The organism is Streptomyces longispororuber, assembly GCF_014656095.1.
Lineage (GTDB): Bacteria > Actinomycetota > Actinomycetes > Streptomycetales > Streptomycetaceae > Streptomyces > Streptomyces longispororuber.
Genome location: NZ_BNBT01000002.1, coordinates 54,937 through 112,607, shown reverse-complemented (window position 1 = coordinate 112,607; position 57,671 = coordinate 54,937). Strand labels below are relative to the sequence as shown.

Sequence of the window (57,671 nt, the reverse complement as noted above, 5' to 3'; positions counted from 1 at the left end):
GCGGCGGCGCCCTCACGCCCTGAGCGTGATCGTCCCAGCGCCTGCGGCTGTACCGATGTTCCCCGAGCCGTTGTCCAAGTCGTCCTCACCCTCCGCCTGACCAGTTCGGACTGAGGCGGTCACCGACCTCGTATCATCTCGCGATGATGATCTGGACGGAGCACCCTGCCAAGGCGGACGTCGAAGCTGTCGTTCGCCGCTACTTCAACCTGCTCCGAGCCGAGAAGATCCCTGAGGCCCAACAGCTCATTGATCACCATCCGGTCCGTCATGTGCTCAAGTCGCTGTGGAACGGGTCCGTCAAGGAAGCCGCCGATGGAGACGAGGCGAACAGAAGCCCTGCTGCCGACGAGTGGGAACAGGATCTGTCCTGGCTCGGCGAACTGAAGCTCGCGGCCTTCCACTGGGGCCACACCGGCAGCCATGTCCACATCGAGATCACCTACCGCGCGCAGACAATCGAGGTGGCGCTGGGCTTCTGGGTCAGGTCCACCGATGCTGGCTGGGTCATCACGGGACCGGCCACGTACTGGTAGGACACGCGAAAGAGCATGTGTCGGCGTACCCCTCCCAATGGCAGACCATCACACGCTGCAGCGGTGCTCTGGCCGCGAGGGCGGGTACGGCGGGCCTTGCGGAAGCAGGGGCCCTGGGCAAAGGAGTGCTGGAGGAGGAGGGCTCGCCCGGCAGAGCGTCGCCCCCTCTGCCCGGTCACGACGTCGCGGGCCTGCTGCGCCCCGCCCGGATCCTGCTGGAGTCCATCGAGGTGCTCGACCGGCTCGGTATGACGGCTGCGGCCATGGCCTGCTCCTACGTCGCCCAGGAAGAGGGTCTCCTGCCACCTGCCTGACCCCGCCCCGGGCGGCGAGCGGAGCAGCGGGGCCCCCGCAGGCGGCGCTGGCGACCGTCCGTCGTGCCAGTGGCCGGTCACTCGTCGGTCAGTGGTGGTCCAGTCGGCACTGCCATCGTCGTCGCACGCGGATCGATCCGCGTGCGACTCCGAAGGAGTGTTCCGCATGGTGAAACAGATACACATGATGCTCAGGGCGGGCCTGGTGTTCCTGGCCGCCATGATCGTCGGGATCGCGACGATGGCTTCCGCTCAGGCGGCGCCCACGCCGGGCAAGAGCGACGTCTGGCAGGTGCAGCGGACCGGTGTCAAGGGAGCCTCTGCGGCCTCCGCGTCAGCCCTGGAACCGGCCGGTGCACTGGCCCGCTACAACTGTTACCCGCCGTTCCGCTACAACAACGCCGCGGCGTGGAACTGCACGGTGCACAGCGGTGCCATCGTGTTCTGGATCGAGTGCTCGATCGGCGGCACGTACACCAGCGGCGAGTACGGGCCGGGCACCTACTACGTGCAGGCCACCTGCCCCCAGGGCCGTCGGCTCAGTGAAGGCCACCGCTCGGTGAGGTGAGCCGTTCCCCGGCCGGCGCGCCGCGTCAGCGCAGGGTCGAGCCGGGTTCTCCAGCGAACCCGGCTCGACCCCTGAGCGCGCCGGGGTGAGGAGGTTGCTGTCGCAGCCGGGTGCGTACCGCGTGTGCGTCGTCGTGGCCGAGGTGGTCGAGGATGGCGAGTGCGCGGTGCCAGGCGTCGCGGGCCTTGGGGAGGTCGCCCAGGGCCTGGTGGCTGTCGCCGAGGCGGGTCAGTGTCTCTGTCTCGTAGTAGCGGTCCCCGCTGTCCCGGTGCAGTCGCAGCGCTCGGTCGTAGTGGTCCACCGCCCGTCGGTGCTGTCCGAGGCGGGCGTACGCGAAACCGAGGCTGTCCAGGGCATTGGCCGTGCAGTACCGATCGCCGAGCTGCCGGGCCAGGACGAGTGACCGCCGGCAGTAGGCCAGGGCCTGTTGCTGGTCGCCCAGGTCCGCGTACGCGCAGCCGATCATGTTGAGGGCCCTGGCCTGCCCGTCGCGGTGGTCCGCGGCCCGCAGCATCTCGAAGGCCAGCAGGGCGTGGTGCAGGCACTCCTGGTAGCGGTGCAGGCGGCACAACAGCAGCGTCAGGAGGCGGTGCGTGTGGGCCTGGCCGACGAGGTCGCCGACGTCGTGGAACAGGGCGAGGGCCGTCTCGAAGTGGCGGCGCGAGTCCGCGGTCCGCCCCAGTCGGGCGCAGCACCGGCCGAGGATCCGGTGGGTGTGGGCCAGGCCTACCGGGTCGTCGAGGCGGCGTGCCGCCTCCAACGCGCTCGTCTGCATCGTGAGCTGCTGCTGCCAGCACCCTCGCAGGTCGAGGAAGTCCGTCAGGCACCAGGCAAGCCGCCAGGCATGGGCGTCGAAGCCGGTGTCGACGGCGAGCTGAACGGCGGCGAGAAGGACCCGCTGCTCGGTGGCGAGCCAGGCCGTCGCGTGGTCCTGGTCGGGCACGTGCTCCGGGACGCTCCCGGGCTCGATCTGCTCCTGGGACGACGTCACCGTGTCCCGGTGCGGATCCGTCATCCGCGCCGCCTGGTACGCCGTGTGCAGGTAGTGGTCGAGGACCCGCCGCGTCGCGGCGCCGCGCTCCGCCGGGGGCTCGTGGACCTCCGCGAGCTCGACGGCGTAGGCACGCAGCAGGTCGTGGCAGGCGAACCGGCCGGGCAGGTGCTCGGTCACCAGGTTCACCCGGGCCAGGTCGGCGAGCAGGCGGCGTGTCCGGGGCTCCGGAACGGCCGCCAGGCTGGCTGCCGCGGGCAGCGTGATGTCCGGCCCGGGGTGCAGGCCGAGCAAGCGGAAGAGCCTGGCCGCCGCGGTGTCGAGGGTGCGCAGCGAACAGGAGAACACCGCCCGCATGTCGGTGGCCTGGTCATCGCCCGTGGAGAGGTCGAGGGCGGTGTGGTTCGTGGTCAGTTCGTCGGCGAGCGCGCCGAGTGAGAAGTCACGGTGGGTGGCCGCCCGGGCGGCCACAATGGCCAGGGCCAGGGGCAGCCCTCCGCACCGGGTGATGAGCTCGCCGGCCGCCCGTGGTTCCGCCGACACCCGATACGGCCCGATCCGGCTGGCCAGCAGCTTCCGCGCCTCGGCGGCGGGCAGCACATCGAGGACGGTCGGCGTGGCCCCTTCGGCGGCGACCAGCCCCGGCATCCGGCTGCGACTGGTCACCAGCACCAGGCAGCCGGGTGCCCCGGGCAGCAGCGGACGGATCTGCTCGGCGTGCGCGGCGTTGTCCAGCACCACCAGCACGCGACGGCCGGACAGCAGGCTGCGGTACAGCGCGCTCTGCGCCTCGACACTGACCGGCACGCGCTGCGGCGGCACCGCGAAGGCGTCCAGAAAACCCCGAACCGCCTCTGCCGGCGTCACCGCGGTCCCACCCGGGGCGAACCCCCTGAGGTTGACGAACAACTGCCCGTCCGGGAACCGATCGGCCCAACGGTGGGCCCAGTGCACTGCGAGGGCGGTCTTCCCGACCCCCGCGGCACCGGTGATCATCGCGATCGTCACCGCGCCGGCGCGTGGCGCCAGGCGGTCGAGCAGGTCGTCGAGTTCCCCCATCTCGTCGCCACGTCCCACGAAGACGGGCAGGTCGGCAGGGAGCTGGGCGGGGACCTCGGCCACGGCGGGAGGCCACGCCTCGGACCCGGCCGTCTCCCGCTCGGTCCCTTCGACCGGGGCGGAGCAGGAAAGGGCCGCCGTCCCTTTGCCGTCGTCCGGCTGGCTCAGGAGCGCGGTGTGGGCCGCGGCCAGTTCAGGCCCGGGATCGACGCCGAGTTCGGCAGCGAGCTGACGACGGGCGGTCTCGTACACGACGAACGCCTTCCGCCGGTGCCCGGCGAGTTGGTGCGCCCGGATCAGCCGTGCCTGCGTGGCCTCGTCCAGAGGGTGGCAGCACGCCTCTTCTTCCAAGAGCGGCAGTGCGTCGGCCGCACCACCCGTGGCCAGCAACGCGTCCACGTACCGGGCCATCACCGTCCGGCGCTCGCCGAGCAGGCGGACCACCTTCGGGTGGTCAGCGAGCACCGGCACGTCGGCCAGGGGCGGCCCCTGCCAGAACCGCAGCGCGTCCCCGAGCAACTCGACCACCCGGCGATGCTCACCGCCACGCGCCGCCTCGCCGGCCACCGCAACCAGACCGCGGAACCGCGCCAGGTCCACGCTGCCGTCCGCGAGCTGAAGCGCGTACCCGTCACCGACTGCGGGCAGGAGCACGCTCGGGGCGCGCCGCACGCGGTCCGGCTCCAGGACTCGGCGCAGGTGCTTGACGTAGCTCTGGATGACGTTCGCCGCGGTAGCCGGTGGACGGTCCCGCCACAGCGCGTCCACCAAGTCGGCCCGCGACCACGGCTGCCCGACCGTCAACGCCAGCAGCCCCAGGAACCCGCGCTGCCTCGCGCGGCCCAGATCGATCTCGGTACCGTCCCGCCACGCCCGGACTCGCCCCAAGATGTGCAGGTGCATCCGCCCCCACCCCCGCCCGAGCGGCTCACACCGCCGAGGTCCCGATGCGCACGGACATCAACAAAGCAGGAGGCCCGATTCCACGTCCAGCCGCCATCCGGCCACATCCCGCCAGACTGCCTTCGCAGCCTGCGTCGGACGCCGGTGGCAACAGCCGATGGGCACGGCACTGCCGACAGCAGGAGTCGGGGGCGTCAGTGCCGCAGCATGCCCGGCAGATCTCCCTGCCGTCGGCACCGCGGGCGACCATGACGCGCAGGCGCCCGCAGGCCGAGCACGGCGCGGGCACCTGGGTGCGGCGCTGGTAGCAGTCGGAGCAGAGGTCGCCGATCGGCCAGGTGCTGTGTCCGGGTCTCCCCTCGCCCCGCAGTCATCGCACCTTCGGATCGGCCGTGGCCAGCACGACATGCAGGGGAACGCGCCGTCGCGGACGGTGGCATGACGGCCGCCCTTGGGCCCGCCCACGCCGCCGCTGGACGGTCTCGGACCGCTACTCACCGCGGTGCGCGGGTTCGGGCCCCGCCGCAACCACGAGCTGCCTGGGAGGTTTTCTCCGGTCGTGGTCTGCACCGACAGCACCCGGTCGCGTACCTGCGTGACACTGCGGGCGAGCGGCCGTGCCCATGGGTGTCTGTCACTCCTCGAAAGGGGCGGCAAGGAGGAGGTCCTCCACGGTGGGCACCGGGAAGTCCGGGAGGTGACGGCGGCCGACCTCGGCGAAGGAGTGCATGAGGACCGACATCGGCTTGGTGCGGCACAGCGACAATATGGTGTCGAGAGCGTCCTGCTTGAATCCTGCTCTGGGGAACGCGGCGAGGATTTCGGTGAGAGTGTCGGACGGGATGTTCTCGAGGCCGACACCCGTGAAGTCAAGACCGGATCCAACAGAGACTATTCCGACCTCCGCCCTTTTCCGGGTCGCGATGCCTGCGTTGGTGTGCAGGGCGATCGCGTCCCAGACGACGGAGATACGGTCGGACGGCATACGCTGTTTGCGCAGAAACTTTCGGGCGGCGTCGGCACCGTCGACCTCGAAACGCTCGTCCGGGGTCTGATATGCCTTCACCAGCCCGAGGTCGTGCAGGACGGATGCCACGAAGGCGAGTTCGCGGTCGTAGCGGACGCCGCGTCGGTCGAACAGCAGTGAGCCGTACAGGTACGTCCGCATGACATGGTTGAAGAGCGCCGGGGACGAGACGTTCCTCGCGAACCCCACGGCAGCTCGGGCCAGTCGACTGTCCGGAATGCTTACTCCCGCCACGGACGCCGGCAGCATGGTGCTACGCGAGCTGAAGGGATGATCCGGCGACTGCGCCCGGGGAACTGCGGCAGCGGCGGGCCGGTTCGATCCTGCGGCGGCCATGACGGTACCGGCGCCGATGGCAGCGATACCGGCACCGCGCTCCAGTGCTGTGCGCCGAGTGATGCTCGCTGCCTCGTTGTCTTTTCCGGGCACGATGGTTCGCCTTTCCGTCGGGGAGGGGGGATGTGAGCAGCGTAGGAGCGGAGTTGGCCTTCCTGGCAGTAGCGAAAGTGCCGAGGACCTACGGGATCTCGCCAGCGGCTGGGGCGTCCAGTGCGGTCGCGGTCCACCTGCCTCGCCGCATGCGGCCTCTCGGCACTGGCCGAGCCCGTTGCGGGACTGGTGCGGACCACCGCCGTACGCATGCTCCACCGCGTCGACCAACTCGAACCTCCCCGGCAGGGGCGAAGACGCTGCGGCAGCGTCCGGATCCGGACCGGAGCTCCGACCCTCTCCTCGGCTGTCGGTCCCTTACCGGGCTCCGCAGGTTGACCGGCCCGAGCCCAGTGAGGTCCTCGTCCTCTTCGACACGGTGATCGCGTGCGTGGACGCCCGCTCGGCCGACCGGGCCGACGACGTTGCCTGGAACGCACTGCTCGGTCCCTCCGGGCTGCTCGCTTCCGTCACTCACAGTGACGTCCCGGACGGCTGCTCGGCGATGCTCCGGTGCCTGTCTTGAGCCCTGTCCGAGTCCTGTCCGAAGGGACGCGGCCGGCGCACCGGTATCCGCCCGGGCGGGGGCAAGTGGCGGGGGCACCGGGTGTCACGGGCCCGGAGCGGGCACACGTGGTCCATGAACGACACGCAAGACCCGTCGACGGCACGCCCGTCACCCCTGCGCAAGACCCTCACCACCACGCTCCTGTACTTCTTCATCCTCGGCGACGTCCTGGGAGCGGGGGTGTACGTGCTGGTGGGCCAGGTCGCCGCCGAGTCCGGGCCCGCGGTGTGGCTGCCGCTGGCCGTGGCCCTGGGTCTGGCCATGCTGACCGCGGCCTCCTACGCGGAGCTGGCCACGCGGTTCCCGAGGGCGGGCGGCGCCTCCCACTACACCACGCTGGCCTACGGCCCGTTCGTGGGCTTCCTCGCCGGTTTCTGCATGCTGGCCGCCGGGGTGGTGTCGGTGGCGGCGCTGGCCCGCGGGTTCGCCGGGGACTACCTCGCCGAGTTCGTCACGCTGCCCGTCGCCCTGGTGGCGTTCGTGTTCCTGGGCGCGCTCGCGCTGCTGAACCTGCGCGGCATCAAGGAGTCCACCCGGGCCAACGTCGTCGCCACCGTCGTCGAGGTCGGCGGACTCGTCCTCGTCATCGCGCTCGGCGCCTGGGTCCTGGCCCGCGGCGACGGGGACCTCGGCCGCCTGACCGAGGTCGGCACGGAGGGGAGCGGGCCCGTCGCGGCGGTGCTGAGCGGCGCCGTCCTCGCGTACTACTCCTTCGTCGGCTTCGAGACGTCCGTCAACGTCGCCGAGGAGACCCGCGACCCGCGGCGCTCCTACCCCCGCGCCCTGTTCGGCGCGCTGCTCACGGCCGGGCTCGTGTACGTGCTGGTCGGCTGCGTCGCCGCGGCGGCCGTGCCCACGCACACCCTGGTGGACAGCAGCGGGCCCCTGCTCGAGGTCGTCAAGGAGGCCGGCGGGGTGCCGCCGCGGGTCTTCAGCGTCATCGCCCTGGTGGCCGTCGCCAACGGGGCGCTGCTCACCGGCATCATGTCCTCCCGCCTGGCCTTCGGCATGGCCCGGGACGGCCTGCTGCCCGGCGTCCTGACCCGCGTCCTGCCCGGGCGGCGCACCCCGTGGGCGGCCATCGCCGTCACGGCGGCGCTCTCCCTGCTTCTCGCCCTGACCGGCAGCGTGGCCACGCTGGCCTCCACGCTGGTGCTCCTGCTGCTGGTCGTCTTCTTCCTCGTGAACACCGCCGCGCTGGTGCTGCGGCGCGTCCCGGCCGACCGGGACCACTTCCGGGCGCCCACGGTGCTGCCCGTGCTCGGCGCCCTGTCCTGCGTGGTCCTGGCCACGCAGATCGAGAGGGACGTGTGGCTGCGCGGGCTGGCCGTGCTCGCCGTCGGCGCGCTCCTCGCCGCCGTCGCGGCCCGGCACCGCCGGGCCGGGACCACGGGCTGAACCGGCTCAGCGGCTCAGCGGCTCGGCCGTCGCCCGGCCGTGCCGCGCCAGCTTCTCCGGGTTGCGGACGGCGTAGAGCCCCGTGACGAGGCCGTCGTCGACGCGGACCGCGAGGACCGTGTCGACGCGGCCGTCCAGGCGCAGCACGAGGGCCGGATGGCCGTTGACCTGTACCTGCCGCAGTGACATCCCGGCGTGGATCCTGCCCAGCACCCGGGCCACCGCCTCGGCCCCCACGACGGGGGCCAGGGCCGCCCGCACCACGCCGCCGCCGTCGGTCAGCAGCACGACGTCCGGCGCGATGACGTCGAGGAGCCGCTGTACGTCGCCGGTCTCCAGGGCCCGCCGGAACGCCGCGAGCGCGGCGCGGGTCTCGGCCGGGGTCACGAGGCCGCGCGGGCGGCGCGCCGCGACATGGGCCCGGGCCCGGTGCGCGATCTGCCGGACCGCGGCGGGCGTCTTCTCCACGGCCTCCGCGATGTCGTCGTACGCCAGCTCGAACACCTCGCGCAGCACGAAGACCGCGCGCTCGGTCGGCGCGAGCGTCTCCAGGACGAGCAGCATGGCCATCGACACGCTGTCGGCCAGCTCCACGTCGTCGGCCACGTCCGGTGCCGTCAGCAGCGGCTCCGGCAGCCACGGACCGACGTAGGACTCCTTGCGCCGACGCAGCGTACGGAGCCGGGTCAGGGCCTGCCGCGTGGTCATCCGCACCAGGTACGCCCGCTGGTCGCGGACCGCGCCGAGGTCCACACCGGCCCAGCGCAGCCAGGTCTCCTGGAGGACGTCCTCGGCGTCGGCGGCGGAGCCGAGCAGCTCGTAGGCGACGGTGAAGAGCAGGTTGCGGTGGACGACGAACGTCCGGGCGGCGGTCTCCATGCGCTTGGCGTCGTCGATGACGGTCCCCATGCGGTCGTTGTCGGTGGCGGTCACATGAGGGCCGTCGTCCGCGGCGGTCTCCCCACGGCCGTCGTCGGCAGGGGCCGGGCACGTGGTGGTGGTGCCGGTGGTCTGCTCGTCGCGGTCCTCGGTCATGGCCGGCTCCTGCCTGTTCGGGCTCGTTCCTGTCACGCACACGACGCCGCTGCCCGCCGCCGTGTGACACCCGAGCGCGGTGGCCTGCGTCACATCGCCGCGCCGCTGTGCGGGCCGGGGGCCCTCGCGAGCACTCGGCGCCGGAAAACCGGAGAACCGGAAAAGCGGAGGGACTCGTACCAGTAGTGCGGATGATCTTGGCTGAGTACGGTGACCTCCCGGCGCGGACGACCGTCCGCGCCGTCCTTCGAACGACACCTCCGCGCTCACGACCACACCCGCCCCCGCCCCGGCCGCCGCCGCCCGCGACGGGACGGCCCGCGAGGCGGCGGCGCTCGCGGCGGCGGCCCGTACCCGGGCACGCGCGCCGCCGGCGCCGCGGAGGAACGGAAAGTGAGTGGACCGATGCAACCGACGTTCATCCTGGTGCATGGAGCCTTCGCGAACTCCTTCTCCTTCGCGCCGCTCCAGGCCGAACTCGGCCTCCTCGGGCACCGTTCGGTCGCCGTGGACCTGCCCGGGCACGGATTCGGGGCCACGTACACGCGCGCCTACCAGGCGCCGCAGGACCTCGAAGGGCTCGCCGCGGCGCCCGGCGCGATCAAGGGGGTCACGCTCGCCGACAACGCCGCGCACCTGATCGGGGTCCTGGAACGGGCCAAGGAGAACGGGCCCGTGATCCTCGTCTCGCACAGCCGCGGCGGCATCACGGCCACCGCCGCCGCCAACGCGCGGCCGGACCTGATCGACCGCATCGTCTACGTCTCGGCCTGGTGCCCGGTCGACCTGGACGTCAACGACTACTACGCCGAGCCTGAGATGGCCTCGGTCGACGCCGCCTCACTGGCCCTGGCCATGGCCGGGAACCCCGCCGAACTCGGCCTGCTGCGCGTCAACTTCCGCACCGCGGACCCGGCCGCCCTCGCGGCCTTCAAGGCGGCCTTCCTCGCCGACGGCACCGACGAGGAGTTCCTGACCTTCCTCAACACCTTCCAGCCCGACGAGAACCTGGACGTCGGCACCTCCGCCGACCGGGCGCAGGCCGCCACCTGGGGCCGCATACCCAAGACCTACGTACGCCTGGCGGACGACGCGAGCATCCCGCTCGCCGCCCAGGACCGGCTGATCCGCGAGGGCGACGCGCTCACGCCGGACAACCCCTACGACGTCCGCACCGTGGCGGGCAGCCACCTCAAGTGGCTCGTCGACCCGGCCCCGGCGGCACGGGTCCTCGCCGACGTCGCCGCGCTCACGGCCGCCGGGGCCGAGCGGCCGTGACCCGGGCCCGCCAGGGCCGTGACGACGCCCCGCCGCCCCGTTCCAGGCGCCCGTCAGCGCCGGATCAGGAGGCGGGGGCAGTCTGAGGGTGCCTCGGGGGACGGTCCGCACTGACCGTTCCCCGGGGTGAGGGAGAGGTGTCCGGAGTGGTTTATCGGAGACCGGAGTTCGCTTCAGTCGGGTGTACGCCCACGCAGGTTCGAATCCTGCCCTCTCCGCCGGCCGGCACGCGCGACGGTCCGCCCGTACGACGCTCCCCGCGCCGGCCGCCGCGTACGGCGGTGGCCCGCGCCAGCGGACCCGGCGCGCCCTGAGGGCGCCGGGTGCGGGCGGCTGTTCCGGGTGGCCGGGGGCGCGCCCGGGCTCCGGCCCGCGTGCCCTGCCCACGGGAACAAAGGCCAGGTCGGACGCCGATTTGCCCCGCCCCGGGGCACGTATGTCAGAGTGTCCGTCCCGGCCGGCCGGGCGCGCGCCACGCGCAGTTGCTGCCGGGGCCCCCGACCTCGACCCCTCGGCCACGGCTGCCCCCGCGGCGCGCCCGGTCGGCCGCGGAGCCGACCGCCCGGAACTCGTACCCATACCCCCTTCCTTTGCTGAGAGCGATGCAGGCCACGACTGTCTCCCGGACCACCCGGACCACCGACCTGTTCGACCAAGGCCTGGAGCACCGGTCCGGTGCCGCGCTGCTGCGCTTCGGCGCCGCCCGGCGGCGCCAGGACGACCGGTCCGGCTGGTCCGGCGACGGCGCCGTCGCCTGGCTCGACACCGGGCGCGGACACGTGTGGAGCGTCGGCGACGCGCGGGCTGCGGCGGACCTCGTCCTGCGCGCCGAGCGCGAACTGCCCGACGTGGTGGGCGAGTTCACGGGGCCCCGGGGGGCCGAAGCGCTCGTGGGGGAGCGGCTGCCGCTCACCGAGGTCGTCGAGTGGGTGTTCCGCTGGACGCTCACGGAGCCGCCGGTCACGCCGCACGAGGACCGGGTGGTCGCACTCGGCGCGGACCACCACGACGAACTCGGCGCCTTCCTCGCCGCACACAGCCCGCGCCACTCCACGGGCCCCGGCTCCGCCGACGTCCGCCTCTGGGCCGGGATCCGCGACGCGCACGGGCGGCTCGTCGCGTGCGGCGCCCTGAGCAGGCTGCGCGACAGCGGCACGCCCCTGATGGCGTCCGTCGCCACCGACGCCGCCCAGCGCGGCCAGGGGCTCGGCGCCGCCCTCACCGCCTGGCTGACCCGGTACGCCGTACGCGAGTACGGCGTGTGCACGCTGTGGCAGCTCGCCGACAACGTCCCCGCGCGACGGCTCTACGACCGCCTCGGCTACCGCGACGAGGACCCGTGCGTCTCGGCGCGCATCGCCGGGGCGGACCACCGCACGGAGTGACGCGGACGCGCGGGGCCTCCCCGGCAGAGCCTGGCTCTCCGGCCGGGGGCAGCCTCCGAGGCCGTCCTAGGTCTCCCTCGGCGACGACCCGGCCTGTGCGCGCGGGCCGGGCCCGTGGCCGTCCAGCTCGGCGAGCAGCGCGGGATTGACGCGGCGGGCGATGGCCTCGATGTCGCTCCGCCGCGCGGCGGGCCACAGGACGGCACGCGCCGCGCGGTACTTCGCCGCGAGGCGCTCCCGCTGCTCGCGGGGCAGCCGGGCGGCGCGGTCGGGGCGGGAGTTGTGGGCGTTGTCCGCGATCTTCACGAGCGTCGCCCAGGGGTCGCCGGTGATGCGCCGGAGCATCACCTCGTACGGCACGTCGGGCTCGTTCGTCACGGCCTGGACGACGGCGACGACCCGCGCCGGCACCCCCGCGCCCAGCAGGTCCTCGGCGGTCCGGTCGGTGTCCTCCAGGACGTCGTGCAGCAGGCCCGCCATGACGAGCTGGGCACCGAATGGCGCGAGTCCCGCGGCCACGGCGCGCACGTGCTCGACGTAGGGCACGCCGGCCTTGTCGTACTGGCCGTCATGCGCCTGGGCGGCCAGCAGCTCGACCTCGTGGACAGATGCCATGCCTCCCCTTTCCCCCCTTCCCTCCGGCCGTCGGCGGAGCTGCGGTCCCGCTTCCGGCAGCGGGCCCCAGTCTCCCCCGGAGGACCGGAACCGCCCCGGCCACCCCCGTGGTCCGCGCCGACGCCCCGGCGCGGACCAACCGGCCGACCGGCCGGACCGGTCACACCGTAACGGTAGGGAACCGCACTCCCGGGAGACCGCCGCTACTTCACCTCGCTGAGGCGTCCCGTGGCGACGTCGAAGACGAAGCCGCGGACGGACGCGGTGTGCGGGACGAACGGGCTCGAAGTGACGCGCCGGACGGACTGGCGTACGTCGTCCTCCAGGTCGCGGAACGCCTCGGCGGCCCACGGCGGACGCAGCCCGGTCTCCTCCTCGATCCGCCGCTTGAAGTCGTCGTCGGTGAAGGTGAGCATGCCGCAGTCGGTGTGGTGGATCAGGATGATCTCCCGGGTCCCCAGCAGGCGTTGGCTGATGGCGAGCGAACGGATCGCGTCGTCGGTGACCACCCCGCCCGCGTTGCGGATGACGTGCGCCTCGCCCTCACCGAGGCCGAGGAGCGCGTACACGTTCAGCCGGGCGTCCATGCAGGCGACGACCGCCACCTGCCGGGACGGGGGGAGGGGCAGCGGACCGCGGAAGGAGGCCGCGTACGCGGTGTTGTTGGTCAGGTACTCGTCGGTCGCGGACACGGCGTCCTCACCTTCTGGGACCAGGGCTCTCCGGTTCCCTTCGCACGGCACCGTAATGAGGGGCACGACCACGGGGAAGCCGTCGGGCCGTTCGGCCACGGTCCTGCAACACGCGGGCAACAGAGCGGAGCGACGGGCGATGTCATCCTCAGGTAGTACGCGTCGAGACGATCGGCCGATTCGCGGGGCCGCGGCGCCTTCCTAGACTTCCGGCGTGACTTCCGGCGTGACTTCCGGCGTGACTTCCGGCGTGAGTTCCGGTGGGGCGGTGACGGGTGGGACGGCGACGAGCGGGGCGGTGACGGCGTACGGCGCGGCGGCGCGCGGTGCCGGGGCGCGCCGGACGTGGGTGGTCGGCCTCGCCGTGTTCGCGGTCACGCTCGTCTTCTACTCGGACCGCCTGTCGGACGACCTGGTGCTCGCCGCGGACCGTTTCGCGTCCCCGGTGGAGCCCCTGCCGTGGCCGGCCGCGTGGTGGGCGGTCGCGGCCGACAGCGAGGCCGTCCGCAGCGGCGCGATCATCGCGTGCGCCGCCGTGTCCGCGGCGGCCGCGGCGGTGGCGCGGCGGCACCCGTGGCCGCTGTTCGCGGCGACCGCCGTGGGGGCGGTGCTGTTCTCCTCCTGGCCCGGCTTCCTCGCCGCGTCCTACTACGCGGGCACGACGCTGCGGCGCGGTGCCCATATCGCGCTCGCCGGGGCCGCCGGCGGGGCGTTGCTCCTCGGTGTGCCCGCGCTGCACCACGCCCTGGGCACCGACTTCCCGCTCGGGCCCGACCACGCGATCACGCCGGTGGAACGGGGCCTGTCCCCGCTGTTCGTCATCGGCATGCCGCTCGTGATCGGCCTGTGGGTACGCGCCAGGCGGCAGGTGGTGACCGCCCTCGCCGAGCGCGCCGGACGGCTGGAGGGCGAACACGCCGCCCTCGCCCGCGAACACGCCGCGCTGGAGCGCGAGCACGCGGCCCTCGAACGCGAACACGCGGCTCTGGAGCGCGAGCACGCGGCCTTGGAGCGCGAGCACGCCGCGCGCGCCGAGCAGGCGCGCATCACCGAACGCGCCCGCATCGCCCGGGAGATGCACGACGTCGTGGCGCACAAGGTCTCCTTGATGGTGCTGCACGCCGGGGCCCTGGAGGTGGCGGCCCGCGACGACGACACCGCGCGCACCGCGGAGCTGGTCCGCGCCACCGGCCGTGAGGCCCTCACCGACCTCAGGGAGGTCCTCGGCGTGCTGCGCGCCCCCGGCACGGCGGCCGAACCCCGCGCTCCCGCGCCGGGTCTCGCCGATCTCGACCGCCTCCTCGACGCGTCCCGGGCCGCGGGCCTCACGGTGGAGCGGCACGACGAGGGCGAACGGCGCCCGCTGCCCGCGGCGGTGGAGCGGGCCGCGCACCGCGTCGTACAGGAGGCGCTCACGAACGTGCACAAGCACGCCGGGTGTACGACCGTCGTGGTGTCCGTGCGCTACCTGCCGGACAGCCTCGCGGTGAGCGTCCGCAACTCCGCGCCGGAGGCACCCTCGTGGCACCCCCTGCCCGGCAGCGGGCTCGGCCTGGTGGGCCTGCGGGAACGCCTGGAACTCCTGGGCGGACGGCTGCGGGCGGGCCCGGAGCCCGGGGCGGCCTTCGTGGTACGGGCGAACATTCCGACGGGGCGTCGAGGGGCGGGACGGTGAGCGTGAGCGGGGACGAAACCGCGGTGGGCGGCTGTGCCGGGACGGGAGCGGGGGCCGGAGCGGGCGGCCACGCCGGAGCCGAGGGTTGCTGCCGGGCCGGGCCCGCGACGGGGGACTGCTCACGGGCCGGGCCCGGAGCCGAGGAGTGTCGCCGAGCCGGGCCCGGGACGGGGGACTGTCGCCACGCCGGGCCCGGGGCCGAAAGTTGCCGCCGGGCCGGCCCCGGAGCTGAGGATGGTCGCCGGGCCGCGCGCACGGCCGACGCGGTCCGCGTGCTGATCGCCGACGACGAGGCGCTGGTGCGGGCCGGGCTGCGCCGGATCCTCGAGTCGGCGCCCGCGCTCACCGTGGTCGGCGAGGCCGCCGACGGCGCCGACGCCGTGCGGGCCGCCGCCCGGTACCGCCCGGACGTCCTGCTCATGGACGTCCGCATGCCCGGTATGGACGGTCTGGCCGCCGCCGCCCGGGCGGCGGCCGCGCCGGGAGCCCCGAAGGTCGTCATGCTGACCACCTTCGACCTCGACGAGTACGTGCACGACGCGCTGCGCGCGGGCGCCGTCGGCTTCCTGCTCAAGGACACGCCGCCGCGCGACCTGATCGCTGCCGTCCACACCGTGGCCGCCGGGGGCGCGATGCTCGCGCCGACCGTGACCCGCCGCCTCATCCGGCACTACGCGACCGGCGTCCCCGCGCGCACGGAGCAGGCCAGGGACCGGCTGACCGCGCTCACCGACCGCGAGAAGGAGGTGCTGCGCGCGGTGGCCCGTGGCCTGTCCAACGCGGAGACCGGCCGTGCCCTGTTCATGAGCGAGGCGACGGTGAAGGCCCATGTGAGCCGCACCCTGGCCAAACTGGGCGTCGCCAACCGCGTCCAGGCGGCGATCGTGGCGTACGAGGCGGGCCTGCTCGGCTAGGCCGAGCCGCGGCCCCGCCGGGGGAGCGCGGCCCGGCCGTCAGGTGGTGGCGAGTTCCCTCTCGAACCCGGCCAGCAGCGCCTCCAGCGCGAAGTCGAAACGCGCCCCCGCCGCGTCCTCGCCGGACTGCCGGGCGGCGCCGACCAGAAGCGGATAGGCCTCGGGGTCCAGCTCGGCCAGCCGGCCCGCGCCGTCGGCCTCGCCCGCCTGCGCGGCGGCGTGCCCCACGACGAAACTCGTCAGCGCGTACATGATGTCCAGGGTCCTGGGCAGGGCGAAGCCCGCTCCGTGCAGCATCTCCACCACGGCCTCCATCGTCCGCAGGTTGCGGGGCGTCATGGCGGGCCGGGAGAGCAGCAGCGACACCGCGTACGGATGCGCGCCGAGCACCTCCACCAGCGCCCGGGCGTAGGCGCGCAGGTCCTCCCGCCAGGTGGCGGCGCCGAACTCCGGGGGCACGGCCTCCGCGACGATCCGCTCGATCATCCCCTCCAGCAGGGCGTCCTTGCCCGGCACGTGGTGGTAGAGGGTCATCGCCTCCACGCCCAGCTCCGCGCCGAGCCGTCGCATCGACAGGGCCTTCAGCCCCTCCCGGTCGGCGAGCCGCACGGCCGCCTCCAGGACGGCCGTCCGCGTGAGCCCCACGCGCTGTCCACGGGCCCTGCTGGCCGCCATGGCGCCTCTCCTTCCGCATCGGATCCTTCCGCACCCGGCCCCCTCCGCACCGGACGCCCCCGGTCCGGGCTGGCTCCGGTCCGCTGCCGCCCCGTTCCGGGCCGCTCTCGGGCCGAACGGGGCCGTTCTGATCGCGGGTTGACCATTCTTACGGCGTAAGTATACCGTCCGGACACAGTCTTACGTCGTAAGAATCCCGTGGTGCGCGGCAGCGGCACCGGGGTGGCGAGCGGGGGCGACGGCCGGACCGGCCCGTTCCGTACGGCCACCCGAGCAGTCCGACGAGCGCACCCCTCCCGGGACGACAACGGGACAGGAAGTCGAGAGGGCGATGACCAGCACCGAACTCGCCAGGACGGAACAGCGGTCCACCCGGCCCCCGGAGCACGGCGCCCCACCGCGGGCGCGCCCCCCGAAGGGCGGCGGCCCTCCGGGCCTCCTGCGCCCGTACGCGGGCGGCTTCGCCGCCGTGGTCGCCCTACAGGTCGTCGGCGCCCTCGCGGGCCTCGCGCCGTCGCTCGCGGTCGTCGAGCTGGGCCGGACCCTGCTCGCCCCCGGCCCGGTCGACCGCGAGCACGTCCGGTGGGTCGTGCTCGCGGGCGCGCTCGGCCTGTTCGTCCGGCTGCTGTGCGGTGCCGCCGCGGCGGGCACCGGCCATCTCCTGGACGGCCGGGTGCAGTTGGACCTGCGCCGGCGGCTGGCCGCGCACCTGGGGCGCGTGCCCGTCGGGTGGCTCTCCCGCCGCCGCAGCGGTGAACTCGCCAAGCTGGTGGGCGACGACGTCGGCGCCGTCCACCCGCTCGTCGCCCACACCCCGGGCGAGCTGGTCTCCGCCTTCGTCGTACCGCTGGTGTCGCTCGTCTACCTGCTCGCCGTCGACTGGCGCCTGACCCTCGTCACCCTGATCCCGGTGGTCGCGGCGGTGGCGCTGGTGCCGCTCATGATGACCCCGGCCCGGCAGCGCGAACAGGCCGACTTCGACGCGGCGATGGAGCGGATCGCCGGTTCCGCCGTGGAGTTCGCGCAGGGCATCGCGGTGGTCAAGGCCTTCGGCGGGGGCGAGCGCGCCCACCGCGAGTTCCGCGCCGCCGCCGACGGCTTCGTCGCCGCCTTCCGGCGTTGGGTGCACGGGATCTCCCCGGTCGCCGCGGCCATGCAGCTCGTTCTGTCGCCCCCGGTCGTGCTGCTGACCGTACTGATCGGGGGTACGGCGCGGATCACCGGCGGCGGGCTGGACCCGGCGGACCTGCTGCCGTTCCTGCTGCTCGGGCTCGGGCTCACCGCCCCCGTGGCGGCGCTCGGCCACGGCTTCGACGACATACAGGCCGCGCGCCGCGCCCTCGGCCGGGTCCGCGACGTGCTCGCCGTGGAACCGCTGCCCGAACCGGCGCACCCCGTCGCACCGCGCGGCCACCGGGTCGAGCTGCGCGGCGTCCGCTTCGCCCACGAGCCGGGCCACGACGTCCTGCGCGGGGTCGACCTGACCCTGGAGCCGGGGACGGTCACCGCGCTCGTCGGTCCGTCGGGCGGCGGCAAGTCCACGCTGGTCCGACTGCTGCCGCGGTTCGCCGACCCGACGGGCGGCTCCGTCCGCCTGGGCGGGGTGGACCTGCGCGACCTGGGCAGCCGCGAGCTGTACCGGCAGGTCTCCTTCGTCTTCCAGGACGTCCGCCTGCTGCGCGCCTCCGTCGCCGACAACATCGCGCTCGCCGTACCGGACGCCGACCACGACGACATCGTCCGCGCGGCCCGCCTGGCCGCCGTCCACGACCGCGTCCTGGAACTCCCGCGCGGCTACGACACCGTGATCGGCGAGGAGGCCCGGCTGTCCGGCGGCGAGGCGCAACGGATCGCGCTGGCCCGGGCGTTGCTCGCCGACACGCCCGTCCTGGTGCTCGACGAGGCCACGTCCTTCGCCGACCCGCACACCGAGCGGGCGGTCCGCCACGCCCTGGAGGCGCGGCAGGGCGACCGGACGGTCCTGGTCATCGCCCACCGCCTGGAGACCGTCATCGGCGCCGACACCGTCGCGGTCCTCCAGGACGGCGTCGTCGTCGAACACGGCACCCCCGCCGAACTCCTCGCCGCCGACGGGACGTTCGCCGCGCTCTGGCGGACCCGGCACGCGGCGGGCTCGCCGGAGGTGCCCGGCCCGCACTCCCCGCACCTGTCCGACGGCGAACGCCGAGGAGGCCACCCCCGATGATCCGCATGCTGCTGCGCGTGCTGGGCCACCAGCACTCCCGCCCGATACGCCGCACCCTCGCCCTGATGGTGTCCGCCGCGGTCGCCGAGGGCCTGGCGTACGCCCTGCTGGTGCCGGTGCTGCGGGCGCTGTTCGGGGACACGCCCGCCGACGCCCGGCCCTGGCTGGGCGCGTTCGGCGCCGCCGTGGCGGCCTGCGCGGCGCTGCGCTACGCCGGCGACCTGGCCGGGTTCCGCGTCGGCACCGCCCTGCTGCGCGGTGTGTACCACCGCCTCGGCGACCATCTGGCCCGGCTGCCGCTCGGCTGGTACGGCCCGGCCCGGGTGGGCGAGGTGTCCGTCCTGGCCGGACAGGGCGTGCTGCGGGCGATGAGCGTGGTCGCGCACCTGCTGGGCCCGTACGTCTCCGCCGCGGTGACGCCGCTCACGATCGTCGCCGTCGTCCTCGCCCTGCACTGGCAGCTCGGCCTGGTTGCGCTCGCCGCCGTCCCCGTCGTGGCCGCGATCCAGCTCCTGACCGGCCGCGCCACGGCCGCCGAGGACGCCGGGCGCGCCGCACGCGACCGCGAGGCCACCGGAAGGGTCGTCGAGTACGTCCAGGCCCAGCCGGTGCTGCGCGCCGGCGGCCGCACCACCGAACGCTTCCGGCTCCTCGACGAGTCCCTGCGGCAGGTGGGGCGCGCCTCCCGCCGCTCGACGCTGTCCGCGCTGCCCGGCGCGCTGGGCCTGACGCTGACGGTGCAGACGGTGTTCTCCGCGCTCCTGGCGCTGGGCGCGTACCGCGCGCTGGACGGCGGCATCGGGGCCGCGGAGCTGCTGACCGTCCTGGTGCTGACCGCCCGCTGCGCCGACCCCCTGCTGTCGCTGGCCGACCTCGGCGGCGCCCTGCGCGGAGCCCGCGGCGAACTGGCCCGCCTCGACGAGGTGCTGCGCACCGAGCCCCTGCCGGAGCCCGCCGAGCCGGTGCGCCCCGCAGGGCACGGCATCGAGGTCGCGTCGGTCACGTTCCGGCACGGCGGGCACACGGTCTTCGACGGCCTGACGCTGTCCGTGCCCGAGGGACGGCGGCTGGGCGTGGTGGGGCCCTCGGGCGCGGGCAAGAGCACCCTCCTGCACCTGCTCGCCCGGTTCCACGACGTGGACGCGGGCGCGGTCCGCGTCGGCGGCGCGGACGTGCGCGCCCTCGCCACGGCGGACCTGATGGCGCGGTTCGCCATCGTCTTCCAGGACGTCTACCTCTTCGACGGCACCATCGAGGACAACGTCCGCCTCGGCCGCCCCGGCGCCACCGCCGCCGAGGTGCGCGAGGCCGCGGCGGCCGCGCGTCTGGACGAGGTGGTCGAGCGCCTGCCCGACGGCTGGGCCACGCCCGTCGGCGAGGGCGGCGCACGCCTGTCGGGCGGCGAGCGCCAGCGGGTCTCCATCGCCCGGGCCCTGCTGAAGGACGCGCCGATCGTGCTGCTCGACGAGGTCACCTCGGCCCTCGACCCCGTCAACGAGGCGGCCGTGCACGCCGGCGTGGAGCGCCTGATGCGGGGCCGGACGGTGGTGATGGTGGCCCACCGGCTGCGTACGGTCCAGCACGCCGACCGCATCGTCTTCCTCGACGCCGGCCGCGTCGTCGAGGAGGGCACCCACGACGAACTCCTGCGCCGCGGCGGCCGCTACGCCCACTTCTGGCACCTCACCGCGGAGCCCATGCCCCGCGGCTGAACCGCGCCCGGCTCACCCTGCTGGTGCTGGTGCTGGTGCCCCTGCCCGTGCCCGTGCCGGTACGGGCACGCCCGTACGCCACCGCCGAAAGGCGCGCCCGCCGTCCCGTCGGCACGCGCCGGACGCGAAGGTGGGCGGGCCAGCGCCGACGTGATCGACCCGCCTCCGCCCTACCGCGGCGCCCCGCTGGAGGGGGCGGAGCACGCCCTGGTCGGCACCATGGAGCACGGTGTGCTGGGGCGAAGGGACGGGCCACGTCACCGGCCCCTGGCGCGCTCCGGACGGCACCCGCGTGCGGGGGACGTTCGCCGTCGTGCGGACCGCCCCTGGGGACGGGAGCTCCTGACGGGGCCCGGACGCCGGAGCCCCGGCGGGCGCGGAAGGGCGCATCGGCCGGGGATCAGGCGTGCCCCGCCCCGCGAGGTGTGCCGGGGCGCGGTACCTGGGGACCGGCCGCGGCGTACTGGGCGGCCTGGGTGCGGAACATGGCGGCGTAGCGGCCGTTCGCGGCCATGAGGGTGTCGTGGGTGCCGGACTCCACCAGGCGTCCGTGGCTGAGGACGTGGATGGTGTCGGCGTGGCGCACGCCGGACATGCGGTGCGTGACGAGGACGACGGCGCGGCGCGGCCCGGCCAGCCGGCGGATGCGGTCGAACGCCTCGATCTCGGCCTCGGGGTCGAGCGCGGAGGTCGGCTCGTCGACGATGAGCAGGCCCTCGGCCGGGGTGGTCCGGGCCCGCCAGTGGGCGCGGGCCAGGCCGAACTTCTGCCACTCGCCCCCGCTGATCTCCGAGGCCCCGCGGAACACGCGGGCCAGCAGCGTCCGCGTACCGTGCGGAAGCTCCGCGACGACGGACGACGCCCCGGCGAAGTCCAGCGAGGCGCCCAGCTCCGCGTCGTGGCAAGGGTGGTGGGGCCGGCCGAGGCGCACGTTCATCGCGGCGGTGACCGGCCAGCGCTGGAAGTCCTGGGTGAGCAGGGTGACGCGGTCGAAGACCTGGAAGCGGTCGAGGTCGTTCAGGTCCTCCCCGCCCCACCGGAGGGAGCCGGTCCCGGGCGGCAGCAGCCCGGTGAGGATCTTCATCAGGGTGGACTTGCCGGACCCGTTCTCGCCGACCACCGCCACCACCGAGCCCATCGGCACGCGCAACGACACCCCGTCCAGGGCGGGCTCGTCCCGGCCGGGATAGCGGTAGCCGACCTCGTGCAGGACGACGTGGCCGACGGCGGCGGGCACGTCGCGGCCCCCGTGGGGGATGGCGTGCCGGGCCGCCTCCACGAGGAAGCGCTCGTGGTCGGAGACGTACAGGCTCTCCTCGTGGAGCTCGTTCACGTTCATCACGAGCGACCCCAGGCCCGCCGCGCCGGAGCGCACCGCGATCACCGCCGTACCGGCGACCGCCAGCTCCATGTGCCCGGCCACGATCAGCCACAGCATCGCCCCGTACGTCCCGGCCATGGCGAGGCCGGACAGGGCCGCGGCCACCAGCTCGGTCAGCGCCTTGCCGTCGGCGAGGCGCCGCTGCTCCGCCTCGGCGCTCTCGGCCATGCCGCGGTAGCGGTCGAGCAGGAACGGCCCGACGCCGTGCAGCCGCACCTCCTGGGCAGCCGTGCGTTCGGTGAGGAGGTTGCCGATGAGCCGGCTCGCGCGCAGGTGCTCGACCCAGGTCATCACCGACGCGTACCGCTCCTGCGCCACGCGCATCGCGCCCCAGCCCCGGGGTGCCGCGATCAGCAGCAGCAGCGGCAGGAGCGCGGGGTGCAGGACGGCCAGGACACCGGCCGTGGCGAGGAAGGAGATGGTGCCGTTCAGCGCGGCCACGCAGGCGCCGATCATGCGGCGGGCCGAGGCCGCGCCCTGCTGGGCCACGTCGATGAGGCGGCGGAACTCCGGGTCCTCGATCGCCTCCAGCTCCACCGCGGTGGCCGCGGCGAGGTACTCGGTGGTCGCCACCCGCTCCACCAGCGGTTCGAGCCGCCCGGCCCGGGACGTCGACCAGCCCGCGCAGCCCGCCCGGAGGACCGCGACCGCGGAGACCACCACCAGGGCGGGCACGGCGGAGCGCAGCCGGTCGGCCGGCTCGCCCGCGCCGAGCACGGCGTGCATGACCGCGTTGACCGCCAGCAGGCTCGCCGCGGCGGCGACGCCCTGCCCGACCTCGCTGATCCCGACGCCGAGCAGCGACGACCGGTCCGCCCGCCACGCGCGCCGCAGCGTGCCGAGCACCAGCCGCGGCATCGCCCGGATCGCGGTGAGCATCGTCAGGTCGAAGCGGGCCCGCTCGTGCTCGGACCAGCCCAGGTCGTACCGCAGCGGCCCGCCGAACAGCTCCTCCTCCGCCGGGGACACGGCGGGCTCGGCCATGCGTACGCGCCCGAAGAACCGCTTCACGCCCGACCACCCCCCTCCCAGGCGGCCGCGGCGCGTGCACGCGCCGCCGCTCGTCGGCGGACGGCGTCAACCCGCGTCCCGGGCGGCCGTGAAGGCGGGGGGAGGCAGTCGAACACGCGAGGACCGGCGGCAGGTGCGGGAAGGGTGCGCATGGCGTCTCCTCGTCCGGACGGGAAGGCACGTGCCCGGAGAACGCACCTGATCAGCCGTCCGTAACGGCGAGAAGTGGCCGAACTGTCGCCACCGTGTTCGACGGGGTGGCGGGTGGTTCGCGGTGGCTCGCGTCAGCGCGGAATCGAACCACCCGTGCGGCGCGGTGCACCCGCAGGGGGTACGCCCCGGAGGCGGCGGCCCGGCGCCCCCGTGCCGCCTCACGCGTCGGTGGGCGGACCGGGCCCCTCCACGCGGTCGAGCCAGGCGGTCAGGAGCGTTTCGAGCGCCCGGGCCTCGGTGGGGGACAGGAGGTCCACGAGGTGGCGCTCGTTGCGCATGTGGTCGGCGAAGGCCTGGTCGATCAGCTCGCGCCCGGGGGTGGTCAGGGCGACGATCCGGCCGCGCCGGTCGTCGGCGGAGCGGCGGCGCGTGACGAGCCCGGCCCGCTCCAGCCGGTCGACGCGCTTCGTCATGGCGCCGGTGGTGACCATGGTGTGCGCGGCGAGCTCGCCCGGCGCCCGTTCGTACGGCTCACCGGCCCGGCGCAGGGCGCACAGCACGTCGAACTCCCCCTCGGACAGGCCGTACCGGTCGTAGACCAGGCAGAGGTGCTCGGTGAGCCGGTCGGCCAGGCGGTGCAGGCGGCCGATCACGCCCTGCGGCGAGACGTCCACGTCCGGCCGTTCCCGGCGCCACTCGGCCTGAATGCGCGCCACCCGGTCCAGCGGCTGTTCTTCCATGCGCCCCATAGTAGCTTCCCGGGAAGTTATATTGTCTTCCATGGAAGCTAATGCCCGGTGGGTGGCGCTGACGGCCATCGCGCCGGTGGCCTGGGGGACGAACTACTACGTCACGCACGCGTTCCTCCCCGCCGACCACCCGCTGTACGGAGCCGCCCTGCGCGCGCTGCCCGCCGGTCTCGTCCTGCTGGCCGTACGCCGGCAGCGCCCACGCGGCGTCTGGTGGTGGCGGTCGGCGGTGCTCGGCCTGCTCAACGTGAGCGTGTTCTTCTTCCTCGTCTACGTCGCCTCGCACCTGCTGCCGACGAGCGTCGCCGCCACCGTCATGGCGCTCGCCCCGCTGGCGATGATGCTCGTCGCCTGGTGCCTGCTGGCGGAGCGCCCCGGCGCCGCCCACCTGGCCGGGGCGGTGCTCGGCCTCGCCGGGGTGTGCCTCATGCTGCTCACCGGGGCCGAGGGGACGAGCGTCCGCGGTGTGCTCGCCTCGGTGGCCGCCATGCTGGTGTCGTCCTTCGGCTACGTCCTGGCCAAGCGGTGGAGCGCCGGGGCCGACGTGCTCGCCTCGACCGCCTGGCAGCTCACCGCCGGGGGCCTGCTGCTGCTCCCGGCCGCCGCGGTGGCCGAAGGGGCGCCGCCCGCGCTCTCCGGCCCGGCGGTCCTGGCCTTCGGCTACGTCGCCCTGGTGGCCACCGCGCTGGCCTTCGCGGCGTGGTTCGCGGGCCTGCGCCACCTGCCGGCCGGGACCGTCGGCCTGGTCGGCCTGCTCAACCCCTGCACCGGCGTGCTGCTCGGCACGGTGGCGGCCGCGGAGACCCTCTCGGTGCGGCAACTGTGCGGCATGGCCCTGGTCCTGACGGGAGTCCTCCTCGGCCGGCCCGCGCGCGGCGGCCGCCGCGACGAGCCCCACGAGCCCGCCCCGGACCGGCCGGCCGTCACCCCAGGCACTCCTCGCCGAACGCGCCCGCGAACACCTGGCGCGCGTGCGTCAGCATCCGCGGCCCGTACGCCGGGTCGTCGGCGAGCGCGGAGTAGCCGGGACCCCCGCGGGTGACGATCCCCGCGGTGTCGGCGAGGTACACGTCCAGGCCCGGGTACATCAGCTCCACGCACGGCAGGTCGTCCACGTCGAGCGCGAACACCGGGTACTCGCCGTACGCGTCGACGGAGTTCGTGGCGAGGACCCGGCGGGAGTCGGAACCGCCGGGCAGCAGGAAGCACTCGTCGAAACGTGCCGACAGCGGCTCGAAGCACGCGCCCCAGCCGTCGCCGAACTCGTCGCGCGCCAGGCGGCCGAGGGTGCGCGGCGTGAAGCGGTGCCCGGGGCCGAACCAGCCGGAGCGGCGCAGCAGACCGCTGTCGAACGCCAGCCAGCGACGCAGACTCGGCGGCAGCGGACGGCCGCTGGGGAAGACGGCGGCGGCCGGCGCGTCGGCGGGCAGCGGCGCCGGAGCCGCGGACACCCGCGGTCCGGCCCAGGGGGAGGGGCCGAGGTCCAGCCGGGAGGGGTCCGCCTCGACGGAGGCAATGACGCGTTCGGCGAGGGCGACGCCGTGCGCGGCGGCGGTCGGCAGATCCATGTGCGGGGTCCTGTTCGCTGCGGGGCCGTGGTGCGGTGCCGGATCGCCCGAATGTACGGCCCGCCACTGACATCCGCGCACGGCCCGCCCCGGCCGCCCGCGGGGGCCCGGGGCGCCCTCGGGCGGCGGTACGGGCCCGCCCGTTGCCGTCGCCCTCGCCACCGGCTGCGCGGCAGGGGACTTTGTGCCTTGCTTGAGGGGACGGAGATCCCTGTGTGCCCCAGGGTCCTCGGGGCACCCGGACACTGTCCCGGTCACCGGGGCCCTCCGGCAGCGCCGCACCGCGCGGGCACCGCCGGAGCGGGCAGACGCCTGAAGGGACCTGGAGGGACCGGAAGGGACCGGAAGCGAACGGAGGCACGAGCGTGGGCATCGTCACGTGGGTCGTGGTCGGCCTGGTCGCGGGAGCCGTCGCGAAGGCCCTCACTCCGGGGAAGGGCCCGGGCGGGGCCGTCGTCACGACGCTGATCGGCATGGCGGGCGGAATGCTCGGCGGCCTGCTCGGCTCGCTGGTCCTGGGAGTGCGGTCGATGAACGGCCTCCTCCACCTGTCGACCTGGGTCGCCGCCGTCGCCGGATCGGTCCTGATCGTCCTCGCGTACCGGACGCTGTCCGGCCGCGCCGCCCACTGAACACCGCGGGCCCACCGCCGACGCGCCCCCGGCCACGCGCCCCCGGCCCGGCACCCGGTGACACGGCACCACGGAAAGACGCACGACGCACCACCACAGAAAGGCAGCACCATGGCACACACCTCCCTGAACGGACGCCGCGTCCTGGCGGTCGTGACCACCTACGGAGTCGAGCAGGACGAGCTGGTGGTGCCGGTCCAGCGGCTGCGGGACCAGGGCGCCCACGTCGACGTGGCGGCCGTCTCGGACGGCGAGATCCGCACCCTCGTCGGGGACAAGGACCCCGGCAAGAGCGTCGACCCGGACCTCACCCTGGACCGGGCGGACGCGTCCTCGTACGACCTGCTCCTCGTGCCCGGCGGCACGGTCAACGCCGACACGCTGCGGCTCGACGAGGGCGCCGTCGCCACGGCCCGCGCCTTCGCCGAGTCGGGGCGCAAGGTGGCGGCCATCTGCCACGGCCCCTGGCTGCTGGTGGAGGCCGGGGTGCTGGAGGGCAAGACCCTCACGTCGTACGCCTCGGTCGCCACCGACATCCGCAACGCCGGCGGCACCTGGGTCGACAAGCCCGTCATGCGCTGCACGGCGAACGGCTGGGAGCTGATCACCTCGCGCACCCCCGACGACCTCGACGACTTCCTCCGCGAGATCGGCACCGCGCTCGAAGCGTCCGGCTGACCACACTCGCGCCGCACGCGCACCGCGGAACGCCCGAGACCGCACACACCGCACGACGCCCGAGCCCTCGGACCGGAGAATCGGTCCGAGGGCTCGGGCGTCGTCCCGGGCGTCGTGGCGTCCCGGTGCGCCCGCGGCTCACCCCGCCTGCGGTGCCGCCGTCGTGCGCAGCCGCAGCTCGTCGTCCTCGACCGCGACCTCCACGTGGCTGCCCGCGCCGAGCTCGCCGTCGAGCAGCAGGCGGGACAGGCGGTTGTCGATCTCGCGCTGGATGGTGCGGCGCAGCGGCCGGGCGCCGTACTCGGGCTGGTGGCCGCGGCGCGCCAGCCAGTCGACGGCCTCCGGGGTGAACTCGATGGCCACGTCCTGCGCGCGCAGCCGGCGGCGGGTTTCCTCCAGGAGGAGGTCGGTGACCTGGTGGAGCTGTTCGCCGGAGAGCCTGCGGAAGATGACGATCTCGTCGATGCGGTTGAGGAACTCCGGCCGGAAGTGCTCGCGCAGGGGCTTCAGGATCTGCTCCCTGCGGGCCTCCTCGTCGGCGTCGGAGCCGTCCGCGCGGAAGCCGAGCGCCGTGCCCCGGCCGGTGATGGCCTCCGAGCCGAGGTTGCTGGTCATCACGATGACGGTGTTGGTGAAGTTCACCGTCCGGCCCTGCGCGTCGGTGAGCCGCCCGTCGTCGAGGACCTGGAGCAGCGTGTGGAAGACGTCGGGGTGGGCCTTCTCCACCTCGTCGAGCAGGATCAGCGAGTACGGGTGGCGCCGCACGGTCTCGGTGAGCTGCCCGGCCTCCTCGTGGCCCACGTACCCGGGCGGCGCGCCGACGAGCCGGCTGACGGTGTGCCGCTCCTGGTACTCGCTCATGTCGAGGCGCACCATCCGGTCCTCGCTGCCGAACAGCGCCTCCGCGAGCGCCCGGGCGAGCTCCGTCTTGCCGACCCCGGTGGGGCCGAGGAAGAGGAAGCTGCCGATGGGCCGGTCCGGACTGGCGAGCCCGGCCCGTGAGCGCAGCACCGCCTCGGCGACCGCGGTGACGGCCTCGTCCTGTCCGACGACCCGCTGGTGCAGGTGGTCCTCCAGGCCGAGCAGGCGGTCCCGCTCCTCCTGGGTGAGGCTGCTGACGGGGATGCCGGTCTGCCGGGACACCACCTCGGCGATGTCCTCGGGGGTGACCTCGACGATGGCGCCGTCGCCCGGTTCGCGGACCTCCCGCCCGGCCTCGATCTTCCGGTGCAGGTCGGCGATGCGGTCGCGCAGTTCGGTGGCGCGCTCGTACTGCTCCGCCGCCACCGCCTGGTCCTTGTCGCGGGCGAGCTGCTCGACCTCGCGCTCAAGCGCGCGCACGTCCGTGCCCTTGGTCCGGGCCCGCAGCCGCACCCGGGCACCGGCCTGGTCCATCAGGTCGATGGCCTTGTCGGGCAGGAACCGGTCGGTGAGGTAGCGGTCCGACAGCTCCACGGCCGCGAGCAGGGCCGCGTCGGCGTAGCGGACCTGATGGTGCGCCTCGTAGCGGTCGCGCAGGCCGCGGAGGATCTCCACCGCGTCCGCGGGCGACGGCTCGGGGACGAGGACCGGCTGGAACCGGCGGGCGAGCGCCGCGTCCTTCTCGATGTGGCGGCGGTACTCCTCCAGGGTGGTCGCGCCGATGACGTGCAGCTCGCCGCGGGCCAGCGCGGGCTTGAGCATGTTGCCCGCGTCCATCGACCCGCCCTCGGAGCCGCCGGCGCCGGCCCCGACCATGGTGTGCAGTTCGTCGATGAAGACGACCAGCTCGTCGGAGTGCGCGCGGACCTCGTCGATGATGGCCTTCAGCCGCTCCTCGAAGTCGCCCCGGTAGCGGGTGCCCGCCACGACCCCGGAGAGGTCGAGGGCGACGACGCGGCGGTCCGCGAGGGTCTCCGGCACGTCGCCGTCGGCGACGCGCTGGGCCAGGCCCTCCACGACGGCGGTCTTGCCGACGCCCGCGTCCCCGATGAGCACCGGGTTGTTCTTGCCCCGCCGCGAGAGCACCTCGATGGTCTGCTCGATCTCCTCGTCGCGGCCGATGACCGGGTCCACGCGCCCCTGCCGGGCCAGTTCCGTCAGGTCCCGTCCGAAGCGGTCCAGGGTCGGCGTGGACCCGCCGACCCTGCTGGGCTGCTGCTCCGCGCCGCTCGCCGGACCGTGCTGCCCCTGCCCGGAGTTCCCCTGCGGGGCCTGGCCCGGGTCGAACCGGGCCGCGTTCAGGATGTGCCCCGCCGCGGAGTCCGGGTTGGCCGCCAGCGCCATGACGATGTGCTCGGGCCCGATGTAGCCGGCGCCCACCGCCCGCGCCACCTCGTGCGCGTCCAGCAGCGCCCGCTTCACCGCCGGGGTCAGCGCCACCGCCTGCGACGGCGTGACGCCCTCGGGGTCACCCGCGTTCCGGTCGATCTGCTCGGCGATCTGGTCCGGGTCGGCCCCCGAGCGCGCGACCAGGCTGCGGGTGGGCTCGATCGTCAGCGCCGCGCGCAGCAGGTGTTCGGTGTCCAGGTTGAGCTTGCCGTGCTCCGCGGCGTACGAGGCGGCCGTGGCGACCAACTGGCGGGCGGGCCCGCTCATGAGCCTGCCGATGTCGATCTGCCGCCGTCCGCTGCCGAGGAACCGTGCGAACAGTTCGCCGAAGGGATCCTGTCCGAACCCCTCCGGCCCCGCGAATGCGTCACTCATGGGCGTCCGTTCCGGCGTCCTGGGTCTGGTGGACGCGCTGTTCCAGTAGGCGTCTGTGGCTTCTGATGCCCCGATACACGTGCCCTGTGCACCGGGGTTCATACGCGCCGGGCAGGTCGGCCCACCCCCCGGCGAAGAGGCCCGATGGCGGCGGAGCCGCATGCCCGGACGCCGGAACGGGTACCGGACATACCATGACAAAACACGATGAAAACACGAGTGGTGAGCAGCGGCAGAAGGACGCGGCGGCGGCGTCCCGCCAGGCCCGCGAGGAGGAGGAGCGCGCGCACTCCCAGCCGTTCGACTACCCCGCCCCGGAGCGTCGTACCGGCGTCCGCGCCACCCGGAAGATCTCGCGCGAACAGGCGGACGCGGACAGCGTGCCCGGCGTCCCCGGGGGGTACGGCACCACGGGCGGCGGCCAGCCCGGTGGCAGCGCGGGCATCGGCCCCGACGCCGAGGGCACCCTCGACCCGCTGGAGTACGCCGACACCATCGGCGGCGAGGGCCCCGTCTCGGGCGCCCAGGACGGCGACGGCGACCGCGGCGAGGGTGACGGCGACGGCAAGGCCTGAGCGGGCCCGCGCCGCCGCGCGCTTCCCGCGGCACGGCTCGCCAAACGCGCGAAAGGTGTGAAAAGCGTAAAATGTACGCACATCAGACACCGGGGGGATCCCGGCGGATAACGGGGAACCCGGCCGACAGTGACTACTGGGTGGAGGTCGACATGAACCAGGACCGGTCGGCTGGTGAACGTACGAAGAACGTCGGCGGACGCGCACCGGACACCGGCGGACGCGCGCCGGACTCCGGTGGGCGCGCCCCGGGCGCCGGTGGACGTGTACCGGATTCCGGTGGAGGTGCGCCGGGCCTGCCGTGGCCGGTGCGGGCGGCGGCCACGCAGCTCAAGCGGGTCCCCGGCATGGGCGCGGTGACACGGGTCACCGACGAGGCGCTGGACCGGATCGGCGTGGTGTCCCCGCGCGGCAGGCGGTACGCCGTCTACACCGGGGCCGGACTGCTCGGCGTGGCCGGACTCGTCGAGTGGCCGCTCGCGGTGACGGGCGCGGCGGTCGCGTGGCTGACGCAGCCGCACACGGACGCCGCGGACGACGACCGGTCGGACACGCGGCAGCACCCGGGCGGGGCGACGGCGCAGGCGCGCGAGCGGCTCGGCTCGGCGGGCCCGCGCACGTCCGCCGCCCCGGCCGGACGCACGGCATCCGGCACCGCGGTCAGGGCGGGGACCGGTACCGCTTCCGACACGGTGGCGGCCGCGCGGACGCGTACCGCCCCGGACAGGGCCGATGCCGCCGACGCGGGCGGCGCCTCCGCGACGGCGGCGTCCGCGAGCGTCGGCACCGCTGAGGCCAGGACGCGTGCCGCCGCCCGTACCGCGACGCGCCGGGTGACCACCACCGCCTGCCGCCAGGGCACCGCGACCACCCGGCGCCGCCGCACGGCCGCACCGGCCCGAGGCGGAGGGCGACCACGCGGCACCGGGCGGACGAGGACCGGTGACATGGGTGGTGCGTAGTGCTGAATCTGCTGACACCCCTTGAGGCGGCGCCCGCTGCGGTGGGCGCCGCCGCCGGTGCGGCGGCCAGGGCCGCCAGGGGCACCGTCCACGGCGCCGACTCCGTGTGGGGCTCCGCCCGGCGCGTGGGCCACGTCGCCCGCAACGCCGTCCGCGGCGGCGCCGAGTGGCGGGCCGAGCGGCGCGTCCACCTGCCGCTGCGCCCCGCCGCCGACCGGCCGGCACCGGAGGGCGGCACCGCCGCGCTCGCCCGCAAGGTGGCCGCCGCCCTGGAGCAGCACCCCGAGGTGATCACCGCCTACTGGGACGGCGGCCTGTCCCGCCTCGTGGTGACGGTCGCCGAGGACGAGGTCACCGACGGCGTCGAGCGGAAGGCGGCGGGCCTCGCGGCCCGCTTCGGCCTGGAGCCGGCGGTCGACGACTCCGTGGAGGAGTTCGCCCACCCCGGCGACCCGCGCGGCGTGCGCGACGCCGCCGCCGCGCTCGCCTTCGACGTGGCCGGCACCGCGGGCGCGCTCACCGGCTGGATGCTGCGGCTGCCCAGGTCGCCCCGCGTCGTCACGGCCGCCGTGACGCTGCTGCGCGAGAACCCCCGGCTGCGGGAGGTGCTGCGCGAGCGGCTCGGCCCCACCGGCACCGATCTGGCGCTGGCCGCGGCGAACGCCGCCGCCCACGGCGCCGGACAGTCCCCCGTCGCCCTGGTGCTCGACGGCGTCCTGCGCGCCGGGCAGCTCACGGAGGCCGTGGCGCGGGCCGCCCTGTTCGAGTCGCTGCACGACGACTTCTGCGCGACCGGGCGCGACAGCGTCACCTGTGTGCCCGCCTCCCGGCCCGAGCGGCGCGTCACCCCCGCCCAGGAGTACGCCGCCACGTCCGCCGCGGGCAGCCTGGCGGGCGCCGCCGCGACGCTGCTGCTGCGGCACAACGCCGAAGAGGCCGCGGAGGCCGTGCTCGCCGGGTCCCCGAAGGCCGCCCGGTACGGGCCCGCCGCCTTCAACGCCGCGCTCGGCACCCTCCTGGCCCGCGCCGGCATCCTCGTCCGCGACAGCGAACGCATGCGCCAGCTCGAACTGGCCGACACCCTCGTGCTGCACTCCGGTGCCCTGCGCCGCCCCGGCGAGGAGTGCCTCGACGCACGCGTCGAAGGGGTCCTGCACGCGGCCCGCGACGCCGGCCTGTACGTGGTCATGACGGACGACCCCGCCCTCGGCGACACGGCCACCCTCGCCGACGAGGTCGCCCCGCCGGGCCGCTCGTTCGGGGACATCGTGCGCACGCTGCGCGACGACGACCGCGTCGTCGTGACGGTGGCGCGCATACCGTCCTCCGGTGCCGCACCGGGCACGGAGCCCGCGGGCGGCACAGCCCGCGCGGGGACGCCGTACGCCACGTCCGGCGGCTCCACCGCGACCCCGCACGGCACGGGCGACGACTGCGTGCGCGAGCTCGACGCCGCGGCCGCCGGCGTCCTCGACGGCCTGCTCGCCGGTGACGTGGCCGTCGCCTGCGTGGACCGCGAGTCCGCCGTGGTCTGGGGCGCCGACCTACTCGTACGCAACGGCCTGGCCGACGTGTGGCGCGTGCTCACCGCGATCCCCGCGGCCCGGCAGGCCGGCCGCAGGTCCCAGGCGCTCGCCCGGGCCGGCGCCGCGCTCTCCGGGCTCCTCGTCGCCAGCGGTGGCGGCGCCCAGGTGAGCTGGCGCCGGCTGCCCGGCTCCCGGCACGCGCCGGTGAACATCGCCGCCACCGCGGCCCTGCTGTTCGGCTGGCGGGCCGCGCTCACCGCGGCGCTGGCCTGCCCGCCCCGGCCGCGCCCCCGCGTGGCCTGGCACGAGCTGGACTCCGCCGAGGTGCGCGAGCGGCTGCGGCGGGCCGGGGCGCAGGAGGAGGGCGGCCACGCCGCCCGCGCCGCCACCCGGGAGCGGGAGAGGGCCCGGGCGGTGGCGCGCACGCCCGCCCTCGCGCCGGTGCGGTGGACCGTCCAGGCCGCGGACGCGATCCGCCGGGAGCTCGACGACCCGCTGACGCCGGTCCTCGCCACCGGCGCCGCCGCCTCCGCGCTGCTCGGCTCGGTGGTGGACGCGCTGCTCGTGCTCGGCGCGATGGACCTGAACGCCACGGCGGGCGGCCTGCAGCGGCTGCGCGCCGAACGCGCCCTCGCCGGGCTCGCGGCCGGGCAGAAGGCCAAGGCCCACAAGGTCAAGAAGGGCGCGCGGCCGGTGACGGTCGACGCCGCCCGCCTCAAGCCCGGCGACGAGATCCGGCTGGCCGCCGGTGACGTGGTGCCCGCCGACGCGCGGCTGGTCGCCGCGGACGGCCTGGAGGTGGACGAGTCCGCGCTGACCGGGGAGTCCCTGCCGGTCGCCAAGGACCCGGCGCCCACCCCGGACGCCTCGCTCGCCCAGCGCTGCTGCATGGTCTTCGAGGGCACCACCGTCGTCGCCGGGGAGGCCACCGCCCTCGTCGTGGGCACCGGTGAGCAGACCGAGGCCGGGCGCGCCGTGTCCCTCGCCGCCCGCACCCCGCCGCCCGCCGGGGTCCAGGCGCGGCTCCAGGAACTCACCCGCAAGGCACTGCCCGTGACCCTCGCCGGGGGCGCCGCGGTCACCGGCCTGTCGCTGCTGCGCGGCAGCCCGGTGCGCCAGGCCGTCAGCGGGGGAGTGGCCGTCGCCGTCGCGGCCGTGCCCGAGGGCCTGCCCCTGGTGGCGACCGTCGCGCAGATGGCCGCGGCCCGCAGGCTGTCCCGGCACGGCGTGCTGGTGCGCAGCCCGCGCACCCTGGAGGCGCTCGGGCGCGTGGACACGGTGTGCTTCGACAAGACCGGCACCCTGACCGAGAACCGGTTGCGCCTGGTCCGCCTCGTCATGGCCGACGGCACCGCCCTGACCCCGGACGCCGAGGGCGCCGCGGACCCGCTGCGCCTGGCGGCCCGCGCCTGCCCCCAGCCCGGCAACGCCCACCGCGGCCGGCCCGCGCACGCCACCGACGAGGCCGTCCTGGACGTGGCCCCGGCCGACGACTGGACGCCGGTCGCCGAGCTGCCCTTCGAGGCCAGCCGCGGGTACGCCGCCGCCGTCGGCCACGCCGGGGACGGCGAGCACCTGCTGGTGCTCAAGGGCGCCCCGGAGGTCGTGCTGCCCGCCTGCCGTGACGTGCCGGACCGGGTGAGCGAGACCGTCAGGTCCCTGGCGGGCGAGGGGCTGCGGGTCCTGGCCCTCGCCCGGCGCCCCGTCGGGGCCGACGCGGCCGGCACGGTGCTCGACGAGGCCCCCGACGGCCTGGAGCTCGTCGGTCTGCTCGCCCTCGCCGACGCCCCGCGCGACACGTCCGCGGCGCTGCTCGCCGGGCTGCGCCGCGCCGGTGTGGTGCCGGTGATGCTGACCGGCGACCACCCGCAGACCGCGCACGCCATCGCCGTGCAACTGGGGTGGCCGGAGTCCACCCAGGTGGTCACCGGCGACGAACTGCTCGCCATGGACCGCGCGGCCCGCACCCGCGCCCTGCGCGACGCGGGCGTGATCGCGCGCGTCGCGCCCGAGCAGAAGCTCCAGGTGGTCGAGTCGCTCCAGGAGGCGGGCCGCGTCGTCGCGATGACCGGCGACGGGGCCAACGACGCCGCCGCCATCCGGGCCGCCGACGTCGGCGTCGGCATCGCGGCCCGCGGCTCGGCAGCGGCCCGCAACGCCGCCGACATCGTCCTGACCCGCAGCGACCTGTCGGTCCTCGTCGACGCCGTCGCGGAGGCGCGGGCGCTGTGGCGCAGCGTCGCCGACGCCGTCTCCATCCTGATCGGCGGCAACGCCGGAGAGGTCGGGTTCAGCGTGCTCGGCACGCTCCTGTCCGGCTCCTCGCCGCTGTCGACGCGGCAACTGCTGCTGGTGAACCTGCTGACCGACATGTTCCCGGCCATGGCCGTCGCCGTGACCCCGAGCGACGACCCCGCCACCGGGGAGCACGTCGACACGGCCCCCATGGACACCGGCCTGCTCGGCGCGCCGCTGCTGCGGAACATCCGCCGCCGCGGCGTCACCACCTGCCTGGGCGCCGTCACGGCGTACCTGTTCGGCCGGTTCACCCCCGGCACCGAGCGGCGCTCCAGCACCATGGCGCTGTGCGGGGTGGTGGGCGCCCAGCTCGTGCAGACCCTGATGGGCCGCCGCCACAGCCCGCTGGTGTGGGCGACGGCCCTGGGCTCGGCCGCGGTGCTCGCCGCGCTGGTGCAGACGCCGGGGGTCAGCCACTTCTTCGGCTGCACCCCGCTGGGGCCGCTGGCCTGGGCCGGGGTCGCCCTGAGCATCACCCTGTCCGCGCTGGCGCCCCGTCTGGAGCGACTGAAGCCGGTGCGCCAGGCGTACGACGCCGCGACACGCGCGGCCCTGCGGCTCGACCGCGCGGTCCGCAAGGGACAGGACTGGGTCCACAGCGGCGTCGCGAGCCCGGCCGCATGAGAGGTCGTTCCACTGTTCCTGATCTCGCGTCGGCACCTTCCACGACGCCGTGCGTCACACCCGGCGCAGCGCTTGACCTGAACGCAACAGGCACGTTCACCTGCGAAAGTAGGGTGCTGCATACTTTTGCAGGTGGGGTTGCGCATCCGGTGGGCCCTGGCGTCGCGCGGGGGCTTGGAGCATGGGTACGGAAACACCGGCTGACGGCGACTTCGGCGTGTTCCTGCACGGCCTGCGCCGGAGCGCCGGGCTCACGCAGGAGGAGCTGGCGCAGACGGCGGGGATCAGTGTGCGGGCCCTGTCGTACATGGAGCGCGGACACTCGCGCGGCCCGCAGCGCAGGACCGTGTCCGCCCTGGCCACGGCCCTGCGCCTGAGTCCGCAGGACGCGAGGGAGCTGGAGCGCCTGGCGCGCCGGGGACGGCCGCGCCGGGCCTCCACGCCGCGCGCGTCGGCGCCTGTCGCGGTGCCGGACACCGCGGCGCCCCAGGGCGTGCCCGATCTGCTGCCGCGCGCGCCGCGCGGCTTCCACGGGCGGGCGGCGGAGCTGGCCGCGGTGTTCCGGGCCGCCGGAGGTGAGGCGCCGGTCTGTCTGGTCGTCGGTCCCGCCGGGGTCGGCAAGACGGCGCTCGTGCTGCACTGGGCGCACCGGAGCCGTGCCGCGTTCCCCGACGGACTCCTCTACGCCGACCTGCGCGGCTTCGGCGACCAGGGCGAGCCGGCTCTCCTGGAGGTGCTGCGCGAGTTCCTGCTGGCGCTGGGTGCCCCGGACGACCGGATACCGGAGTCAGTGAACGGCGCGGCCGCGTTGTTCCGGTCGCTCGCCGCCGAGCGCCGGCTCCTGGTGGTGCTCGACAACACGCGGGACTCCGAGCAGGTCAGGCCGCTCCTGCCGGGCGGGCGCCGCTGCGTCACCGTCGTCACCAGCAGACACCGGCTGGCGGGGCTGATCGTCACCGATGCCGCCCGGTCCGTCGCCGTGGACGTGCTCGGACCGAGGGATGCCACCATGCTCCTCGCCGGCGTCCTGGGCCCGGAACGGGTGGACGCGGAGCCGGAAGCCGCGCGACGGCTGGCCGAACTGTGCGGCGGGCTGCCCCTGGCGCTGCGGGTGACGGCCGCTCGGCTGGCGCAGCAGCCCGGCTGGTCGCTGGACGCGATGGCCGCCGAGCTGTCCGACGAGACGCGCCGGCTCAGCCTGCTGGACGTGGAGGACACCGGCGTGCGGGCGGCGCTGCGCGTGACGCTGCAACAGCTCCCCGGGCCCGTCTCCAGCCTGTTCGCCCGGCTCGGCTGCCACCCCGGCACGCACGTCGACCGGTATGCGGCGGCGGCCCTGGCGGACACGGACCCGGCAGCCGCCGAGGCCTGTCTGGAGCGGCTGGCCGTCGCGCACCTGGTCACGGAGACGGCGCCCGGCCGCTGGACGATGCACGACCTGGTGCGGCTCTACGCACGGAGCCTGGACGCCGGGCCCGATGCGCTCAAGCGCGTGCTCGACCACTACCTCGCCACGGGCATCGCGGCGGTGGCCGCGGCCGAGCCCGGCACCGAGGACTGCTTCCCGCTGCCCGAGGGCTATCTGCCGCCCACCGCCGTGCGGGCGTTCACCGACCGGTCCGCGGCCGTGGCCTGGTACGCGGCCGAGAGGGACGACCTCGTCCTGGCGGTGGCCGCGGCGCACGCCGCCGCACTGCACGAGCGGACCTGGCGGATCGCCCTGACGCTGTGGCCGCTGATCGTGTGGCGTGTGCGCGACGGCTGGGTCCCACTCCTGCAGACCGCGCTCGTAGCGGCCCGGGCCGACGCCGACCAGCACGGCGAGTCACGCATCCTCAACGTGCTCGGCTGGATCCTGATCGAGGAGGGGCGCGTCCCGGAGGCGCTCACCCACCTGCGGGCCGCCTGCGCACTGGCCTCCCGGGCAGGTGACGCGGTGGCCGAGGCGAACGCCCTGATCGTGGTGGCCATGGCACAAGCGGCGCACGGCAGCCTGGACGACGCCGCGCAGGGGTGCCGGCGGGCACGGGAGCTGGCGCGCGAGGCCGGCGACCGCAGACTCGAGAAACTGGCCCTGCAGCACCTCGCCCGCCACTTCGCCGACGCCGCCCAATGGCGCCAGGCCCTCGACACCGCGACCCAGGCCCTGGCTCTCCACGACCGACCGGACACGACCGACATCCCTCGGACACTGCTGCTCATGGTCAAGGGGGAGGCGCTGCTGGGGCTCGGACAGGAGGCCGAGGGCATCAGGCAACTCGACGCGGCGGCCCGGGAAGCGGAGTCCTCCGGCTACGACGACGGCGCGGTACGGGCGCTCGGCGCTCTGCTGCGCGTCTCGGCCGACGCGGAAGTCCAGGCACGATACGACGCGGCTCTCGCGCGACTGTCCACCCGGACGTGAACCGTTCCCCCTCCGCTTCCGGCCGCCCTCGGCCGCGCCCGGCGGCCTCCTTCGACTGCCCGGGTGCGCGGCGAGGTGCGCGGCCTCGGCCTCCGCGGACCCGCGGCCTCACCTGGGGTACGTGACCGGCAGAAGTAGCCCGGCTCCTACTTCTGCCGAAGCAATTGCCTGGTGCGCCTCGGTGGCGCCGGGTTGACTCGGGGACACGGCTTGCTGTCCCCAGGGGGAAGCCTCGGTCCTGCTGTGCCGCTTCGCGCTGCCGTCCCCGTTCCCCACCTCCCAGAGAAGCGTGCATGAGCGAAAGAGAGCTGTCCCGACGGTCCTTCACGAGGATCGGCGCCGCGGTGCTGGCGCTCCCCGCCCTGGGGGCGGTGCGGGGTCCCGAGCGACCCGCATTCCCCGGGGCGCAACGGCCCACGCGGCACCGCCCCGCGGAACAGCAGGAACAGCAGGAACAGCAGGAACAGCCTGCCCGCGCCGGCTCACCGGACCCGGCAGGGAGACGACAGGAGCCCCGCGCCCCGCAGCAGGCGGACACACAGGCCCTGGCAGGAGACCTGGAACGGTCGGACCGGCGCACCCCGCACGGCCCTCTTCACCGCCCCTCAGGGCATCGGCATCTGACCTGGCAGCGCCACGGCGGCCGACCGACGGGAGCCACCGGCCCTCAGGGCCCGCACCCGCACCTGTCCTGAGGGGTACGCCCGCGGGGGCCGGGGTCCGGCCCCCGCCGGGCCGTACGGCGGCGGTGTGCGGCCCGGCCTACGGCAGCGGCGTGCCGCCCGTGGCGTTGACGATCTCCGCCGTGATGTAGCCGGCCTCCGCCGACGCGAGGAAGACGTACGCCGGGGCCATCTCGGCGGGCTGCGCGGCCCGGCCGAGCGGGGCCTGGGCGCCGAACTTCTCCGTGTCCGGCAGCGTCGCCGGGATGAGCGGGGTCCACACCGGCCCCGGCGCGACCGCGTTGACCCGGATGCCGCGCTCGGCCAGCATCCCGGCGAGCCCCTGCGTGAAGGTGACGATGGCGCCCTTGGTGGTGGCGTAGTCCAGCAGGTGCGGGCTCGGCTGGTACGCCTGCACCGAGGTGGTGTTGATGATGCTGCCGCCCGCGGGGATGTGCGGCAGCGCCATCTTGCACAGCCAGAACATGCCGTAGAGGTTGGTGCGCAGCACCCGGTCGAACTGCTCCGTGGTGATGTCCTCGATGCCACCGGACTGCGCCATCTGGTACGCGGCGTTGTTCACCAGGATGTCGATCGTGCCGAACTCCCGGTGCGCCCGGTCCACCAGGGCGCGGCAGGCCTCCTCCTCACGGATGTCGCAGGGCACCGCCACGGCCCGCCGCCCGGCATCCGTCACGAGCCGCGAGGTCTCCTCGGCCTCGTGCTTCTCCTCGGGCAGGTGGGTGAAGACGACGTCGGCGCCCTCGCGGGCGAAGGCCAGGGCGACCGCGCGGCCGATGCCCGAGTCGCCGCCCGTGATGAGCGCATGCCGCCCCTCCAGGCGGCCGCTGCCCCGGTAGGAGGACTCGCCGTGGTCGGGGCGCGGCTCCATGCGCTCGGTGTCGCCGGGGTGCTCCTGGTCCTGCTGCGGGAACTCCGGCCGCGGGTGCTGGTCGGTGGGGTCCGGCGGTCGACGGTCGGTCATACGGCAACTCCTCTGTGGGTCGGGTGCGAATCGGCTGAGGTGAGCGCGCGCCGCTGTGTCGGCGCAGCTCACGCCCCCGTGTGCCCGGCGCCCGACGGGGGAAACGGCGACGGCGCCCACCGGGGCGGCGCGCTCCGCATACCACTCGTACAGGACACATCACACCCGAAGGCGTCGTGCCGCGCACGTCGCGAGCCCGGCCCGGACCTCCCCGCCCCGGCCCGCCCCGGCCCGAAGCGAACCGCCGCCGCCACGGGTACGCGGTGACGTACCCGTGGCGGCGGCGGTCGGCTCCGTCGGGCGGCTCCGTCAGGGGCTCCGCCGGTCGGCTCCGTCAGGACTTGGCGAGCTGCCGCAGGTCGACGGTCTCGCCGGGCGCGGGCTTCTGCGGGCGCACGTCCTCGTCGTAGTCGCTGAAGGTGGCGGAGCTGGGCTTCTCGCCGCCCTCCGTCGTGGTGCGCAGGATGTACGGCTCGCCCTTGGTGGCGACGTACAGCGTGAGCTTCTCACCGGCCGACGTCTTCTTGGTGAGCACGATGGCCTCCTGGCCGCCCACCGTGGTCGTGTCGCCCTTCCGCATGCCCTTGCGCGCGGACTTGTCCTCGTCCATCGCCTTGACCAGGCCCTGCTTGTCGCACAGCCCCTTGGTGACGGCGTCCTCGGCGGGCACCTTGACCCACTTGTCCTTCAGCTTCGGCAGCAGCTTCGCCGCGCCCGGCTGCCCCTTGAGGGACTTCTCCCAGTACTGCTCGTCGCCGCGCAGATAGAACGTGTCACCGACGTGCCGCACATCGGCCCGGGAGCCCTGCGTCTGGACGGTGCCGTCACAGTTCTTCTGCTGGTCGACGGAGAGGTCGAGGGTCAGTGACGCCCCGTTGGGCTGCCGCGAGTCACCCTTGATGTGCAAGGACTTGGCCTGCTTCGTGGCCGCCACGGCCTTGCCGGCGATCTGGTCGGCGCTCTGTCCGGCGAACGGCTTGTCCGAGCCGCCGCCCGAACCGTTCCCGTCGTCTCCGCAGCCCGCCAGGAGCGCACTCGACAGGCCGGCAACGGTCATCGCGGCGAGCAGTCTGCTTCCACGCATGGTGAGTGATTCCCCTCCCAGGAACGCCCGGCGGCGTTCCGCTCGGTGAACGGCCCGGAGTCGGCCGCTGGTGATGCCGGGTACCCGGGATTCGCCATCGTGCACGTGTGCGTCGATGGCCAATCAGATTCCGTCCCAGGTAAGGGAGTTGGTGTGCGCGCGGCCCTGCCGGACGCGGGCGCCAACGGCCCGCCCGGCAGGGCCCCGGTGGCCGTACGGCCGGACCCGCGAAGCGCCCCTCAGTGGTGGGAGTGCGGACGCCGGTGGGGCGGCTGGTCCGGCGCGGGGCGGGACTTGAGCTCCGGGATCTCCCGGCTGCGCGACTCCTCGGGACTGAGGGTCAGCGGCTCGCCGTAGTGCTTGATGGTCAGCTCGGGACCGTCCATGAGCGTGTACGTCACCGCCGTCGCGTGCACCTCCACGCGCAGGCACCGGCCGAGCACCTGGAGCTTGAAGGCGATCCGGCTCAGCCGCTCGGGCAGCCGCGGGGTGAACTCCAGCGTGCCCCCGCGCCGGCGCATCCCGCCGAACCCGGCGACCAGCGCCATCCACGTCCCGGCCAGGGAGGCGATGTGCAGCCCGTCACGGGTGTTGTTCTCCAGGTCCTCCAGGTCCATCAGCGCCGCCTCCACCAGGTAGTCGAAGGCGAGCGGCAGATGGCCGGCGCGGGCGGCGACGACCGCCTGGCAGCACGCGGACAGGGACGAGTCGCGGACGGTGAGCGGCTCGTAGTAGGCGAAGTTGCGCGCCAGGTGCTCCTCGTCGAAGAAGTCGGAGCAGGTGTACATCGCGAGCACCAGGTCCGCCTGCTTCACGACCTGCTTGCGGTACAGGTCGAAGTACGGGAAGTGCAGCATCAGCGGGTACTGGTCGGGGCGGGTGGCCGCGAAGTCCCAGTGCTGGTGCCGGGTGAACCCGGCGTGCTGCTCGTGCACGCCGAGCTCGGCGTTGTACGGGACGTGCATGGCCTCCGCGGCGTCCCGCCACGCCGCGGACTCCTCGTCGTCGACGCCGAGTTCGGCGGCCCGCTCGGGGTGCGCCTCGGCGAAGCCGGCCGCCGCGAGCAGATTGGAGCGCGCCATCAGGTTGGTGTACGTGTTGTCGTCGGCGATCGCGCTGTACTCGTCCGGGCCCGTCACGCCGTCGATGTGGAACGCGCCGTGCGCGTCGTGGTGGCCCAGCGACCGCCACAGCCGGGCCGTCTCCACCAGGAGCTCGCCCCCGGCCTCCCGCTCGAACTGCTCGTCGCCGGTGACGTCGACGTAGCGCACCACGGCGTCGGCGATGTCGGCGTTGACGTGGAACGCCGCCGTGCCCGCGGGCCAGTACGCCGACCCCTCCGCGCCGTCGATCGTGCGCCAGGGGAACGCCGCCCCGCGCAGGCCGAGTTGGCGCGCCCGCTCCCGTGCGGCCGGCAGCGTCGAGTGGCGCCAGCGCAGCGCCTCGGCGACCGCGTCCGGCGCGGTGTACGTCAGCAGCGGCAGGACGAACATCTCGCTGTCCCAGAAGGCGTGGCCGTCGTAGCCGGAGCCGGTCAGGCCCTTCGCCGGGATCGCGCGCCGCTCCGCCCGCGCGCCCGCCTGCAGGACGTGGAAGAGCGCGAACCGTACCGCCTGCTGGATCTCCTCCGCGCCGTCGACCTCGACGTCCGCGCGCGCCCAGAAGGCGTCCAGATAGGCCCGCTGGTCCTCCACCAGGCCCTTCCAGCCGGTGTCGGTGGCCGCCGCGAGGGCCGCGTCCACCTGGTCGCTCACGGCGGGCAGCGAGCGCGTGCTCGACCAGCCGTACGCCACGAACTTCTCCAGGCGCAGCCGCTGGCCCGGTTCGAGCACGGAGGTGACGGTGAGCCGGGCGACGTCGTCACCGGCCTCGCCGCTCCACCGGGTCCGGTCGGGCCCGTCGACGGTGTGGTCGGCGGCCGCGCCCACCCGCAGCCCGGTGCCCCGGGTGCGGTGCACCAGGCGCAGCCGGCCGTCCCGCGCGAAGTGCTCCTCGGGCGCGAGCGGCGCGTCCAGGACGGCCGAGGCGCGGGGGTCCCGCGTCGACCGGGGCAGTTGCTCGTTGGCCACCAGCTCCGACTGCACCACGACGCGCACCTGGCTGTCGACGGCCTCCACCTCGTAGGCGAGGGCGGCCACCGAGCGCTGCGTGAAGGACACCAGGCGGGTGGAGCGCACCCGCACGGTGCGCCCGGCCGGCGAGGTCCACTCGCAGGTGCGCCGCAGCACCCCCTCGCGCAGGTCGAGGACGCGCTCGTGGGACACCAGGCGGCCGTAGCGCACGTCGAAGGGCTCGTCGTCCACGAGCAGACGGACGACCTTGCCGTTGGTCACGTCGATGGCCGTCTGGCCGCACTCCGGATAGCCGTAGCCGGCCTCCGCGTAGGGCAGCGGATGGCTCTCGTGGACGCCGTTGAGGTAGGAGCCGGGCAGGCCGTGCGGCTCGCCCTCGTCGACGTTGCCGCGCCAGCCGATGTGGCCGTTGGACAGGGCGAACACCGACTCGCTCTGCGGCAGCACGTCGAGGTTCAGGACGTTCTCGCGCAGGCACCAGGGGTCGACGCCGTACGAGGCGTGCGTGATCATGCCTCGCCCCCCAGTTCCGCCAGGTCCCGCACCACCCGGTCGGCGCCGTGCGCCCGCAGGGCGTCCGCCTGGCCGACGCGGTCGACGCCGACGACGTAGCCGAAGTGGCCCGAGCGCCCGGCGTCCATCCCGGCCAGCGCGTCCTCGAAGACCGCCGCCGCGCCCGGGTCGACGCCCAGGTCCTTCGCCGCGGCGAGGAAGGTGTCGGGCCGCGGCTTGCCCGGCAGTTGCCGCTCGGCCGCGACGACGCCGTCGATCCGCACGTCGAACAGGGACTCCGCGTCGATCGAGCGCAGCACGTCCCGGCAGTTGGCGCTGGACGACACGACCGCCGTGCGCAGCCCCGCGGCCCGTACGGCCTCCAGATAGCGCAGGGTGCCGTCGTAGGCCTCGACGCCGCCGGTGCGGATCTTCTCCAGCAGGATCTCGTTCTTGCGGTTGCCCACGCCGTGGACCGTGGGCCGGTCCGGGGGGTCGTCGGGCCGCCCCTCGGGCAGCTCGATGCCGCGCGAGGCGAGGAAGTCGCGCACGCCGTCGGCGCGCGGCTTGCCGTCGACGTACTCGTCGTACTCGGCGGACGCGTCGAAGGGCCGGAAGCCGTCGCCCTCCCGCTCGCGCAGGAAGGCGTCGAAGGCCTCCTTCCAGGCGGCGGCGTGGACGACGGCCGTCTTAGTGATGACGCCGTCCAGGTCGAAGAGACAGGCCCGGATGGTCCCCGGGAGGCCGAGCTGTGTGAGGTGGGATCCGTGTGTCGTCATGCAGGGCACCTTCCCCGTCAGACAGTGGTCAACAAGGTGATGTGCGCGACCGGCCCCCTCCGGGGTACGTGTGCGGCCGCCGGGCCCCGGCGGCCTCACTCGCCGCGGCGCAGCGGCCCCCAGGAGCCGGCCTGCCGGGCCACCTCGGCGCGTGCCTCCTCGATCATCTTCGGGTCGATCCACGCCAGCGGCTCGACCTCCTGCACGAGCGGCTCGTTGTCGGGCCCCCGGCCCTTCTCCCGGCCCAGCAGCACCCACGGGCGCACCCCGTCGCCCTTCTCGCGGGGGAGGTGCGAGTAGTCGTGCAGGCGCCGGGCCACCCACAGCTCGACGGGCCGGTGCTCCCACCAGTGCTCGACGTGCAGCGGGTTGGCGGAGAGCCCGGGCATATGGGTGCCCGTGAGGTCGTCCCTGCTCCGGGCCGCGCGGAGGTCCTTCTCGGGGCCGCGGGACCAGCGCACGTACAGGTCCGGGTGCTGTTCGACCAGACGGGCGAGTTCGGTGAGGCTGTGCAGGACCGGCAGGTCGCCCGAGGTGCTCATGCGGCGGTCACACTCCTTGCGGCCGGGCCCGCGCCCGGCGCGTGCCCCGGGCCCGCGTACGGCGGCGCCCGGAGCACGCGCCGGGGCGCGCCCCGACGTGATCCGTTGCGTATGTTCCAGTATCCGGCTTCCCCCGTCCGGGGGCCGGAAGGGGTGTGCCGTGAGGCGGCCGCGGGGCGGTTACAGCAAGTCCCGTGGGACCGTCTCGTTCCACGTGCGGGAGAACACCCGTTTCCCGTTCTCGTAGCCGTCCAGCGTGGCGTCGACCCGGAACTCGGTCTCGTCGCAGCTCAGGACGGTGCGCGTCGCCACGCGCACGTCCCAGTCGTCGCGGCGGAAGCTCATCGTCCACGCCGACTCGCCGCTCGCCGAGGTGAAGTCGTCGGCCGTCGAGGTGTAGCGCTCGTAGGCACGGCGGCCCACGTCGAGCCCGATGTCGTCGATGCGGACCAGGCCGCGGTCCTTGACGATCTCCAGCTCGGCCGCGTAGTCGACCAGGTCCCGGGTGACCCGCCAGCGCTGCTCGGGGGCGGTGAGCTGGGTGCCGGTCGGGGGCTCGGTGCCCTCCGGCTCCCCGAAGGGCTCCTGCGGCAGGTCGTCCGGGAGGCCCGCGGGCCGCACCGGCAGGGTCAGGGCGGACCCCTCGTGCACCGTCAGGAGCACCGGCCTCGGCGGCGGCCAGGCCAGCGGCCAGTAGGACGTGGACAGGGACAGCCGGATGCGGTGGCCCGCGGGGAAGGACTGGGCGACGCCGTTGAGCTGGACGGTGACCCGGTAGCGGCGGCCGGGCTCCAGCGGCTGCGGGGCGTCCTCGTGGCCGTCGCGGCGGGTGAGGTTCAGCAGCCCGTACGTGACCCGGGTGGCGCTGCCGCGCGGGCTCACGTCGGACAGCCGGGCCGCGACCATCGCGACCGGCTCGGTGGCGGACACCTCGAGCTCGACCGTCGGCGCGCCCAGGATCTCCACGGGCTCCGCCAGCGGCTCGGTCTCGAAGACCAGGGAGCCGCCGTCCTCCTCGCGCTGGTCGTAGGGCAGGTCGGGCGGGGCGTTGTAGGAGGCCCACTTCCCGGCGAACTGGCCCACGGACAGCGGGGACTGAATGGTCATCCCACCCTCGGCGCCCGCGTTGGCGGCGGTGTCCGCAGCGGCCGCGGTGCCCGCTGTGGCAGCGGCGGCCTCGGCGCCCGCGGCGCCCTCCTCGGTGAGACCGGCGCGGGACAGCCCGTAGCGCACGGGTGTCAGCCGCGGCGACGGCCACGTGGGCTCGGCGACCCAGCGGCCGGGCCGCTCCTCGTACGAGGTGGAGGGCGGCACGCTGTCCTGCATCCAGGCGCGCAGCATGGGCCCGTCCATGACGCCGTTGTCGACGCCCTTCAGCCAGTGGTCCCACCAGCGCACGACCTCCTGGAGGTAGCCGATGGCGGGCCCCGGCTCGCCCAGGTGCGGGAACTTGTGCGACCAGGGCCCGATGAGCCCCTTGCGCGGTACGTCGAGACGGCCCAGGAGCCGCGTCACGGCGTTGGAGTAGCCGTCCGCCCAGCCGCTGGAGGCGAGCACCGGGCAGCGCACCGCCGCGTAGTCCTCGCACACCGACGCGTGCCGCCAGTAGTCGTCGCGGCGCTGGTGGCGGAGCCATTCGAGGACCCAGGGCCGGGTCCCTTCGAGGCGCTCGTGCCACATCTCGCGCCACCGGGGGCCCACCACGGCCGGGTCGGGCGGGCAGGTGCCGTACGCGAACATGGTGCCCGCCTCGGCGAGGTTGTCCGAGAGCAGCGCCCCGCCCATGTAGTGCATGTCGTCGGCGTACCGGTCGTCGGTGAAGGACGAGATGACGATGGCGCCCAGGCTCGGCGGCCGCCGGGCGGCGACCTGGAGGGCGGCGAACGCGCCCCAGGACAGGCCCATCATGCCGGTGGTGCCGTCGCACCAGGGCTGCTCGGCGAGCCAGGCAAGGACGTCCTCGGCGTCGGCCTGCTCGCGCTCCAGGTACTCGTCGCGCAGCACGCCCTCGGAGTCGCCGGTGCCGCGCAGGTCCACACGGACGCAGGCGTAGCCGTGGCCGGCCATGTAGGGGTGGTGGATCGCGTCGCGCTCGGCCGTCAGATCGCGCTTGCGGTACGGGATGTACTCCAGGATCGCCGGCACGGGCTCGCTGTCGGACGAGACGGGCCGCCAGACGCGGGCGGACAGCCGGATGCCGTCGGATGTGGGGATGGTGACGTGGTCGTCGGTCTTCGTCTCGTACGGAAGGTTGCTCACATGACGCATGAGCGGTGTCGCTCCTTAGGAAACTCGCGGGGCCGGACCGGCGGGCGCGCGGGCCGTTCCGGGGCCGCCCGCCGCCGTCGGTCCAGGGGTGCACGGTGCCGGGGCCGCCGTCGGTTCAGGGGTGCTTCGTGCCGCGGCCGCCGGGGGTCGTCCCGTCGAAGGTCAGGCCCAGCGCCGCCACGCACTTGTCGTACTTCTCCCTGAGCTCCTCCTCGCTGTCGCCCCCGGTGAAGACGTGCGCCAACTCGTAGCTGTAGCTGTCCTGCTGGGGCAGGTCCGACAGCCGCTGGCCCTCCTCGGGCGTGACGTCGACGCGGACGCCGGGGATGCTCTCCTCGATGCGCTCGACCTCCTCGCGCGTGGGCACGTCGTGCACGGTGGCGTCGGCGAACCAGCGGTGGTACCACTTCGCCGCCACCCGGTACGGGCCCTCGCCGTGGGGGACCCGCGGGTCCTCGCCGAGGGCGAGGCTGAGCATGCAGTGGTGGTTGGGCACGCCGTCGACGTACGCGAACATCTCCGCGTGCGACTGGGAGTGGCGGGGGTTGATCTCCAGGATGTTGACGGCGTCGGTGCCCGGGTCGTAGAAGAACTCGATGCTGAAGGTCGCCCAGTTCATCCCGATCCGGCGTATCACCCGCTCCGATATGTCCCGCAGCCGCCGCTGCACCGGCTCCGGCAGCCCGGAGGGGTACTGGTGGCACAGGAAGCAGGACGTCTCCGGGTAGTTGATGGAGTCCAGGACGCCGTACACCGTGACCTCGGAGTCGTGCACGTACCCCTCCACCGCGACCTGCACACCGGTGAGGGCCTCCTCGGCCAGGCACACCCGCCCGCCGACGTCGGCCATCTCGGGCGGCAGGTCGAGCCGGTCCAGGACGTGCTCGAAGGGCTTGCCCACCCGGTCGATGCCCTCGCGGATACGGGCGACGGCGTCGGCGAACTCCGCCTCGTCCCGCACGCCGTAGGCGAGTTCGGAGGAGTACGACAGCGCGGGCTTGAGCCACATCGGGAAGCGCACGCCCTCCGGTGGTCGCGGGTCGTCGGCGTCCAGGTCGACGCGGCCGAAGCGGGGGTGGGCGTCGGTGACCTTCTGCTGCTCCAGGCGGCTCCAGTACTTGTGCTCGCACTTGACGACGGACTCCAGGCTGGTGGAGCGGGTGCCGTAGCGCTCGCCGAGGATCGGCACGAGCGTGCTGACGGGGAAGTCCCAGTAGCCGACGATCGCGTCGATCGACCCGTCGAAGCCGTCCAGGACGCGCTCGGCCTTGGCGATGAGGTCCGGCACGGACACCTCGCCGTGCTGGAGCTCCTCGATGGTCAGGAGCGGGTGGAAGCGGTAGCGGTGCGCGTCCGGCACCGCGGACAGGGTGGGCATGTTGGCCTCGTCGAGACCGAGGACGAAGACGTTGTGTGTCACGGACCTTTCCCCAGGTGTTGGCGGCGGATGGCCGAAAACCGGCACGACGGCCGGTGATGAGGTCCCTGGGTACCCGTGACCTCTCGCCTCAACCCTGGGTGGATCCCGCGTTTCACCTGGTCCGCGCCGGGCACCCGCGGGGACGACGCCCTGCGGGTGCCCGGCGCGTACGAGGCGACGGCCGAGGCCGGAAGAAGACCACCGAGGCCGGGAGCGGCCGAGGGCAGACGCTCGTCCGCCGAGGTCAGAAGAGGCGGCGGACGAACACGTCGGGCTTGCCGTTGGTGTCTCCGGGGACGATGCCGTCGGCTGCGGACTGGAAGACCACGTCGCGCCCGTCGGCGCTGACGGAGTCCACCTCGGCCGTGGCGGGCTGGTCGGAGACGGTCTTGTCGGTGCCCGTCCGGAGGTCGCGCAGGACGAGCGACGGCCCGCCCGTGCCATGGGGGGCGTACAGCAGGTGGCGGCCGGTGGGGTCGATGGCCACGCCCTTCACGTCCGGGACGCGCTGGGTGGTGCCCGAGGCGACGTCGTGGACGTAGGTGTCGGAGCCCGAGAGGTAGACGACCTTGCCGCCGTCGTCACTGAGCTGGACGAGCGACGCGTACGTGTCCGGGCCCTCCAGCGGGCCCGACGTGGTGCCGGTGGTGCGGTCCCACAGGTAGACGCCCTCCTTCTGGTACGCGCGGTCCTGGTAGGCGACATGGCGGCCGTCACCGCTGATGGACGGCCGGGCCGGAGCCCCGCTGCCCAGGTAGGCGATGGTCTGGTAGCCGCCGTCGCGGTCCGCGACCAGGACCCGCCGGTTGTGCGAGATGTAGTCCACGACGCCGAAGGCGAGGTGGCGGCCGTCCGCACTCAGCGACGGTTCGTTGCAGCGGCCGCAACCGAAGGGGAGGATGCCCAGGTCCAGCGAGTGCTGCCGGATCCGCTGCGTGCTCATCCCCTGGGCCGGAGTGGTGGCGGCGACCTGCCTCCCGTCGCCGCTGATCGCCGGGGTCCACCCCTCCACGATGGGCTCGGTCCTGGTCCGCCCCGCCGACCGGTCGTGGACGTACACCTCGTTGCCGCCCGAGCCCGCGACGTCCTTCAGCGACCTGAAGACGACGCTGCGGCCGTCGGGGGTGATCGAGGCGGCGCCGTACCCCTCGTCGGTCGCGACGCTGATCCTCTCGACACCGACGTCCAGTCCCCCCACCGCGACCGTCGGGCCCCGTACGGCATCCGTGGCGTTCGCGGCGGCCGTGGCGGCTGCGGGCACGGCCGCCGTGACCGCGCAGATGACGACCGCCGCGCTCAGGGCGGCCCGCACACGTCTGGTGGTGCCGCGGTGCGTGATTCCCATGATTTTCCCCCAGATGATTCACGACAGGTGAGCTACGACGGATGCGCTACGGCAGATCAGCCACGACGGATCAGTCACGGCAGATGAGTGACGGCCCTCCTCCGGCTCTCCCCCTGAAGGGCCATCAGGCATGCAACCGTGGTGGCGTCGGCAGGTCAACGTGTCACGTGACGCAGGCGCGACTTCCCGTCACCTCACCTGAGCCCTGGCGGCACTCCACCCTCTCCGCCACCGTGATGAGCGCCCCGTCAAGCGGTGGACCGGGACGTGGAGGTGCGGGCCGCTTCGCGGTCCGGCTCGGCTGTCGAACCCTTCTCCTCCCCGGCAGCGGGCAAGGCGAAGAACAGCACGACAGCTCCGACGAGTGCGATGCCCGCGATCCAGCCCGCCCCGATGTGCATGGCATGGAGGAACGCGTCGTCGGCGGCCTGAGCGAGAGCGGGCCGGTGCGTCACGTCGGCGACGTGACGGGCCTGTTCGGCGGAGACCCGCGCCTGCTCCCGTACCGGACCGGGCGCACCCTCCAGGGACGGCTCGATCGCACGCCGGTACACGATCGACATGATCGTGCCGCCCACCGCGATGCCGATGACACTGCCGGTCTGACGCACGGTGTTGGTGACGGCCGATCCCGCACCGGCCCGGTCCAAGGGCAGGTCACTGACCAGCGCGGCCGTGACGGGCCCGATCACCATGCCGATCGAGAGCCCCTGCACCAACAACAGGACCTCGATCCAGACGAGCGAGGTGTCGAGCCCCAGGAGGACGTACCCGCCCATGCTCAGCGCTGCCACGGTGAAGGCCGGCACGGTGACCACGCGGAGCGGCAGGCGGCGCACCAGGCGCGAGGCGAGGGGCGCCCCCGCGAGCGCGCCCACCGCGGTCGGGACATTGGCCAGACCCGCCTTCATCGGTGAGAACCCGAGCGCGCCCTGCAGGTAGAACGCGCTGTAGAAGGTGATGGCGGCCACGCCGAAGAGCAGCAGTCCGAGCGCCACGTTGCCGCCACCGAACGCGCGTCGCGCCAGCAGTCGCGGATCGAAGCTGGGCACCTTGACGCGCAGTTCGACGAGGACGAAAGCGGCCAGCAGGAGCAGACCGGCGACGATCGGCGCCCAGACGTCGGTACGCCCCCACGCCGCCACCTGCCCCGCCCGGATCAGCCCGTAGGCCAGCGCCACGAGCCCACCGATCGACAGCAGCATTCCGGCGGGATCCAGGGGCCGCCGGGCGGGGCTGCGGAAATTTGGAACGAGCACGGCGAGCCCGATCAGCGCCAATGCCGTGACCGGGACATTGATCAGGAAGACCGACCCCCACCAGAAATGGTCGAGCAGGAATCCCGCCAGCACCGGACCGGCAGCCATTCCGACACCGGCCGACGTCGAGAAGATACCGATCGCGGCAGCGCGCGCGGGGCCGGTGAAGGTCCACATGAGGATGGCCATCATGGCGGGTGTGATCAGCGCGCTGCCCACCCCCATCGCGGCCCGCGCCGCGATGAGCTGGCCCGCGCCGCTCGCGTACGCCGCCCACAGCGACGACCCGGCGAAAACGACCAGCCCCCCGGAGAACACGGTCCGGTGACCGAACCGATCGCCCAACGCGCCCGCGGTGAACATCAGGGTGGCGAAGGCCAGCGTGTACGAACCGGTCGCCCATTGCAGCTCACCGGGATCGGCCCCCAGGCCGCGGTCGGGGTCCGCGAGGGTCTCCAGCGTGGTGCTCAGGACGGTGTTGTCCAGCCAGATCAGCAGCGAACACAACATCAGAACGGCAAGAATCAACCGCTGCCGAGACTTCGGCAACGTCGGCGACGTGGTCATGAACACCTTCGAATAACGGGCGACGGAAATCTGAACGGCTGGACCATAAGCACATTCAACAACACCGTCAAGCTCAGAATTTCTCCGCAAGGCTCTTGCGTCCACGCGGGCTGTATGCCCCCCGCCGCAATTGCGAACTGAACAATTCCGTGCCTTCGAGGGAATTTGCATATCGCGGGACTTCGTGTCCTTTGGGAGGTTGCGGCTGGGCGGAATTCATGCCCTGCGAACCGTCTGCCGCGCCCGCTCCGTGTTCCTCGGCCTTCTCCGCTCTGAGGTGGACGTCGGCAAGGCCGGAGCGGGAGCCCCCGGAAAACACGAAGGGCCCCGGAAAACAAGAAGGGCAAGGAGAACCCTCTCCCTGCCTCTCTCAACTTATAGCGCACCAGGGGGCTTGCCACAAGGCCCCCGGCAGGACGGAGAATCGGCGACCTTACCCGGCAACCTGCGGAAATGAGGGGCGCGAACGTGCGTGCGGTGGACGACGTGTGGGGGAGTGGCGGTGCGGTGGTCCTGGGAGGCGGCGCGATGAACGAGCGGTACGTGGTGGACCTCGGGGAGGTCGCCGGGACCCACGTCGCGGTGGTCGGCGGCAAGGCGGCACACCTCGGTGAACTGTCGCGGATCGAGGGGATCCGGGTCCCGGCCGGCTTCTGCGTGACGACGGACGCCTTCCGGCAGGCCGTGGCGCACGTGCCGGTGCTCGACGAGCAGATCGACGAGCTGGCGCGGGTCGACCCGGACGACCGGGAGACAATCCGCACGCTCAGTGCCCGGCTCCGCCGTGCCGTCGAGGAGGCCGCCGTACCGGACGGCGTCGTGGAGGCGGTCACCCGCGCCCTCACCCGGTTCGGGGAGCACGCCGCCTACGCCGTCCGCTCCAGCGCGACGGCGGAGGACCTGCCGACGGCCTCCTTCGCCGGCCAGCAGGACACGTACCTGAACGTCGTCGGTCCTGCGGCGGTCCTGGAGCACGTGAGCCGGTGCTGGGCCTCGCTGTTCACCGAACGGGCCGTCACCTACCGGCTCCGGCAGGGCATCGACCACCGTGCCGTCCGCATGGCCGTGGTCGTGCAGCGGATGGTGTTCCCGGCGGCGTCCGGCATCCTGTTCACGGCCGACCCCGTCACGGGCCACCGGAAGACCGCCACCGTCGACGCCGGGTTCGGCCTTGGCGAGGCGCTGGTCTCCGGACTGGTGAACCCGGACGTCTACACGGTGCGGGACGGCGAGATCGTCGACAAGACGATCGTCGCCAAGCAGCGCGCCGTCCACGCCCTGCCGACCGGCGGCACGCGGGACGTCGCCGTCGACGCGGGGCAGCAGGAGCAGCCGGCGCTGACCGACGCCCAGGTCCTGCGGCTCGTACGGCTCGGGCGGCGGATCGAGGCGCACTTCGGCCGCCCCCAGGACATCGAGTGGTGCCTGGACGGCGACGACTTCCACATCGTGCAGAGCCGGCCCGTCACCACGCTGTTCCCCGTCCCCGAGGCCGACGACCGGGAGAACCGCGTCTACGTCTCCGTCGGGCACCAGCAGATGATGACCGACGCCATGAAGCCCCTCGGCCTCTCCCTGTGGCGGAAGACGGCCATGGTGCCGATGCACGAGGCCGGCGGGCGGCTCTTCGTGGACGTCACCGCGCGCCTGGCCGCACCCGCGAGCCGCGACGCCCTCCTGGACATGATCGGGCGCGGCGAACCGCTGATCACGGACGCGCTGCGGACGCTCCTCGCCCGCGGCGACTTCGTCCCGTCGCTGCCCGGCACGGGACCCGGCGGACCACCGGCCGGAGGCGGCGCGCCCGCCCCGATCGACACCGACCCGGCCCTGGTCACCGAGCTGGTCCAGCGCAGCGAGGCGTCCGTCGCCGCGCTGGAGCGCGACATCCGTACGAAGACAGGACCGGAGCTGTTCGACTTCCTGCTGGGCGCCTTCGAGGAGCACAAGCGCGTCCTGAGCGACCCGCTGAGCATGCAGGTGATCATGGCGGGCATGGAGGCCACCTGGTGGCTCAACGACCACGTGCGGGACTGGCTGGGGGAGAAGAACGCGGCCGACACGCTCACGCTGTCCTCCCCCGGCAACATCACCTCGGAGATGGGACTGGCGCTGATGGACGTCGCGGACGCCGTCCGCCCGCATCCGGAGGTGGTGGCGTTCCTGCAGGGCGTCGAGGACGACGACTTCCTCGACGACCTGGCGAAGGTCCCGGGCGGATCCGAAGCGCGCGGCGCCGTCGAAAGCTACCTCGACCGCTACGGGATGCGCTGCGTCGGCGAGATCGACATCACGCGGCCGCGCTGGCGGGAACAGCCCGCCGCCCTCGTGCCCGCGATCCTCGACAACGTCCGCAACTTCCCGCCGGGCGCCGCCGCGCGGCGCTTCGAGGAGGGCCGGCAGAAGGCGCTGCGGAAGGAACAGGACGTGCTGTCGCGCCTGCGGGCCCTGCCGGACGGGGAGCGGAAGGCCGCCGAGACCCGGCGGATGATCGACCGGGTGCGCACCTTCATCGGCTACCGGGAGTACCCGAAGTACGGCATCGTCAGCCGCTACTTCGTCTACAGGCGGGCCCTGCTCGCCGAGGCCGAACGGCTCGTGCGCGCCGGCGTGCTCGCCGAGCGGGAGGACGCCTACTACCTCACCTTCGAGGAACTGCACGAGGCCGCGCGCTCGCACCGGGCGGACGCCGAGCTGATCCGGCAGCGCAAGGACGCGTACCGCGCGTACCGGGCGCTGACCCCGCCCCGGGTGCTCACCTCCGACGGTGAGGCCCTCAACGGGGCGTACCGGCGCGACGACGCCCCGGCAGGCGCCCTTTTGGGCCTGCCGGTCTCCGCCGGGACCGTCGAAGGGCGGGCCCGCGTGATCCTGGACATCGCGCAGGCCGACCTCGAAGAGGGCGACATCCTGGTCACGGCCTACACGGACCCGAGCTGGTCGCCCCTCTTCGTCGGCATCGCGGGCCTGGTGACGGAGGTGGGCGGCCTGATGACCCACGGCGCGGTCATCGCCCGGGAGTACGGCCTGCCGGCGGTCGTGGGGGTGGACCGGGCCACCCACCTCATCGAGGACGGCCAACGCATCCGCGTCCACGGCACCGACGGCTACGTCGAACTGCTCTCCTGACCGGCGGCGCTGCACGCGTACTCCCTGCGGTGCCCCGCCCCGTGCCGGGCCGGACGACCCCCGCCCGGGGGACGGTCACTCGCACGCGGCTGACCGGCAGTTGCCCCGGTGCGCTGGGGCAAGGAAGCCGCGGAGGCCGACGCCGTGAGGACGACGGCGGCGGCGCAGTGGCGCCCCGGCGTGCAGGCCCTCTCGGAGAGCCGCGCGAAGCCGCCGCTGTCGACCGCCGCCGTCGCTGAGCCGCCGCAGGTCCCGCCGGTCAGGGGACCCTTTGGAGGTCCTTCTGCCGGTCCTGGGCGTTCAGGTGGTACACGTTGAACGCCCGGCGGATGACGGGCTGCGCCACGTTGCGGACCGGTACGCCGCCGCTGGTCATGCCGTGCTCGGTGCCCGCGTGGGCGTGGCCGTGGAGGGCGAGGTCCGCGCCCGCCGTGTCGATGGCCTCGGCCAGCAGGTAGCTGCCGAGAAACGGATAGATCTCCGGGGGCTCGCCGGCGAGCGTGTCCGGCACGGGGGAGAAGTGCGTCAGCGCGACGCGGGTCCCGCACCCCTCCTCGGCCAGCTCCTCCAGGGAGGCCCGCAGGCCGTCGGCGCAGCGCCGGGTGTACCGGATGAAGTCCTTCATCATCCGCTCGCCGAACTCGCTGCCGCTGCGCCCCACGAACCCGCCGCCGAAGCCCTTGGTGCCGGCGACGCCCACGCGCTCGCCGCCGACCTCCAGGACCGTGGCCTGCCCTTCGAGCACGTGCACGCCCGCCTCCCGCAGCACGGCGGTGACCTCCTCCGGCCGCTCGTCGTGGTGGTCGTGGTTGCCGAGCACGGCGACGACGGGCACGGCGAGCCCGGACACCTCATCGGCGACCACCCGGGCCTCCTCCACGGTGCCGTGCCGGGTCAGGTCCCCGGCGAGCAGCAGCAGGTCGGCGCAGTCGGGCAGGGTGTCGAAGGCGGGCCTGAGGAGGCCCGCGCTGTCGGGTCCGAGGTGGATGTCCCCCACGGCGGCGACGCGGATCATGACACTTCCTCCGGGTGGTCGGGGGCCGCTGTCCCGGCCACGATGACGTCGTACCGGACGGTCAGACCGGCCAGTTCCTCGTTCACGGTGCGCAGCAGCTCCTCGCGGCAGTGGGTGGTGGGCACGGTCCCGGTGACCACCACGCAGGCGCCGCGCGCCTCGACGCGTACGCCGAGTTCGGCCGGCTCCTCCGCCGCGAGCCGCTCGCGCAGGTGGGCGATGCGGTACTCGGTGTTCTGCTCGCTCGGGCCGCCCTGCGTGTTGCCCGCGTTCTGCGTGTGCTGTCGCGCAGTGTCGTGGCCGGTCATCGGTGTCCTCCCGGTGGTGGGCCCGCGGGCGGTGGTGTCCCCCCGGACGGTGCCCGCGAGGGCCCCGTCCGCGCGGGGACCGGCTCCGTCCGCGGTGCGATGATCTCCAGCCGCTCCAGCAGGAACAGGAACGCGGCCGGCATGGGCTGCTCGCCCCACTCGCGGCGGATGAGGTCCCAGTCGACCTTCTCGCGCAGCAGCCGCGCGATCGGCAGGACGGCGCCGAAGTCGCAGTGGTGCTCGGAGAAGGCGCCGAGCAGACTGCGCAGCAGGTCGGTCGGGGCGAGGACGGGCATGGCCACCGAGTCCACGGCCAGCTCGTGGGCCCTGCCCAGGAGGTCCGAGGAGACCGGCTCGCCGGCCAGGCGGAAGATGAGGTCGATGTCCTGCCCCAGGCACTTGGCCTTCAGGAGCCAGTCCTCGGGCGGCGTGTAGACCTTCAGGCCGGCCCCCGCAAGCGTGGCGGTGACGGTTTCGGCGTCCTCCGGCTTGATGCAGAAGTCGGCGTCGTGCTGGAGGTTGCCCGTGCCGCCGTGCGCGTAGACGGCCACGCTGCCCGCGAGGGCGAAGTCGTGCTCGTGCCGCTTGAGGAGGGCGGCGACCTGCTTGGTGGCCTCCAGGATGGCCTGGTTGCGGTCGGGCGGGAGCTCCGAGGGGGGCCGTTCGTGCCGGTGGCTCGCCTCGGACAGCGGTGCCGTCACCGCGCGCAGGTCCGGGACGTCGCCCGGCGCGTCGCGCACGGCGTCCTCCGAGTGGTGTGTCACTGCTCCTCCGTGGTCGCCGGGGTGCCGGACGCGGACCCCGGGACGGGTCCGGGCGCCGGTCCCGGCTCGGGATACGGATCGGGCCGGGGCGTCGGGGGCACCGGGTCGGGCCCGGGCCGCGGCGGCGCCGGCGGGACGGGGTCGGGACCGGGGGCGGGCACGGGGCCCGGCGCCGGTCCGGGCGGTGGAGGCGTCGGACCGGGTGCCGGGGTGGGGCTCGGCGGCGTCGGGTCGTTGGGTGGCGTACTCATCGGCCTCCTTCCGGGACGGGCTGACGGCCCTTGTGCGTACCTCGGGGCGGCCCCAGGGACTGACCTTGGGGGACCGGCCTCGCGGACGGGCTGATGGTCCTACGAGTTTCCCCTGGCGGGGCGCTCAATCACGCTCGCGTCGAGCCGGGGCGGGGCGCGCACACCGCCTTGCCCGACGGGCCCGCTCCCCGGCGCGCGCCACCCAGGACCCGGCTGATCAGGAGAACCCCGGGGCCGGAGCGCGCCGACACCACGGCCGGGACCGGGCGGCGCCCCGGTGCGGCCCGAGTAGACCGGACGGGCGAACCGGACCGCGCGGACGTCCCGACGGGCCGGCCTCGCGCCCGGCCCGCGGGGGGCAGGCCGTACGGCGAGGCGGGGCGCGTCCGCACGGGGAGGTGACGCGGGGGCGCGCCCGCACGCGGAGGCGACGCGGGGGCGCGCCCGCACGGGGAGGGGCGGCCGGAACCGAATGTTCGCGCCCCACCCGTTTCACGCCCCCGCCACCGGGTGACCCGGGCGACGAGAGCTGATCGGCTGCTTTCCGGTATCACGGCCGGATGCGACGGGAAGGACATTATTCGCATTCTTGTGCAGAGCGGTGAAAGCGAACATCTCAGTCGGAGGAGTCGACGCACGTGACGGACGTATCGAGCAAGGGCCCCGCCCCGGACGACGACCGGAAGGTCCTCACCAACCGCCAGGGCCACCCGGTCTACGACAACCAGAACCAGCGCACGGTCGGCGCCCGCGGCCCGGCGACGCTGGAGAACTACCAGTTCCTCGAGAAGATCAGTCACTTCGACCGCGAACGCATCCCGGAGCGCGTGGTCCACGCCCGCGGCGTGACCGCGTACGGCTACTTCGAGGCGTACGGAGCCTGGGGCGACGAGCCCATCAGCCGCTTCACCCGCGCCAAGCTCTTCCAGGAGCGCGGCAAGCGCACCGACGTGGCCGTGCGGTTCTCCACCGTGATCGGCGGCCGGGACTCCTCGGAGGCGGCCCGGGACCCGCGCGGCTTCGCCGTGAAGTTCTACACCGAGGACGGCAACTGGGACCTCGTCGGCAACAACCTGGGCGTCTTCTTCATCCGGGACGCGATCAAGTTCCCGGACGTCATCCACGCCCTCAAGCCGGACCCGGTGACGTTCGAGCAGCAGCCGCGCCGCATCTTCGACTTCATGTCGCAGACGCCCGAGAGCATGCACATGCTGGTCAACCTGTTCAGCCCGCGCGGCATCCCGTCCGACTACCGCCACATGCAGGGCTTCGGCGTCAACACGTACAAGTGGGTCAACGACCAAGGCGAGACCCTCCTGGTCAAGTACCACTGGATGCCCAAGCAGGGCGTGCGCAGCATGACCGAGGAGGACGCCGCCAACGTGCAGGCCGACAACCTCGGACACGCCACCAAGGACCTGTACGAGGCCGTCGAGCGCGGCGACCACCCGGAGTGGGAGCTGCTGGTCCAGGTCATGGAGGACCACGACCACCCGGAGCTGG

41 protein-coding genes, 1 tRNA gene and 1 pseudogene (1 of these 43 running past the window's edge) are annotated in these 57,671 nt (G+C 74.2%); 21 read left to right on the top strand and 22 right to left on the bottom strand.

The window, feature by feature from the left end; all coding sequences use genetic code 11:
- Nucleotides 1-143 precede the first annotated feature (143 nt).
- The 3 genes from IE330_RS01140 (at nucleotide 144) to IE330_RS01130 (ending at nucleotide 1,418) form a co-directional block, all read left to right on the top strand.
- Entirely contained in the window at nucleotides 144-536 is a 393-nt protein-coding gene (locus IE330_RS01140) for a hypothetical protein (RefSeq protein ID WP_190133876.1), read from the top strand.
- Between the two features lie 125 nt (nucleotides 537-661).
- On the top strand, nucleotides 662-850 hold the full coding sequence (locus tag IE330_RS01135; RefSeq protein WP_190133875.1) for a hypothetical protein: 189 nt from the start codon (nucleotides 662-664) through the stop codon (nucleotides 848-850).
- Nucleotides 851-1,016: 166 nt separating this feature from the next.
- On the top strand, nucleotides 1,017-1,418 hold the full coding sequence (locus tag IE330_RS01130; RefSeq protein ID WP_190133874.1) for a hypothetical protein: 402 nt from the start codon (nucleotides 1,017-1,019) through the stop codon (nucleotides 1,416-1,418).
- Nucleotides 1,419-1,443: 25 nt separating this feature from the next.
- Here IE330_RS01130 and IE330_RS01125 read toward each other — a convergent pair whose 3' ends face one another.
- Both IE330_RS01125 and IE330_RS01120 read right to left on the bottom strand, forming a co-directional pair.
- Nucleotides 1,444-4,371, bottom strand: coding sequence for an AfsR/SARP family transcriptional regulator (locus IE330_RS01125; RefSeq protein WP_190133873.1), 2,928 nt, complete (start codon nucleotides 4,369-4,371; stop codon nucleotides 1,444-1,446).
- 634 nt (nucleotides 4,372-5,005) lie between these two features.
- The gene (locus IE330_RS01120) at nucleotides 5,006-5,827 is read right to left on the bottom strand and encodes an HD domain-containing protein (RefSeq protein ID WP_229925248.1); all 822 of its coding nucleotides are present in this window, start codon (nucleotides 5,825-5,827) and stop codon (nucleotides 5,006-5,008) included.
- A 640-nt stretch (nucleotides 5,828-6,467) separates the two neighbouring features.
- Between IE330_RS01120 and IE330_RS01115 the strand changes: the two genes are divergently transcribed.
- Entirely contained in the window at nucleotides 6,468-7,793 is a 1,326-nt protein-coding gene (locus IE330_RS01115; protein WP_190133872.1) for an APC family permease, read from the top strand.
- A 6-nt stretch (nucleotides 7,794-7,799) separates the two neighbouring features.
- On the opposite strand, the gene IE330_RS01110 is transcribed toward IE330_RS01115, so the two are convergent.
- A complete protein-coding gene (locus tag IE330_RS01110) occupies nucleotides 7,800-8,702 on the bottom strand; it encodes an RNA polymerase sigma-70 factor (protein WP_308438975.1) in 903 nt (300 codons plus the stop codon).
- Nucleotides 8,703-9,233: 531 nt separating this feature from the next.
- Here IE330_RS01110 and IE330_RS01105 point away from each other — a divergent pair.
- From IE330_RS01105 to IE330_RS01095, 3 genes are all read left to right on the top strand, one after another.
- A complete protein-coding gene (locus IE330_RS01105) occupies nucleotides 9,234-10,106 on the top strand; it encodes an alpha/beta hydrolase (protein ID WP_190133923.1) in 873 nt (290 codons plus the stop codon).
- 131 nt (nucleotides 10,107-10,237) lie between these two features.
- Nucleotides 10,238-10,324: transfer RNA gene (locus IE330_RS01100), tRNA-OTHER, on the top strand.
- A 384-nt stretch (nucleotides 10,325-10,708) separates the two neighbouring features.
- The gene (locus IE330_RS01095; protein ID WP_190133871.1) at nucleotides 10,709-11,491 is read left to right on the top strand and encodes a GNAT family N-acetyltransferase; all 783 of its coding nucleotides are present in this window, start codon (nucleotides 10,709-10,711) and stop codon (nucleotides 11,489-11,491) included.
- A 66-nt stretch (nucleotides 11,492-11,557) separates the two neighbouring features.
- Here the strand turns inward: IE330_RS01095 and IE330_RS01090 are convergent, their stop codons facing one another.
- Complete coding sequence (locus tag IE330_RS01090; protein WP_190133870.1) at nucleotides 11,558-12,106, bottom strand: HD domain-containing protein; 549 nt, start codon at nucleotides 12,104-12,106, stop codon at nucleotides 11,558-11,560.
- A 203-nt stretch (nucleotides 12,107-12,309) separates the two neighbouring features.
- Nucleotides 12,310-12,798: a beta-class carbonic anhydrase gene (locus IE330_RS01085; RefSeq protein ID WP_190133869.1), complete on the bottom strand. Its 489-nt coding sequence runs from the start codon at nucleotides 12,796-12,798 to the stop codon at nucleotides 12,310-12,312.
- 268 nt (nucleotides 12,799-13,066) lie between these two features.
- On the opposite strand from IE330_RS01085, the gene IE330_RS38635 reads away from it, so the two are divergent.
- Both IE330_RS38635 and IE330_RS01075 read left to right on the top strand, forming a co-directional pair.
- Nucleotides 13,067-14,473 (top strand): sensor histidine kinase, encoded by a 1,407-nt coding sequence (locus IE330_RS38635; RefSeq protein WP_229925247.1) that lies wholly within the window; start codon nucleotides 13,067-13,069, stop codon nucleotides 14,471-14,473.
- Nucleotides 14,474-14,745: 272 nt separating this feature from the next.
- Nucleotides 14,746-15,387 (top strand): response regulator, encoded by a 642-nt coding sequence (locus tag IE330_RS01075; protein WP_190133868.1) that lies wholly within the window; start codon nucleotides 14,746-14,748, stop codon nucleotides 15,385-15,387.
- Nucleotides 15,388-15,426: 39 nt separating this feature from the next.
- Here IE330_RS01075 and IE330_RS01070 read toward each other — a convergent pair whose 3' ends face one another.
- Nucleotides 15,427-16,062 (bottom strand): TetR/AcrR family transcriptional regulator C-terminal domain-containing protein, encoded by a 636-nt coding sequence (locus tag IE330_RS01070; protein WP_190133867.1) that lies wholly within the window; start codon nucleotides 16,060-16,062, stop codon nucleotides 15,427-15,429.
- Between the two features lie 331 nt (nucleotides 16,063-16,393).
- Here IE330_RS01070 and IE330_RS01065 point away from each other — a divergent pair, with 331 nt between their 5' ends.
- From IE330_RS01065 to IE330_RS38630, 3 genes and pseudogenes are all read left to right on the top strand, one after another.
- Complete coding sequence (locus IE330_RS01065; RefSeq protein WP_190133866.1) at nucleotides 16,394-18,268, top strand: ABC transporter ATP-binding protein; 1,875 nt, start codon at nucleotides 16,394-16,396, stop codon at nucleotides 18,266-18,268.
- Nucleotides 18,265-19,980, top strand: coding sequence for an ABC transporter ATP-binding protein (locus IE330_RS01060; RefSeq protein WP_190133865.1), 1,716 nt, complete (start codon nucleotides 18,265-18,267; stop codon nucleotides 19,978-19,980). Before IE330_RS01065 ends, IE330_RS01060 begins: the two co-directional genes overlap by 4 nt.
- A 162-nt stretch (nucleotides 19,981-20,142) precedes the next feature.
- Nucleotides 20,143-20,226: pseudogene (locus IE330_RS38630) on the top strand (maltokinase N-terminal cap-like domain-containing protein); the annotation flags it as partial.
- A gap of 154 nt (nucleotides 20,227-20,380) precedes the next feature.
- On the opposite strand, the gene IE330_RS01055 reads toward IE330_RS38630, so the two are convergent.
- Both IE330_RS01055 and IE330_RS01050 read right to left on the bottom strand, forming a co-directional pair.
- Complete coding sequence (locus IE330_RS01055; RefSeq protein ID WP_373314530.1) at nucleotides 20,381-22,372, bottom strand: ATP-binding cassette domain-containing protein; 1,992 nt, start codon at nucleotides 22,370-22,372, stop codon at nucleotides 20,381-20,383.
- Between the two features lie 371 nt (nucleotides 22,373-22,743).
- On the bottom strand, nucleotides 22,744-23,274 hold the full coding sequence (locus IE330_RS01050; protein WP_373314529.1) for a MarR family winged helix-turn-helix transcriptional regulator: 531 nt from the start codon (nucleotides 23,272-23,274) through the stop codon (nucleotides 22,744-22,746).
- A 31-nt stretch (nucleotides 23,275-23,305) separates the two neighbouring features.
- On the opposite strand from IE330_RS01050, the gene IE330_RS01045 reads away from it, so the two are divergent.
- Nucleotides 23,306-24,316 (top strand): DMT family transporter, encoded by a 1,011-nt coding sequence (locus IE330_RS01045; RefSeq protein WP_190133863.1) that lies wholly within the window; start codon nucleotides 23,306-23,308, stop codon nucleotides 24,314-24,316.
- Here the strand turns inward: IE330_RS01045 and IE330_RS01040 are convergent.
- Nucleotides 24,198-24,842, bottom strand: a complete 645-nt coding sequence (locus IE330_RS01040; RefSeq protein ID WP_190133862.1) for a hypothetical protein — start codon at nucleotides 24,840-24,842, stop codon at nucleotides 24,198-24,200. The genes IE330_RS01045 and IE330_RS01040 overlap by 119 nt on opposite strands.
- Nucleotides 24,843-25,207: 365 nt before the next feature.
- Here IE330_RS01040 and IE330_RS01035 point away from each other — a divergent pair, with 365 nt between their 5' ends.
- Both IE330_RS01035 and IE330_RS01030 read left to right on the top strand, forming a co-directional pair.
- Nucleotides 25,208-25,474: a GlsB/YeaQ/YmgE family stress response membrane protein gene (locus IE330_RS01035; RefSeq protein WP_190133861.1), complete on the top strand. Its 267-nt coding sequence runs from the start codon at nucleotides 25,208-25,210 to the stop codon at nucleotides 25,472-25,474.
- A 111-nt stretch (nucleotides 25,475-25,585) separates the two neighbouring features.
- On the top strand, nucleotides 25,586-26,152 hold the full coding sequence (locus IE330_RS01030) for a type 1 glutamine amidotransferase domain-containing protein (protein WP_190133860.1): 567 nt from the start codon (nucleotides 25,586-25,588) through the stop codon (nucleotides 26,150-26,152).
- A gap of 138 nt (nucleotides 26,153-26,290) precedes the next feature.
- Here IE330_RS01030 and IE330_RS01025 read toward each other — a convergent pair whose 3' ends face one another.
- The gene (locus IE330_RS01025) at nucleotides 26,291-28,837 is read right to left on the bottom strand and encodes an ATP-dependent Clp protease ATP-binding subunit (RefSeq protein ID WP_190133859.1); all 2,547 of its coding nucleotides are present in this window, start codon (nucleotides 28,835-28,837) and stop codon (nucleotides 26,291-26,293) included.
- 194 nt (nucleotides 28,838-29,031) lie between these two features.
- Here IE330_RS01025 and IE330_RS38625 point away from each other — a divergent pair, with 194 nt between their 5' ends.
- The 4 genes from IE330_RS38625 to IE330_RS01005 all read left to right on the top strand — a co-directional run bounded on the left by IE330_RS38625 (nucleotide 29,032) and on the right by IE330_RS01005 (nucleotide 37,226).
- Nucleotides 29,032-29,412, top strand: coding sequence for a hypothetical protein (locus IE330_RS38625; protein WP_229925246.1), 381 nt, complete (start codon nucleotides 29,032-29,034; stop codon nucleotides 29,410-29,412).
- A 347-nt stretch (nucleotides 29,413-29,759) separates the two neighbouring features.
- A complete protein-coding gene (locus tag IE330_RS01015; RefSeq protein WP_190133858.1) occupies nucleotides 29,760-30,374 on the top strand; it encodes a hypothetical protein in 615 nt (204 codons plus the stop codon).
- 8 nt (nucleotides 30,375-30,382) lie between these two features.
- Complete coding sequence (locus IE330_RS01010) at nucleotides 30,383-34,822, top strand: cation-translocating P-type ATPase (protein WP_190133920.1); 4,440 nt, start codon at nucleotides 30,383-30,385, stop codon at nucleotides 34,820-34,822.
- Nucleotides 34,823-35,003: 181 nt separating this feature from the next.
- The gene (locus IE330_RS01005) at nucleotides 35,004-37,226 is read left to right on the top strand and encodes an ATP-binding protein (protein ID WP_190133857.1); all 2,223 of its coding nucleotides are present in this window, start codon (nucleotides 35,004-35,006) and stop codon (nucleotides 37,224-37,226) included.
- 762 nt (nucleotides 37,227-37,988) lie between these two features.
- Here IE330_RS01005 and IE330_RS01000 read toward each other — a convergent pair.
- The 9 genes from IE330_RS01000 to IE330_RS00960 form a co-directional block, all read right to left on the bottom strand.
- Nucleotides 37,989-38,873, bottom strand: a complete 885-nt coding sequence (locus IE330_RS01000; protein WP_190133856.1) for an SDR family oxidoreductase — start codon at nucleotides 38,871-38,873, stop codon at nucleotides 37,989-37,991.
- Nucleotides 38,874-39,207: 334 nt separating this feature from the next.
- Nucleotides 39,208-39,957: a hypothetical protein gene (locus IE330_RS00995; RefSeq protein ID WP_190133855.1), complete on the bottom strand. Its 750-nt coding sequence runs from the start codon at nucleotides 39,955-39,957 to the stop codon at nucleotides 39,208-39,210.
- Nucleotides 39,958-40,196: 239 nt separating this feature from the next.
- Entirely contained in the window at nucleotides 40,197-42,542 is a 2,346-nt protein-coding gene (locus IE330_RS00990; RefSeq protein ID WP_190133854.1) for a glycoside hydrolase family 65 protein, read from the bottom strand.
- On the bottom strand, nucleotides 42,539-43,300 hold the full coding sequence (locus IE330_RS00985; protein WP_190133853.1) for an HAD family hydrolase: 762 nt from the start codon (nucleotides 43,298-43,300) through the stop codon (nucleotides 42,539-42,541). Before IE330_RS00985 ends, IE330_RS00990 begins: the two co-directional genes overlap by 4 nt.
- A 95-nt stretch (nucleotides 43,301-43,395) precedes the next feature.
- A complete protein-coding gene (locus IE330_RS00980) occupies nucleotides 43,396-43,842 on the bottom strand; it encodes a DUF6098 family protein (protein ID WP_190133852.1) in 447 nt (148 codons plus the stop codon).
- A gap of 180 nt (nucleotides 43,843-44,022) precedes the next feature.
- Nucleotides 44,023-46,110, bottom strand: a complete 2,088-nt coding sequence (locus IE330_RS00975; RefSeq protein WP_190133851.1) for a CocE/NonD family hydrolase — start codon at nucleotides 46,108-46,110, stop codon at nucleotides 44,023-44,025.
- A 115-nt stretch (nucleotides 46,111-46,225) separates the two neighbouring features.
- Nucleotides 46,226-47,488: an ATP-grasp domain-containing protein gene (locus IE330_RS00970; RefSeq protein WP_190133919.1), complete on the bottom strand. Its 1,263-nt coding sequence runs from the start codon at nucleotides 47,486-47,488 to the stop codon at nucleotides 46,226-46,228.
- A 286-nt stretch (nucleotides 47,489-47,774) separates the two neighbouring features.
- The gene (locus IE330_RS00965) at nucleotides 47,775-48,875 is read right to left on the bottom strand and encodes a TolB family protein (RefSeq protein WP_190133850.1); all 1,101 of its coding nucleotides are present in this window, start codon (nucleotides 48,873-48,875) and stop codon (nucleotides 47,775-47,777) included.
- Nucleotides 48,876-49,123: 248 nt separating this feature from the next.
- Nucleotides 49,124-50,701: an MFS transporter gene (locus IE330_RS00960; RefSeq protein ID WP_229925245.1), complete on the bottom strand. Its 1,578-nt coding sequence runs from the start codon at nucleotides 50,699-50,701 to the stop codon at nucleotides 49,124-49,126.
- A gap of 528 nt (nucleotides 50,702-51,229) precedes the next feature.
- Between IE330_RS00960 and rph the strand changes: the two genes are divergently transcribed.
- Nucleotides 51,230-53,830, top strand: coding sequence for a rifamycin-inactivating phosphotransferase (gene rph / locus IE330_RS00955; RefSeq protein ID WP_190133917.1), 2,601 nt, complete (start codon nucleotides 51,230-51,232; stop codon nucleotides 53,828-53,830).
- Between the two features lie 259 nt (nucleotides 53,831-54,089).
- On the opposite strand, the gene IE330_RS00950 is transcribed toward rph, so the two are convergent.
- From IE330_RS00950 to IE330_RS00940, 3 genes are read right to left on the bottom strand one after another with little or no spacing between them, the layout of a single operon-like run.
- Nucleotides 54,090-54,845 (bottom strand): metallophosphoesterase family protein, encoded by a 756-nt coding sequence (locus IE330_RS00950; RefSeq protein WP_190133849.1) that lies wholly within the window; start codon nucleotides 54,843-54,845, stop codon nucleotides 54,090-54,092.
- The gene (locus IE330_RS00945) at nucleotides 54,842-55,153 is read right to left on the bottom strand and encodes a hypothetical protein (RefSeq protein ID WP_229925244.1); all 312 of its coding nucleotides are present in this window, start codon (nucleotides 55,151-55,153) and stop codon (nucleotides 54,842-54,844) included. The genes IE330_RS00950 and IE330_RS00945 overlap by 4 nt, the downstream gene beginning before the upstream one ends.
- Nucleotides 55,150-55,917, bottom strand: a complete 768-nt coding sequence (locus IE330_RS00940; RefSeq protein WP_373314528.1) for a hypothetical protein — start codon at nucleotides 55,915-55,917, stop codon at nucleotides 55,150-55,152. Before IE330_RS00940 ends, IE330_RS00945 begins: the two co-directional genes overlap by 4 nt.
- An 889-nt stretch (nucleotides 55,918-56,806) precedes the next feature.
- Between IE330_RS00940 and IE330_RS00935 the strand changes: the two genes are divergently transcribed.
- A protein-coding gene (locus tag IE330_RS00935) for a catalase (protein WP_190133848.1) crosses the window boundary here: on the top strand, nucleotides 56,807-57,671 show its 5' portion. 794 nt of this gene lie beyond the right edge of the window; the window shows 865 of its 1,659 coding nt (coding positions 1-865); its start codon is at nucleotides 56,807-56,809; its stop codon lies beyond the right edge, outside the window.

Bases quoted from the DNA above. Each gene is read 5' to 3' on its own strand.
- IE330_RS01140 (WP_190133876.1), top strand. From the start codon at position 144: ATGATGATCTGGACGGAGCACCCTGCCAAGGCGGACGTCGAAGCTGTC.
- IE330_RS01130 (WP_190133874.1), top strand. From the start codon at position 1,017: ATGGTGAAACAGATACACATGATGCTCAGGGCGGGCCTGGTGTTCCTG.
- IE330_RS01125 (WP_190133873.1), bottom strand. From the start codon at position 4,371: ATGCACCTGCACATCTTGGGGCGAGTCCGGGCGTGGCGGGACGGTACC.
- IE330_RS01115 (WP_190133872.1), top strand. From the start codon at position 6,468: ATGAACGACACGCAAGACCCGTCGACGGCACGCCCGTCACCCCTGCGC.
- IE330_RS01110 (WP_308438975.1), bottom strand. From the start codon at position 8,702: ATGGGGACCGTCATCGACGACGCCAAGCGCATGGAGACCGCCGCCCGG.
- IE330_RS01105 (WP_190133923.1), top strand. From the start codon at position 9,234: ATGCAACCGACGTTCATCCTGGTGCATGGAGCCTTCGCGAACTCCTTC.
- IE330_RS01095 (WP_190133871.1), top strand. From the start codon at position 10,709: ATGCAGGCCACGACTGTCTCCCGGACCACCCGGACCACCGACCTGTTC.
- IE330_RS01090 (WP_190133870.1), bottom strand. From the start codon at position 12,106: ATGGCATCTGTCCACGAGGTCGAGCTGCTGGCCGCCCAGGCGCATGAC.
- IE330_RS01070 (WP_190133867.1), bottom strand. From the start codon at position 16,062: ATGGCGGCCAGCAGGGCCCGTGGACAGCGCGTGGGGCTCACGCGGACG.
- IE330_RS01065 (WP_190133866.1), top strand. From the start codon at position 16,394: ATGACCAGCACCGAACTCGCCAGGACGGAACAGCGGTCCACCCGGCCC.
- IE330_RS01060 (WP_190133865.1), top strand. From the start codon at position 18,265: ATGATCCGCATGCTGCTGCGCGTGCTGGGCCACCAGCACTCCCGCCCG.
- IE330_RS01050 (WP_373314529.1), bottom strand. From the start codon at position 23,274: ATGGGGCGCATGGAAGAACAGCCGCTGGACCGGGTGGCGCGCATTCAG.
- IE330_RS01045 (WP_190133863.1), top strand. From the start codon at position 23,306: ATGGAAGCTAATGCCCGGTGGGTGGCGCTGACGGCCATCGCGCCGGTG.
- IE330_RS01040 (WP_190133862.1), bottom strand. From the start codon at position 24,842: ATGGATCTGCCGACCGCCGCCGCGCACGGCGTCGCCCTCGCCGAACGC.
- IE330_RS01030 (WP_190133860.1), top strand. From the start codon at position 25,586: ATGGCACACACCTCCCTGAACGGACGCCGCGTCCTGGCGGTCGTGACC.
- IE330_RS01025 (WP_190133859.1), bottom strand. From the start codon at position 28,837: ATGAGTGACGCATTCGCGGGGCCGGAGGGGTTCGGACAGGATCCCTTC.
- IE330_RS38625 (WP_229925246.1), top strand. From the start codon at position 29,032: ATGACAAAACACGATGAAAACACGAGTGGTGAGCAGCGGCAGAAGGAC.
- IE330_RS01015 (WP_190133858.1), top strand. From the start codon at position 29,760: ATGGGCGCGGTGACACGGGTCACCGACGAGGCGCTGGACCGGATCGGC.
- IE330_RS01005 (WP_190133857.1), top strand. From the start codon at position 35,004: ATGGGTACGGAAACACCGGCTGACGGCGACTTCGGCGTGTTCCTGCAC.
- IE330_RS01000 (WP_190133856.1), bottom strand. From the start codon at position 38,873: ATGACCGACCGTCGACCGCCGGACCCCACCGACCAGCACCCGCGGCCG.
- IE330_RS00995 (WP_190133855.1), bottom strand. From the start codon at position 39,957: ATGCGTGGAAGCAGACTGCTCGCCGCGATGACCGTTGCCGGCCTGTCG.
- IE330_RS00990 (WP_190133854.1), bottom strand. From the start codon at position 42,542: ATGATCACGCACGCCTCGTACGGCGTCGACCCCTGGTGCCTGCGCGAG.
- IE330_RS00985 (WP_190133853.1), bottom strand. From the start codon at position 43,300: ATGACGACACACGGATCCCACCTCACACAGCTCGGCCTCCCGGGGACC.
- IE330_RS00980 (WP_190133852.1), bottom strand. From the start codon at position 43,842: ATGAGCACCTCGGGCGACCTGCCGGTCCTGCACAGCCTCACCGAACTC.
- IE330_RS00975 (WP_190133851.1), bottom strand. From the start codon at position 46,110: ATGCGTCATGTGAGCAACCTTCCGTACGAGACGAAGACCGACGACCAC.
- IE330_RS00970 (WP_190133919.1), bottom strand. From the start codon at position 47,488: ATGCCCACCCTGTCCGCGGTGCCGGACGCGCACCGCTACCGCTTCCAC.
- IE330_RS00965 (WP_190133850.1), bottom strand. From the start codon at position 48,875: ATGGGAATCACGCACCGCGGCACCACCAGACGTGTGCGGGCCGCCCTG.
- IE330_RS00960 (WP_229925245.1), bottom strand. From the start codon at position 50,701: ATGACCACGTCGCCGACGTTGCCGAAGTCTCGGCAGCGGTTGATTCTT.
- rph (WP_190133917.1), top strand. From the start codon at position 51,230: ATGAACGAGCGGTACGTGGTGGACCTCGGGGAGGTCGCCGGGACCCAC.
- IE330_RS00950 (WP_190133849.1), bottom strand. From the start codon at position 54,845: ATGATCCGCGTCGCCGCCGTGGGGGACATCCACCTCGGACCCGACAGC.
- IE330_RS00945 (WP_229925244.1), bottom strand. From the start codon at position 55,153: ATGACCGGCCACGACACTGCGCGACAGCACACGCAGAACGCGGGCAAC.